The following is a 57,671-nucleotide window of genomic DNA, read 5'->3' as shown; positions in this document are numbered from 1 at the left end:
CCTATTCGTTCCAAATCTAAAACGGTACCTGTTTCGTTATTTACATGCATCAGACTCACCAATGTTTTCTTTTCCTGCGAAAGCAACTCTACTAAATGTGTAATATCAATTTCTCCATTTGGTTTTACATTTACATAATCAATTTGGATATCGTACTCTTTTTGCAAGACTAGAGCCGTGTATAATACCGCATGATGCTCCATTTTACTGGTAATGATTCGTTTTACATGTAAATCTTTAACCGAAGATCGAAGAATCCAATTGTTAGCTTCGGTACCGCAGGAAGTGAAGATAATTTCCTGTGCAGTGGCATTCAAATTTTTGGCAATTGATTTTCTGGAAAGTTCCAAGATATTTTTTGCCGTACGTCCTAAACTATGTGTTGACGATGGATTTCCATAATCTTCCATTAATACTTTGGTCATTTCCTGAATTACTTCGAGACGAACAGCAGTGGTAGAGGCATTATCGAGATATACTTTTTTCATTTTTTTAAATTATAAAATTATTACAGCCCTTCAATTTGTGTTGGAATCACTTTCGTTTTTCGGGAAAAGAGTATTTTTTCATTAAAAACAACTATCGAAACCAAAATTAGAAAATAAGAGAACAATTGAAGGAAACTTACTTGCTCATTGTAATAAAATATGGCCAGTAAAAAATTAATAATTGGGTTAATATAAATCATAATTCCTACCGCAGAAGAGTTAATTCCTTTGAGCGCATAAAGATTTAGAAACAATGGAATAATGGTAAAAAATACCACAATCATGAACATACAGCTATAAAACAAAGGCTCCGTAGGAATTACTCCGCTATATTTAGGATAAAAAGGAAGTAAAACAAGTGCTGTAAAAATCAATTGAATTGTTAACCCCAAAAATTTATCCAAATCGTTGTTTTTTCTCTGGCTCACTAAATACAAGGCATAGGTCGCCGCGGTAATAAGGCTGTAAAATATATCCTGAAAATAGTTGAATGCCAATAAAATACAACTAACAAAACTGATGGAAACAGCAACCCACTGCCATTTACTGAGTGTTTCTTTTAACAAAAAAAACGCAAAAACAGTTGTCACTATAGGGCAAATTAAGTACGCTAAAGAAGCCGCATTTACACTGACATGATTCATCACATAAATGTAAACAAACCAATTTGAGGAGAGAAATACGCCACCACCAAGAGTCAAAATAACAACACTTTTTTGTTGTTTGGAACTGATATTTTTGAAATGATTCCAGTTTTGTCTCATCACTTTCCTTCGAAAAACGACATTAATCAGTACCATCGTAAGCACGCTAAAAAACACACGATAAAACAAAATATCCAATGAAGGATAATTATGCAATGGTTTTAACGCAAAACTAAAAAAACCCCAGACAAAAAAAGCTAAAAAAGCAGCCGAATAATATTTGTTAAGTCTCATAAACAGTATTGAATTGATGCAAAGATAATACATTCTAGTGGCTTTAAATGACAACCATCCTGACAATCCTACCAGCCACAAATTTGTCTTTTATAGTGCAATTGTTCTTCTATAAAACCCAATATCCTGTTAAATAATCTATTTTTAAAAGGGAATGCAATTGGAACAAATTAAAAATTCTACTTTTGTTAGAAATAATATAAAAATGAAAAGAGTTATAAGCCTACTGGTTTTTGCCGTACTGTTAAACAGTTGTGATGATGGTGATTTAATTCAAGAAGACATCAGTTTTGAAGATGTTGTTCCGGAAGCTTGCGATAAAAATGGAATCATCTACAAACTAAAAGATAATGAAGCTCTTATTCTTGAAGTTTTGGGATTTACATTCCCAACCGAAACAGTGTCCAAAGAATTAGACATTAGCACCTCAAATCGCGTTCTATATCGTTTTTACAATGGAGCCGTAACCTCTACAACCATCTGCGAAAGTATCCCCCCGGCAACACCAATTGTTGTGGATCAGTGGACTACTTCCGGCGGAAAAATAGTTATAAATACGACCGCCATCAAAACAACAAATACCACTGATAACAGTACTAAAATTACAGGTTACAATCACAATATTACCTTCAAAAACATCACATTTGTAAAAAGCAACGGGACGCAAGTTTACGAAACATTTCCTTTTGGCGACTATGTAATTAATGCTACACCTTTACCGCTTGCATTCAACAAGACCCTTGAACAATGTAGTTCTTCAAAACAATTATACGATTACAATAGTAGTGAAGCGCTAATTCTTGACATTGATCCCGCTTTAATTGTTAATCAAGCCACACCGCTTAACACTCCACGAACGGGATTAATAAGTGACACAAAAAACAAGCTTACATATCGATTATTCTCCGGTTTACTAACTGGTGCTTATTTTTGCAACACTGCTTTTCCGGCAACTCCCGCAGTAAGCGAAGAATGGATTGCCGTGGCTGGAGTAGCAAACGAAAGTGGAATTGTGGAAGTAACAACGACCTCTTTGGGAACTGGCTTTAAACACACCGTTGTCCTTAAAAAAGCAAAAATGAAGAAAGGAAGCAGTGATTTTATTTTGGGTGATAATTATATTTATGGTGAATTATTGACCACGAATTAATCTCCTATTAGACGTAAAATTAGAGCTTAAAAACAATTGTTTTTAGACGCAAAAAAGGTCCCGATTTTAAGTAAATTTTCCAATGAAAACTGCTTGAAAACGGGACCTTTTTTTGTATTTTTAAAACTTACATGGCACTTTGTTTGATAAAAACTTCTGTCGCTCCTTGACCATATTTTTGATAATTCCCTTCTTGAAAGGCAATGTTATCATAACGTCCTAATAAAAAATCCAACTCCGCTTTTAGAATTCCTTCTCCTACGCCATGGATAAAAACAATTTTTGGGATGCGATTGCGAATCGCAAATTCGATGTGCCGTTTTGCCGTTTCAGTCTGCAAAGTCAAAATATCATAGTTCGACATTCCGCGTTTATTCGGCACCAGTTTTTCGATGTGTAAATCAAACTCCGGAGCTGGAATTTCGTGCTTTGATTTCTTTTCTTTGACAAAACTTCGCGCTTTTGGAATCTCTTTCTCTTTAGAAACTTCACTTACATTAATTCTTCTGATAGAATCAAGTAAGTTGCTGGAATCGTCGACTTTAATCAACTCGTTGACAAAAAATGTCATTGTAAATCCATCCTCTGTTTCTATCGTCACTTGCTTTTCGTTTACTGACAATACAACTCCATTTATCGCTTCGTCAAGCACTGAAACCTTGTCTCCTTTGTTAAACATTTTCGTCCTCTTTATTTTGATTTTTACTAGGCGTTTTGGCACTCAATTGCATCATTCCCATCATGAAAACTACGATTGCAATTACCATTATATATACATTTTTCTCGGCACTCACCTGCTCGTACAAAGCCACAGTAATTGCAATAACCATTATTGGGATTATAAACTTTCTCATCTTTTTAAATATCAGTTTTCAAAAGTAGTGAATTTAAAATTGCATCAATTATTACCTAAACCGTTTCTTATTTTTTCGTAAAATTGTAAAAAGAAAAACCATTGGATTTAGAAAAATATATGTTTCCGTGTTTAAGCAAAACGCTCTTTGGAATAGAGTGTTTAGGCTGTGGTTTTCAAAGAGGATTTTTGCTGCTTTTGCAGGGTAATTTCGGAGCTGCTTTTAAGATGTATCCACCCATTTTTACCACCTTGTTATTTCTGGCAATTTTGGGTTTCCATGCTGTCGACAAAAACAGAAATTACAAAAAACTCCTTGTTGGCTCCGCAATTTTAAATGGTGTTTTTATGATTGTAGGGTATTATTTTAAGCACTACTAACGCATCCCTGTTCTTGACTTTTCAGAATAAAAAATTATTTGATTCGAGTCAAAATATCATTCATCATTTCGATTTGCACATTTTGAATTTCTATTAATTCTTCTTGTTGATGCAGAATCAGATGATCCAGTTTTTCATGAAGCATTCTAATTTCGAGTTCTGATTTCAGATTAATCATATAATCTTTTTTGGCTCTTTCCCTGTCTTTTTCTTCTTGACGATTTTGACTCATCATAATTACCGGAGCTTGAAGTGCGGCAAGACAAGACAAAATTAAATTCAACAAAATAAATGGATACGGATCAAATCCTTGATTCAAAAGGATATAAATATTAGCCAAAATCCATAATAAAATAAATACTCCAAACAGAATAATAAATTTCCAGCTTCCGCCAAAAGCAGCAACTTTATCCGCTACTTTTTGACCCACTGTTCGATCTCCAATCTCATCCTCGACAACACTCACTAAAGACTTATCTTCGTTTAACGAGCCAATTACCCTCGTTTCCATCTTTGACAACTCTCCTATTTCAACTACTAAATAATTAGAAATGTATTTCTCCCGATACATATTTAACTCCTCAATTGCTAAAGATTTGTCCTCATCAAAATCAGGATAATCATTTTTAATAAGCGCTAATATTGGGTTTCGTATGGCTTTAGCAGAAATTTTATCCGCTATTGGAAATTCTTTTTTTGAAATGTAACTTGTAAAAGTCGACTTGGATTTCATGGATTGTTATTTATGTGCTAATTTAAAAAAACACTTTCATCAAAACTAATAATCCGTTCTTATTCATTCAAAATAAAAGAGATACCATCTCGTATTTTCAACTTAAAAGTTTAAAACAACTATAACCTATCGGTTTTAATCTCAATTTTTTTAACAAAAGTGCCTAAATAACCCAGATAGCTTTTTTCTTTTGAAAGAAATAATTCGAAATAGTTCAATATCTTTGCGGTTCGTTTTAAAACCCAGTAAAAATGGCACTGAATTACAAAAATATTTATTTCTGTTAGTGTTAGTGCTATTTTTTAAATTACTCGCTTGAGAAACATTGTTCAAAAACGAATTCTATTTGTAATCAATTCTGCAATCAGATTGCTACAATTTAAATGATAAGACAGAAAACACTATGAGACCACAAAAAATATTAGACCTTATTGGAAATACGCCTTTGCTAGAAACCACTAATCTTATAAAAAATAAAAACGTAAAACTATTACTAAAACTCGAAGGAAACAATCCTGGAGGCAGTGTCAAAGATCGCGCAGCCTATAATATGATTGCTTCAGCATTAGCAAGAGGAGAGATCAAAAAAGGAGATAAACTTATTGAGGCAACTAGTGGTAACACCGGAATTGCTTTGGCCATGATTGCCCAATTATTCAATATCGAAATCGAATTAGTACTTCCGGAAGATTCCACCAAAGAACGTACTCAAACCATGCTTGCTTATGGTGCTACCGTTATTTTGACACCCGCAAACGCCGGAATTATAGGTTCTAGAGATTATGCTGATAAAAAAGTAGCCGAAGGCGGTTACATCATGCTCAATCAATTTGCAAATGACGACAACTGGAAAGCACATTACAAAACAACAGGTCCTGAAATATGGAATGATACGGAAGGAACTGTAACCCATTTTGTCTCTGCTATGGGAACAACGGGTACCATTATAGGTACTTCAACCTACTTGAAAGAAAAGAATCCTGCCATTCAAATTATAGGGGCACAACCCAGCGATGGTTCCCAAATTCCAGGAATACGAAAATGGCCTGTTGAATATCTGCCTAAAATTTTTGACGCCAAGAAAGTAGATACAATCATTGAAGTATCGGAAGCAGAAGCACGATTAATGACCAAACGCTTAGCGCTGGAAGAGGGTGTTTTTGCAGGAATGAGCAGTGGTGGTTCAGTCGCAGCCGCAATAAAAATAGCTGAAGAATTAGAATCAGGAGTCATTGTCGCCATTATCTGCGACCGTGGCGATCGCTATCTGTCTTCGGATTTATTTGATTAAAGTACTTGGACGTTATAGAAATAACCTTTCTTTTCAGTATCTTTCGAAAAGGAAGGCGAATTCGATTTTAAGAAAGAACAATTCCTTTTATAACCAAAAATGGTTTAACTAACACCCCCTTTATAATTTTATCACAAATGAAAAATACTCAATTAATTTATTGCATTCTATTTTTATCAATCGTTATGGGAGCAAAAGTACAGGCGCAGGACTGGCCTAATTTAAACAAATACCAAAATGAAAATACAAATCTCAAACCGGTAGTACCAGGACAAAAAAGAATTGTATTTATGGGCGATTCCATAACCGAATTTTGGAGCACAACAGATCCGGAGTATTTTGCCGGAAAACCATACGTTAATCGCGGTATTAGCGGCCAAACCACACCGCAGATGCTTATCCGTTTTAGAGCGGACGTTATTGCTTTAAAACCCGCTGTTGTGATTGTTTTGGCGGGAATAAATGACATCGCCGGCAATACTGGTCCTTCCTCATTAGATATGATTGCAGATAATATTTTTTCAATGGCCGAATTGGCAAAAGCAAACAATATTAAAGTAATTCTTTGTTCAGTATTGCCTGCTTATGATTTCTCTTGGAAACCGAATCAAAATCCCGCTGAAAAAGTGGTCGCTTTAAACGAACTGATAAAAAATTACGCGCACGATCATAACCTCTTATATGTTGATTATTTTTCGGCTATGGCTGATAAACGAAAAGGGCTGCCTGCATCGTACTCCAGTGATGAAGTACATCCCAATAAAACAGGATATCAAGTGATGGCGCCTCTTGCAGAAAAAGCAATCACCAAAGTTTTGTTGCAAAAATAAAGTATCACCTTTAAAAAGAAGCAAAAAATGAACTATCGCAGATTAGGTAAAACAGATTTTAAAATTTCAGAAATATCGCTTGGCACATGGCAGGTAGGTGGAAAATGGGGTTCGCCTTTTAATGATAAAACCGCAGATGAACTGATCAATGCCGCAATAGACAACGGAGTAAATTTTATTGATACTGCCGATGTTTATGAAAACGGATTGAGCGAAACAGCTGTAGGCCGGGTGGTTCGTTCCCGTTCTGAACGAATTTATGTGGCCACAAAATGCGGTCGGCATATTAATCCGCATGTAAATGAAGGCTACCAACCTAAAGCGCTACAAAAATTCGTAGAAGACAGTTTGAGCAGAACTGGTTTAGAAACATTAGATTTAATCCAATTGCATTGCCCGCCGACCGGAGTATTTTATCGTCCGGAAATATTTGAAATGTTTGACCGTTTGAAAACGGAAGGGAAAATTTTAAATCTTGGCGTTAGCGTCGAAAAAGTGGAAGAAGGGCTAAAAGCAATTGAATTTCCGAATGTAACTTCAGTTCAGATTGTTTTTAATCTTTTTCGTCAGCGTCCATCCGAACTATTTTTTAAAGAAGCGCTGAAACATGATGTTGGTATCATTGCAAGAGTTCCACTAGCAAGCGGGCTTTTGACAGGAAAATTCAATGCCAAAACTGTTTTTGACACCCAAGATCATCGTAATTTTAATCGAAATGGGGACGCTTTTGACAAAGGGGAAACATTCTCTGGTGTTAATTACGATTTGGGCTTAAAAGCTGTTGAAGAATTGAAGGCTTTATTTCCCGAATCAACAAACTTAGCTCCTATCGCATTACAATGGATTTTAGGTTTCGATGAAGTAAGCTGTATAATTCCAGGCGCTTCTAATGAAAGTCATGTGTTGTCTAATTTATCAGTTTATGATTTGCCTACATTGACTGATGACAAAATTGCAGCGATGAATGAAATTTATGAGCGTTATATCAAACCCGAAGTACATCAATTGTGGTAATTCCTTTGATAACATAAAAAAGGCTCGATTTAAGGAAAATCGAGCCTTTTTTATGTATTGTATTGTTTTTATGCTAAACTAGCTGTAGATGAAATTGCTGCATTTAATACTTTAGAAATAGGGCAATTTTTTTCCGCTTTAGTAACTAATTGTTGGAAAACATCATCTGTAATTGCATTAATTTTTGCATTTACGGTTAAATGTGACGTTGTAATTGTTCCATCCACCAAATCGATATCACATTTAGTTTCGATGCTTTCAATATCAAAACCAGCTTCGGTGATATAAGCAGACAGTTGCATAGTAAAACATCCTGAGTGCGCCGCTGCGATCAATTCTTCGGGATTAGTCCCTACTCCTTCTTCAAAACGAGATTTGAAGGAATATTGTGTCTCATTTAGTGTGGTACTTTGTGTGGTAAGTTTCCCAGTTCCTTCTTTGAGGGAACCGTTCCAGACTGCGGTTGCATTTCTTTTCATAATTATAAATTTTATGTTTTCTCAAATTTAGCTCATTTGTGAAAAACCACTTTCAGAAATGGAATTTTTTAACGAAAATTTAAAGTTCGTGTATTCTAAAAACTAAAACTCGCCTCTTCACTTTATACTTTAATCGTCGTTAAAAATTCTTGCATCAAATAAATATAATCCTAGTTTATAATGAAATCTTTATGTGCTATTTTTCGTATTTATTTGATTATGTTTGCGCAAATAAAAAAATACTTCATACCTAAAAAAGAAATCAATTTAAAATAATGCAAATAGATTGCACTATTAAAATAAATCTCCTTTTTACAAAAACTTAAAAATAAAAATTAAATAATAGCAACAATAATGCAGGACACCATAAAAGAAACCTATACTGATTTAATGTCTTTTTTAAGAAACCCAAAAGACGAATCGGGCCCAAAACTTACAGTAGCTGACAAATTTAAAAAACTAATTTCTTTATTGGTAATTGAGATTCCAATCATGGTGATTTTGATTCTTCTAATAAGTGGTTTAGAAACATTGGGACTTGTGGATTCAGGTAACCACAAAATTTTGGATTTGATCAAGTCGGTTCCGGTTCCATTATTCCTAATCTTAACGGTTGTAATTATACCTTTTTTCGAAGAATTAATATTTAGGCTGTATATACGTTATAAAAATAACTATGCACTGCATTTTGTCATTTCATTAGTTTCGTTTACAGGCGTTCAGAATGAACAAAAAGCGGAAACTTTCATGATTTCTCTTTGGAAAAAAAGATACAAGTTCATCTTTTATTTTTCTGGTGTGCTTTTCGGGTTGATTCACATCACTAATTTTGAATTCTCTTATACTATTTTACTGTTATCTCCAATATTAGTGGCACCACAAATAATATTAGGTTTTTTTATTGGTTTCCTTAGAGTTCGTTATGGATTTGTTTTAGGATTTCTAATGCACGCGCTTCACAATGCCGTTTTTATAGGATTTGGATTATTTTCCATGTTAAACCATTCCGAAAAAAACGTTGAAACCAGTTTATATTCCATCAAGATAGAGGAAACTAACGATATAGACAGCCCAAGTACGCAACATAATTATCCTGATAGTATTGCCTATAAAACGTGAGCCTGAAAACAACCCTATCTTATTTACTAAATACAAATGAAATATTACTACAAACGAATGATGAAAAAATGTTTGACAAACAGTTAAATTTAAACTTTAAAAACAAGTCGAAAGACAGCTCCCAAACAAAAAGTATTGCCTTGAATCAATTAGCGAAAAGCTATGACTTTACAATTAAAAAAAATACAATACAAACTGAGGTCTGGCATTTAAAAATTATGAATCCGAAAATTTTGGGGAAATACAAAACGGAGAATAACTCTTATGGAAACATGGTTACTATAAACTCAGAAGAAATTATTATAAAAAATTCTAAGATTAAAACGCTTGTTAATGCTTTGACTAAAGAAAGTAACACAATAATTTTTGATAAAACGGATATCAAAGACAATTACAATTTCACGCTTAAAACCAAGGATTTTGAAAGCTTAAATAGTCAATTAAAATACAAATACGGACTTTACTTAGTCAAACAAAAGAAGAATATGGAACATATAAGAATAGTGTTTCCAAAGCAAAAATAAATTAAAATAACGTTTATTTGTTTTCTAAAAATACAAAAATTCATGATACTGAAATTCAATATCATGAATTTTATTTTATACTTATTTTATTGGATGTCCGTTTCTTATTTTTGGATAAAAACCACAGAGAAAGTAGCTCCTTTATTAATTCCATCGCTTTCTGCAAAAATTTGTCCTTCGTGTCTTTCTATTATTTTTTTACACAAATACAACCCAATTCCTGTTGAAGGCTCATTTGATGTTCCTAGTTTACTCATTTTAGTAAATTTGCCAAACAGTTCATCGCTTTGCTTTTGATCAAATCCCAAACCTTTGTCAGCTATTTTAAAGATGAGTTTACTATCCTGAACATAAACACGAACTTTGATTTCACTATTTGGAAACGAGAATTTTATCGCGTTATCAATCAAGTTTACTAAAACTCGAATCAACAAAATTTTATCAATTTTCATGAGTGCTTCTTCCACTTCAATTGACAAATCCAGCGTAATGTTTTTATGACTTAACAACTGATCCAATTGCTTTGATACAACCGAAAAAATGGAAGAAAACTGCACAATTTCATTTTTAGATTTTTTTTCTATAAGTTGATCTTGCTCTTTTAGCAGCTTGATGAAGTTTTCAATATAATTGTATTGTTGTTCTGCCGATAGCAGGATTAATTCAGCTAACTCTGTTATAGATTCTGAAGGCTCCTCTTCTAAAATAAGCAATGCTACCGATTTAGAATTCCCTACAAAGTTTCGTAAATCATGGGAAAGTAAATACACTAAATCTTGTTTCTCAGTAATGAACTTTTCATTTTCCGCAATTGATTCCTGAATATTACGCATTAACAAACCAGCTTCATCAGAGAAATTAGTTGGCAATGACGGAACAATTCTTTCGATTCGATAATTATCCAAGGCCTTTGAAGCCACTTCAATTGGCTTAATTAGTAGCTTTAAAAAGAATAACGTAGCGCCAGTGGCAACTAAGGTCATTACCAGTGCGAAAATTAAGATGGAATCCGCAGAAATGGCTTTGCTACCGTAGAGTACAAAAAATAAAAGCCCAATCAATGGAATATGAATTCCTAAAAATGCAACAAACAAAAATTTGAACGCGTAACTATTTTTAAGAAAACCTATGTGAGATAATTTTTTATATAATTGCATAGAAATTTTATTTTCGCTTTTTTTTATCAGCAGGAAATTACAAACAACAAAATAAGCGATTAATTTCTTACTGTTATCTATACATTTCTAAATAAAATGTTAAATTAAGTACTTTACTACCGTTATTTATGAGTAAAAAGCGTTTTTGTATTAAAAAAGCACCAATAATTATAATTTATAATTTTTAAAAAAATAAAATAAAAGTACATTTATTTCAAATCGCCAAGTGTGACAAAATCAAGTTTCATCAATACTGCTTACGCAGATTAAAACAAAAAACTCGCAGTCGCGACATTTTAAAAGACTTGCCAGCAAAGAGCGATTTCTAACCACTAGCCTCTTAATAAAAGCGCGGGCAGTCAAAACAATTCGTTATGCGCGTAGTGTTGCTGCTACAGGAATTGAGAGTTTGTAGCGTTTATCGGGAAATAATTCACATAAAATACAGCAGAGAGTGAAAATATTTCACAATTTGAATTTATAAAACCATTCAAACGCTTATTTTTGCGCTATGGCAAAGAAAAATACAGACAAAGTTGTCTTTCATCAAATAAAAGTCCTTGATGCTGGTGCAAAAGGCGTATCGGTAGCAAAGGCTCCTGACGGAAAAGTAGTTTTCATCCCCAATGTAGTACCGGGAGATGTGGTTGATGTGCAGACTTTCAAGAAGCGCAAGGCTTATTACGAAGGGAAAGCAGTTCATTTTCATGAATATTCAGAGCATCGTGTTGAACCTATTTGTGAGCATTTTGGCGTATGTGGAGGTTGTAAATGGCAAAATATGAAATACAGCCAACAGTTGTATTACAAACAAAATGAAGTGAAAAACCATTTGCAACGTATAGGGAAAATAGAACTCCCAGAATTTGAACCGATTCTTGGTTCGGAAAAACAGTTTTTTTACAGAAACAAAATGGAATTTTCGTTTTCGAACAGCCGTTGGTTGACCGAAAAGGAAATTGACAGCACCGAAGATTTAGGAAACAGAAATGCACTTGGGTTTCATATTCCGAAAATGTGGGATAAAATCCTGGATATCAATAAATGTCATTTGCAGGAAGATCCATCGAATGCGATTAGAAACGAAGTGAGAGATTTTGCCAATGCACATGGTTTGACTTTCTTTAATCCAAGAGCACACGAAGGTCTGCTTAGAACATTGATGTTGCGTACGGCTTCGACTGGTGAAATCATGGTTTTGATTCAGTTTTTTGAAAATGATAAAGCCAACAGAGAATTACTTTTGGATCACCTTTACGAGAAATTCCCGCAAATTACTTCACTACAATACGTGGTAAATAATAAAGCCAACGATACTTTATACGATACCGATATTAAATTATACAAAGGAAGAGATTACATTTTGGAAGAAATGGAAGGCTTAAAATTTAGCATTAATGCCAAATCTTTTTACCAAACTAATTCCGATCAAGCGTATGAATTGTATAAAATAACCCGTGATTTCGCTGGTCTTACTGGAAATGAAATTGTTTATGATTTATATACAGGAACGGGAACAATTGCACAATTTGTTTCTAAAAAAGCAAAAAAAGTAATTGGAGTAGAAAGTGTTCCTGAAGCAATTAAAGATGCTAAATTAAATGCTGAACGCAATGAAATTACCAATTGCGAGTTCTTTGTAGGCGATATGAAAGTCGTTTTCAACGATAGTTTCATCGCGCAACACGGACATCCTGACGTAATTATCACCGATCCACCAAGAGACGGGATGCACAAAGATGTAATTGAACAAATTATGAAAATTGCTCCTGAAAAAGTGGTTTATGTAAGTTGTAATTCTGCTACACAAGCGCGCGATTTGGCTTTGATGGACGAGAAATACAAAGTGACTCGGGTACGTCCTGTCGATATGTTTCCGCAGACGCATCACGTGGAGAATGTTGTGCTTTTGGAAAGACGAAATTAGTATTCATTGTTCAGTCGCAGTTAGCAGTTGTTGTTATTGAAATTGATTTTTGTTATTGAAATTTTACTTTTATGAAAAAAATAATTTTATTGGTATTCGCATTAGCACTATTTTTCTCCAGTTGTGAGAAAGACGACATTTGTGATGCAAATACACCTACAACACCTCGTTTAGTAATTAGCTTTTACAGTATTTTAAATCCTTCGGTTTTGCAAAACGTGAATGATTTAAAAGTAGTTGGCGAAGGAATGACAGATGGAATTGTATTTAATACTGCTACTGGAGATGATAAATACCTGACAAACGGAAACACGATTTCGATTCCGCTAAAAACTGTAGGAACAAGCACCAGTTATAGTTTTACTTTAAATTCTGGTAATACAAACCCAGCTTTGGTGAACGTTGACAATATAAAATTTGATTATATAACCCAAGAATTATTTGTATCGCGAGCGTGCGGCTACAAAACTCTCTTTACGTTAGACCCGCTAAATCCATATACGCATACCGATCCTGCAGTTGCAGATAAAAAATGGATAGCACACATATCGGTTGAAAAAAGTAACTTAGAAAACGAAAATGAAACACACATTAAGATCTTTTTTTAGTTTTTGTCTCCTATTATCGATGACTTTGGGACTAGCTCAGGAAACTACCCCTGTCAAAAGTGATCCAAAAAATACCAAGACGGACCCGATAATTCCGGAAACGCCATTATCGTTAGTTAACATTAGTCCTGAAATTATAAAGAGCGATTCGATTCCTGTAAAAACAGACCGATACGGAATTCGCGTTGGACTAGATTTATATAAACTCACACGTGCTTTATATGACAAAGATTACAAAGGTATTGAGTTTGTGGGAGATTATCGATTGACGAAAAAATATTTTTTGGCTGCCGAAATTGGCAATGAAAATAAAACCACCGATGATGACCGCCTTAATTTTACCACTAAGGGTTCGTATCTAAAAGCTGGTTTTGATTATAATGCTTACGAAAACTGGCTGGATATGGAGAACGTTATTTCCATAGGCATGCGTTATGGTTTCAGTACTTTTAATCAGCAATTAAACAGTTATCGCATTTACAATGCTAATCCTTATTTTGGCGAAGTTCCTATAATTCCTTCCGGTAAAAAATTTGATGGTTTAACTGCCAGTTGGATTGAAGTGGTGGCTTCCGTGAAAGCAAAAGTATTCAATAATGTATTTGTTGGTTTCAGCCTTCGACTGAACCGACTGGTAACCAATAAAGAACCGGAGAATTTCTCCAACTTATATATTCCTGGATTTAATAGGACGTATGACGGTGATTTCGGGGTAGGATTTAACTATACTGTTACTTATTTTGTTCCTATTTATAAGAAGAAAATTGCTCCGAAAAAAATAGAGGAAAAACAACCGCCAATTCGCTAATTTTTATTTTTGGTAAAAATCAGTAAATTAGCGGTCCATAGTTTAAAAACAAAACACCTTAAAATTTCTAAGTTATCCTATTTCCTTAATTCCTTTCATGAAAATCCATTTCATGAATAATTTCTCTCCATCTTTAGTTTTTATCGCATGAAATTTTGGGGATAAAAGCGTTCCTATTACGAAGGCGGTTAACGGAATCCAGAATCCGATTAAATTAGTATAATGCGCCACTGCGTATCGAGCGGAAATAAATAATATTGCAAAACATCCCAGTTGGTATAGGAACGCTCGTATTTGTAATTTGGTCATTTTTTTATTTCTTAAAGTTTAAAGTAAAAGGGCCGAATGCAAAAATAAAATACTACTTATTCAGCAGTATCCGTTGTCACCTGAAACTTCGTTCTCTTGCTGCCTTCGTACATTTCGTATTTTACCAACCGTGCTTCTAAACCAGCATTAAAAAGCTTAATTTTTCTGGAAGGCTTAAGGCCGACATATTTCAATGCTTCCAAGTTGGCTGTAATCATCCACGCATTAGTTCCTGGATAATTTTTCTTCAAGGTATCACCAATGTTTTTGTAGAATTCTTCCATATGGATATCCAGACGCTCATCATACGGCGGGTTGAATACGATATGCAATTTCCCCTCTGCCGTTTTTTCAGTATCAAAAAAGTTTTTTTCTTCAATAGAAATATACTCGTCAAGATTCGCGTTTTTGATGTTGTCTTTGGCTTTCTGAACCGCACTTGGTGCTTTATCAAAGCCTTTTATAGTGTAATGAAATTCCCGAACACGTTTCAACAAACTGTCTGAAATACTATCGAACAAATCGTTGTCCCAGTCGTTCCATTTTTCGAAAGCAAATTCTTTGCGATTGATGTTTGCAGGAATATTACAGGCAATCATTGCTGCTTCGGCTAGGAATGTTCCCGAACCACACATTGGATCCAAGAAATCAGTTTGACCGTCCCAACCGGAAAGCAATAGAATTCCTGCTGCCAAAACCTCGTTTATAGGAGCAATATTCGTTGCTGTTCTATAGCCACGTTGGTTCAATGCATTCCCCGAAGTATCTAGCGCTACTGAAACTTGGTCTTTATCGATATGGATATTGATTCTTAAATCAGGATGTACTTTATCAATACTAGGACGTTGACCTGTTCTTTCTCTGAACTGGTCAACAATCGCATCTTTACATTTTTGAGAAACAAATTCTGAGTGATTAAAAAATTCTGAATGCACCGTTGTATCAATTACGAAAGTCTGATTGGCATTCAGCAATTTAGACCAATTCATACTTGAAATGCCTTTGTATAAAGCCTGTTCATTATTAGCCTTGAAAAAATAAATAGGTTTCAGGATTTTCAAAGCAGTACGTAAAGACAAATTTGCTTTGTACATAAATCCTTTATCTCCTTTAAAACTCACCATTCTAATACCTTGCTCCACGTTTTGTGCGCCAAGGTTTTGCAATTCTTTTGCTAATATTTCTTCAAAACCAAAAAAGGTCTTGGCAATCATTTTATAATTATTTTCCATTTGCCCCCATCACCCCCTAAAGGGGGAATTGTTATCGTTATATTCGGCAAAAATACACTAAATTTGCATCAATCGAATTAATTGAAAAAGAATAAATGTCTGCAGCACAAAATCCACCAACTGAAAATCAACTAAAATCAACGAAAAACTGGTATACCTCATGGTTTGACACCCCGTATTACCACATTCTTTATAAAGACAGAAACTATAGGGAAGCTCAGCTTTTCATGGATAATCTGACCCACTATCTTAATCTCCCTGAAAAGGCAAAAGTATTAGACTTAGCGTGTGGCAAAGGCCGTCATTCTATTTATTTGAACCAACTGGGATTTGATGTTCTTGGTGCTGATTTATCTGAAAACAGTATCGCCGAAGCCAATAAAAACAGCAATGAAACCCTCCATTTCAAAGTACACGATATGCGTGAGCCTCTTGAAGAAAAATACGATGCCATTTTCAATTTATTCACCAGCTTTGGTTATTTCGAAAATGACGAAGATAATCTGACTACGTTAAAAGCCATCAAAGATAGCCTTTCGGACTATGGTTTTGCCGTAATTGACTTTATGAATGTTACCCAAGTAATTGAAAATCTGGTACCTGAAGAGACAAAAACTGTTGACGGAATCGATTTTCAGATCAAACGTTATGTAAAAGACGGTCATATTTACAAAGAAATTGACTTTGAAGACAAAGATCAAAAATTTCATTTTATAGAAAAAGTAAAAGCCCTAACGCTAAAAGATTTTGAGGAATTAATGGAAGAAGCCGGAATTTATTTGTTGGACATTTTTGGCGATTACAAATTAAAAAAATTCCACAAAACAGATAGTGAACGCCTAATCATGATTTTTAAATAAATGAATTATCTTTTACCATTACTTTCCGTAATCATAGGATATATTGTCGCGTTGATTATTCGACCAAAGAACAAAAACAACTTAAAATTGCTATTAGCTTTCAGTGGTTCTTTTTTACTTTCATTAACTGTAATGCATTTATTACCTGATATTTACGAAAGCTCAAATCAAAACATTGGATTGTTTATCATGCTGGGAATATTGTTCCAGATCATATTGGAATTTTTCTCAAAAGGAGCGGAACACGGTCACGTTCACGGACATGAAACCATGAACCAAATCCCGTGGTTATTATTCATAAGTCTATGCATACATGCCTTTCTGGAAGGATTTCCTGTAAGCCACCATCATGATTTAGCCATAGGAATTGCGATACATCATTTGCCTATTGCCATTATTCTGACTACCTTTTTTATCAATGCGAGTTTGAATAAAAAAGCCATTTTTTTCTTTATGATTACCTTTGCTGTGATGACACCGCTAGGGACGATCTTATCTGATTATCTGCCAATTTTAAACGAATATTACACTGAAATAACGGCCATAGTAATAGGAATATTATTTCATATTTCCTCCACCATTATTTTCGAAAGCAGCGAAGGACACAAGTTCAATATCGCCAAAGTTTCGATGATTGTGATAGGAATTGCGTTGGCGTATTTTATATAATTTGGGCGTGACCGCAAGGGTCGGGCTATTTGCTATAATCTTTTTTCATTTCGCTAACGCTACATGATAAAAAGGATTTTCGCTACTATCCCTCACGCGCAAAAAAAATAAATGCACGGACAACTCGCGAGTTGTCCCTTCAAAAAAAACATGAATATGGAATTTACAAAAACCACCGAACAATCTTCAAAATACGAACATTTAGAAAAAATGTCGGTGACAGAATTGTTATCTAATATCAATCAAGAAGACAAAACAGTTCCACTTGCTGTAGAAAAAGCATTGCCTCAGATAGAAAATTTAGTGACTGAAATAGTTGCTAAAATGAAACTCGGCGGACGATTATTTTACATTGGCGCAGGGACGTCGGGTCGTTTAGGAATTCTTGACGCTTCAGAATGTCCACCCACTTTTGGCGTTCCTTTCAATTTAGTAATCGGGATTATTGCCGGTGGTGACAGCGCAATTCGTAGCGCAGTAGAAAATGCCGAAGACAACGCAACACAAGCTTGGATTGACTTGAAAGCTTTCGATGTAAACCAAAATGATGTTGTTGTTGGAATTGCTGCTTCGGGAACAACGCCTTATGTCATTGGAGGATTGCAAGCCTGTAACAAAAATAATATTACCACAGGAAGTATTTCTTGCAACGCAGGAAGCCCGCTTTCGCAAACGGCAAAATTCCCTATTGAAGTAGTGGTAGGACCTGAATTTGTAACCGGAAGTTCCCGTATGAAAGCAGGAACAGCGCAAAAATTGGTACTCAATATGATAACAACCGCTACCATGATTCAATTGGGAAAAGTAAAAGGAAACAAAATGGTCGATATGCAATTGAGTAATAGCAAATTAGTTGACCGAGGTATAAAAATGATTATGGGGGAAATTCCTGTTTCGTATGAACAAGCAGCCGAATTATTGGAAAAACATGGCAGCGTGAGAAAAGCCGTTGATTGTTATATTAGACAGTCCCAGTAAACAGTTTACAGTCGCAGTGTCATGACGAGGAACGAAGTAATCACATTACGCTTGCATTCATAATTTATAACTGATAATTCATAACTCAAAATGGCAACCAATAAAGAACTATTATCAAAAGGAATCAAATATTTAGCTGGTGCTTTACCATTGCTATTTTTGGGGCCAGCATTGATTTATAATGCCTTTATAAACAAGCAAAATGCGTGGCATTATTTAGTTCTGGCAATAGGAATACTTGCATGTATTGCTGCCATGTATTTGATGTATAAGGGCTTAAAAACAATTATGAAAAGCTTATTTAACGACTAATGGAAAACTTAATTCACGTTCATAAAACATTTGAAAAAATTGTTTACACTGATAAAAAAGTAAACCACCGAGAATTTGAGGATTGCGTTTTTAAAAACTGTGATCTATCAAATAGTGATTTCTCCTACAGTACCTTTATGGATTGTGAATTTGTTGATTGCAATCTGGCTATGACCAAATTATCAGGAACAAGCTTGAAAGGAGTACAATTCAAAAACTGTAAACTGCTAGGAATCCAATTTCACGAATGCGATGATTTCTTGTTTAACGTCAATTTTCAGGAATGCGTTCTAGATTATTCATCTTTTGCCAATAAGAAAATGCCAAAGACTAAATTCAATTCCTGTTCCTTGAAAGAAGTAACTTTTATTGGAGCCAATCTTACGAATTCAGTTTTTGACAACAGCAATTTAGACGGTGCCATTTTTAATGACACCCAGTTAGCTGGTGCCGATTTTTCAAAAGCATCTAATTTTAAAATTGATCCCGAATACAATCCCATGAAAAAAGCCAAGTTTTCCACTCAGGGAATAATTGGACTTTTGGATAAATATGATATTAAAATACAATAATGATTACCCCAGATGGAAGTGAAAATCCCACTAGGCTAAAAGCTATTTTTTCTTGACCAAAAAGAGCGACTAAAAGAAGCTCCTTTTTTGTCAATAGAAAAAAAGATTTTAGCCTTGTGGAATTGCAACATACAGCTGGATTGGGTCCTAAAAAAAAAATAATTTAAAAATGAAAAAAATAATATTCCTCCTCCCACTATTGTTACTAATGTCATGCTACGATGCGGAGCGCAATTGCAAGGATTTTAAAACTGGAAAATTCAAGTTTGAATATGAAGTCAACGGCGTAAAAAAAATAACTCTTTTTGAGCGTAATGACAGTATAGAAATAGAAACTTTTGATGGGAAGACTGATACCGCTTCGATACGATGGGTAAATGATTGTGAATATGTTCTACTTAAATTGCATCCAAAAAATATGGCTGAAGAAAAGGCTATTGGCATGAAAATTTTGACAACCACAAAAAATTCTTATACCTTTGAATTTGGAATGATTGGTGTTGATGAAAAACAACGAGGAACCGTTACTAAAATTTCCGAATAAGAATATAAAATCAAATTAATTACAAAATAACTAAACATGGAAGTATTTTTGAATCCGGATGCTTGGATTGCCCTTTTAACATTGACTTTTTTGGAAATTGTATTAGGAATTGACAACATTATTTTCATATCAATTGCCACAGGAAAATTACCAGTTGAACAACGTAAAAGAGCAACAAAAATAGGAATGTTTCTTGCCATGTTCATGAGAATTGCGCTTTTGTTTGGTATTAATTTATTGATTCAAATGAAAGAACCTTGGTTTACAATAGATTTTAGTTGGTTTTCAGCCGGAATTACTGGCCAAAGTCTTATTTTACTTGCCGGAGGATTATTCTTAATTTATAAAAGTACCAATGAAATTCGTGAAAAAGTAGATGAGAAAGGTCATGAAGAAAAAGCGGTAGGAAAAGCAGCAACAAAATCATTTCAAAATGTACTCTTACAAATTATAATGATTGATTTAGTTTTCTCTTTTGATAGTATTCTTACCGCGGTAGGTATGACCAACGGAGTTGAAGGTGCGTTGTATATTATGATTACTGCCGTGGTGATTTCAGTATTAATTATGATGCAATTTGCTGTTCCTGTTGGAAATTTTGTCAACAAGCATCCTTCAATTCAGATTTTAGGTTTATCTTTTTTGATTCTAATTGGAATGATGCTGCTTACTGAAAGTGCTCATTTATCGAATGCTTTAATCTTTGGAAGTCACGTTTCTCCCGTACCAAAAGGGTATTTATATTTTGCGATATCATTCTCATTACTAGTTGAAGTACTAAACATGAAAATGAAGAAAAATAAATAATCAAACTTTTTTTTGATAAAGAAGCTCCTTTTCGGGAGCTTTTTTTTTATTCTAAAAATATATTCTTCCTGAACTGGGGAAACGTCAAAAAGACCCTAATTTGGTCTTTTTTCTTTTTACTTTATTTTTTATCAATTACCTTAGACACAAATAAGCACCATGAAAAATACCATCTCCCATAGAGTTGCTGACTTTTTAAAAAACTTCCCTCCTTTTTCTTTTTTACATCAAAAAGATATCGAAGTTATCTCTGAACAAATTTCCATTATTTATAAAGAAAAAGACAGTATCATTTTTGCCGAAGAAGAAGAAACACACTCCTGTTTTTATGTAGTACACAAAGGAGCAGTGGCACTTAGAACAAGTCTGGAAAATGATATTTTGGATATGTGTGACGAAGGTGATATTTTTGGATTGAGGCCACTTATAGCCAATGAAAATTATAAAATGGGAGCCAGAGCCCATGAAGAAAGTATTCTTTACGCCATTCCAATCGTTATTTTCAAACCGTATGCGTTAGAAAACAGAGCGGTGGGAAATTTTTTAATCGAAAGTTTCGCTTCTAATACGCACAATCCTTATTCCAAAAGTCACAGCGGAAAATTATATGGCGAAACGATAGGAGTAGAAGCCCCAGAAACAGGTAGAAAACTATTGGACTTACAGCCTGTAAAATATTCGAAAAAATTAATTACCTGTTATTCAAATACTACTGTAAAAACTATTGCGGAGACTATGACCAAAAAAAATGTGGGTGCTATTCTTGTTGTCGAAGATTCGCTCCCCATTGGTATCATTACGGATAAGGATTTGAGGAATAAAATTGTGACCGGAGAATTCCCAATCACAACAACCGCGGCTACAATAATGACAACTCCTGTTATTACTTATCCAAAAAAAATGACAGTTACTCAAGCCCAAATGGCTATGATGAAAAGCAATATTAGTCATTTATGTCTTACGAAAGATGGCACGCCAAATTCCAAAGCTGTTGGAGTTCTCTCCAAACATGATATCATGGTAGAACTTGGTAATAATCCAGCAGTATTGATAAAAGCGGTAAAAAGAGCTAAAAAAACCAAACAGATAAAACCGATACGCGCCAGTATTATGCAATTGTTGCAAGGATATTTAGACCAAAATATTCCAATGACACTGACCTCTAAAATAATTACAGAATTAAATGATGCCTGTATCAAGCAAGTCATTGAAATTGCTTTGAACAAAATGAAAACGCCTCCACCGGTAAAATTTGGTTGGCTCGCATTAGGAAGTCAGGGAAGAAGCGAACAATTACTGCAAACGGATCAAGACAATGCGTTAGTGTATGCTGATGTTCCAGAAGAATTAAACGAAAGTACTAAGAATTATTTTTTACAATTAGCTACACTTGTCAACAAAGGACTTTTTGATATTGGCTATGATTACTGCCCAGCAGAAATGATGGCTTCTAACCCAAAATGGTGTTTAAGTCTTGGCGAATGGAAAAGTCAGGTGTATCATTGGATTACCAACCCAGGAAAGAATGAAGTATTGTTGTCCTTTATATTTTTTGATTACAGCCTGTCCTATGGAGACAATGAATTAGTAAACAACGTTTCTGAATTTATTTTTGAAAACATAAAAGCCAATCCTGTTTTCTATATTCACTTGGTAAGTGGCGCATTACAAAGCCCCTCTCCAACAGGATTTTTCAGACAATTTTTAGTAGAACAAGATGGTGCCAACAAAGATTTTTTTGATATAAAAAGACGCGCATTAATGCCACTAACCGATGCCGCAAGGGTTTTAATCTTATCCCATTCTGTAAAATCGATTAGCAATACTCCCGAACGTTTTGAAAAATTGGCAGAATTAGAACCCAGCAACAGTGAATTGTATTTAGCCTGTTCCTATTCCTATAAAGCATTATTGAAGTTCAGGACCAAACAAGGTCTTTTACATAATGATTCCGGACAGTTTATTGCTCTTGAAGCGTTATCTAAATTAGAAAAAATTAAGCTAAAGCGCACTTTCAAAACTATCAAGGAACTTCAGGAAATCATCACCATCCGGTTTAATCCTTCAAACATATTATGATGACAAACTTTCTAGAAAAGAGTAAAGCTATTTTATTTAGTTTTTTAGGGAAACCCGAAAAATCATCTGATGAGCGACGATCAGACGATCTTGAAACTGTGCGTTTTGTTGTGTTAGACACCGAAACCACCGGATTTGATTATACAACTGACAGGATACTTTGCATTGGGGCTATCGTGCTGCAAAACAATATAATTCCTGTTCTTGACAGTTTTGAAGTTTTTATTCAGCAAGAACATTACGATAAAACAACTGCAAAAATTCATGGAATTCTGAAAGAATTTGTCATAGACCGCCCTTCTGAATTAGAAGCCTTACAACGGTTTCTAGAATTTTTAGGAGATTCTATTATCATTGCACATCATGCCCTATTTGACATTACAATGATTAATAAGGCACTTGAAAGAAACGGATTGCCAGAATTGAAGAATAAGACTTTAGACACGGCTGTGTTGTATAAAAAAACATTGCTATTGAGTAATTTATTGGACCGCAAAGAAAATTATAGTTTAGATGAGCTTGCCGATAAATTTGATATTTGCAAAAAAGACAGGCATACAGCAATGGGTGACGCGTATATTACTGCAATTGCATTTTTAAAAATTGTAAACAAATTGAGAGAGAAAAAAGAAATTACCTTAAAACAATTATTTAAATAGCGTAAAGCTTAGCAAAATGATAAAAAAAGCCCCTTTTCAGGAGCTTCAATTTATTCTAAGGACAACGTAATTTGTCCATCATCTTCCAATTGAATGTCCGCATCATCAGCATCCGTTTCTCCTCTTACTTCTAAATCTTCAGGAATAACCTCAACAGGAATTTCATGCGGAAGCGGTTCCAGTAGATTTACTTGTTTCAGCTTATCAGTGGTCAATTGATTTCCTAATGCTTTAAATCCTTTCACCGTAATAAATGCTTCGATATCTACTGTTATGGTCTCTTTCTGAACTCCTTTTACTTTTGTGAAAATTAATTCAGCCACTGGACGATAATCCGTTGATACAATCTCTAATTGTGAATTAGAATGTTCCGTGATAAAACTTTCCTCTTTATTCTCTGTTTCCACCAAGAAACGTTTGATGTAATACCGCTCTTTTTCGCCATCATAATAAATCGCCGAAATTGGTTTCTTTGGAACCCATTTTTCCAAAACTACCATATCTTCATCAAAATGAGTCGATAGTTCCGGTGTAATTACTTTTATTTTCCCGGATTGAGATATGACTAAAATTTTATCATTTGGTCTGAACTCTCCTAATAATTCACCTCTTGCATCAACGTTTAATCGTTGTACAGTGTCGTCAAACCAAACTTTTCTGGGCAATAAAGTAGAAATTCCTTTCTCTTTCAGTTCAATTTTTTTGATTGGATATTTGGTTACCAAATTTCCTTTGGAAGCACGTCCTTTTATCGCTAAACTGGCAAAATCAATATCGAACTTCAGTTTTTTGACACTTCCTACCTGTCGCAATAATATCGTAATAACTTCCGCTTCTCCATTTGGATTACACGAAAAATACACTACTTGAGAACCTGCAGTTTCATTAGTTAAATCATACGCTTTGTCACGGGTAACTCCGGAAACATTGAATCTTTTTATATAGGAAGGCCCTGATTTTCCATCACGGTAAATCATGTTATAAATGGTACGCTTGTCGCTTTTGTCAAAAATAGCAATATGAATAATATCTTTACCCACAAAGGTTTTAGCATCTACTTTGGTAATCATCATTTTTCCGTCACGCAGAAAAACAATTACATCATCAATATCAGAACAATCCGTAACGTATTCGTCTTTTTTCAAACTAGTGCCAACAAATCCTTCTTCTTTATTAACGTATAATTTAGTGTTTCGTAGAACTACTTTGGTCGCTTCAATATCATCAAAAATACGAAGCTCCGTTTGACGTTCCCGCCCTTTTCCATACTTCTCTTTTAATCTAGTGAAATAGGCAATCGCAAAATCAATCAGATTTTCTAAATTGTGTTTTACTTGTTCAATATCTCCTTCCAAAGATTCAATTTTATCTTGTGCTTTGTTACTGTCAAACTTGGAAATACGCATGATTCGAATATCCAATAAACGCAGAATATCCTCTTCGGTAACAGCACGTTTTAAATGTTTCGTATGTGGTTTCAAACCATCATCTACCGCTTTGAGTACGCCTTCTCTCGTCGTTTGTTCTTCGATGTCACGATAGATTTTATTTTCGATAAAAATACGTTCCAACGAAAGAAAATGCCATTGCTCCTCTAATTCGCTCAACTGAATTTCCAGTTCGTTTTTTAACAATTGAACCGTTCTGTTCGTTGAAATTTTCAGCATCGCAGAAACCCCAATAAACAACGGTTTATTGTCTTCAATCACACAACCCAATGGCGCTACCGAAGTTTCACAAGCCGTAAAAGCAAACAATGCATCAATCGTTTTGTCTGGAGAAACACCCGGAAAAAGGTGAATTAATATCTCTACCTCAGCAGCGGTATTGTCCTCAATTTTCTTGATTTTGATTTTCCCTTTATCATTCGCCTTCAGAATACTGTCGATCAAAGTCGTCGTATTGGTAGAAAACGGAATTTGGGTGATCGCCAAGGTATTCTTGTCGAGCTGACCAATTTTGGCACGTACACGAATACGTCCGCCACGCAATCCATCATTATAATTAGACACATCAGCAATACCTTGTGTCATGAAATCCGGATACAGTGTAAAAGGTTTTCCTTTTAATATTTTTATCGACGAATCGATTAATTCATTAAAATTATGAGGCAAAACTTTCGTGGAAAGACCTACCGCAATCCCTTCGGCTCCTTGTGCCAAAAGCAACGGAAACTTCACTGGAAGATTGTTGGGTTCTGCTCGTCGGCCATCATAAGAAACGCCCCAATCGGTAATTTTTGGACTATAAATAACCTCCAAAGCAAATTTAGACAAACGAGCTTCAATGTAACGGGAAGCTGCTGCGCCGTCACCTGTTAGGATATTTCCCCAGTTTCCCTGACAGTCTATCAATAACTCTTTTTGTCCAATTTGCACCATCGCATCACCAATACTCTGATCTCCGTGCGGATGATACTGCATGGTGTGTCCAACAACATTGGCAACTTTATTATAACGGCCGTCATCTAATTCCTTTAAAGAATGCATGATACGACGTTGAACCGGTTTAAAACCATCTTCAATCGCCGGAACAGCACGCTCCAGAATTACATAGGAAGCATAATCCAAAAACCAGTCCTTGTACATTCCCGTAACTTTGGTAATGGTATCGTTGCCGTCATCTTGATTATCGTAAAAATGCTGGCCTCCTGTAGAAATTATATCTTCAAAAGCATCTTCTCCAACTGTCTTTTCTTCTTCTTGACCTTCCGGTACTATGTTATCGTCTTCTTCGTCTTTCATTATCTTGATTCCGAAATTAATTGTAATAAATCTTCCCTGCTTGGCAGAATTGTTTTGTATTTGCTAGCAAAAATTTGCTCATTATTTTCTGGTAAAGTATATTCTACAACCAAATCACTTTTGTTTTGGCAAAGAACAATTCCTATTGTTTTATTTTCGTCTTCCAAACGCATTTCTCTGTCGTAATAATTGACATACATTTGCATTTGTCCTAAATCTTGGTGTTTTAATTCGCCTATTTTCAAGTCAATCAGCACAAAACATCTAAGAATTCTGTTGTAAAAAACCAAATCGATTCGAAAATGTTTATCGTCAAAAGTAATTCGGTTTTGTCTTGCGACAAAAGTAAATCCGTGACCTAATTCTAATAAAAAATGTTCTAGTTTATTGATAATTTCTTCCTCTAATTCCGATTCCGAATACTGATGCAATTCTGGTAAACCCAAAAATTCTAAAATATAAGGATCTTTGATAAGGTCTTTTGGTTTCTCTATAATCTGACCTTGCTCCGAAAGTTTCAAAACTCCTTCTTTGTCTCGACTTAAAGCCAATCGTGTATAAAGAGCTGAATTATATTGTCGTTTTAATTCCCGAACACTCCAATTGTATTTTTCGGATTCTATTTCGTAAAAACGTCTTTCTTTTTCATCGTCAATTCGCATTAAGAAAACATAATGTGTCCAAGTCAATTTAAAAAACGAAATCAGCGACTGCTCTTTTTGATTTTCAGAAACCCCAGTCAGTGACTGTGAAATTGAATTTTTAGAAATCCGCAACAATGTATCGGATTTCTCAAGATTAAATTTCGTCATCACTGGTGACGAAATTGAATATGTTTTATAAAATTTCCTCATTCGATCAAGATTTTCTACAGAAAACCCTTTCCCAAATTCATTAGTCAACTGTTCAGAAAGCCCTTTTAATAATTGCTTTCCATATTCAGCTCTATTTTTTCCGTTTTGCTCTTCTTCAACAATCATTCTTCCTATTTCAAAATAGGTATACACCATTGTTGAATTTACGGTGCGTAAAACCTGTTGACGGGCATTTTGCAATAGCGCGACTACTTGAGAAAATAAAATTTTATTTTGAAGATTATTTGAAACTGTATTTTCTTCGTCTTTCATTAAATATATTCTATTGAATACTAATCAATTCTATTTTTGTTCAAAAATTTCTAAAAAGAATATTCTTCTTTACAAACGTGTTCCTTTTTATTTCCATCTTTATCTGTCTCATTTTTTATAAGTGTACCGCACTCTTTATGATCATTACTCCTTATGATAAAAAAGGTAGCGGAAAAACTAATCACGAATAATACAGCGATAAAAATCAGTGTGTTTTTTGTAGGCATTTTATAACGATTTAAACTTTCTCAATTACATCTAATTCCACTTTCAAATTCTTGATAATAAACTCCTGTCGGTCTGGTGTATTTTTTCCCATATAGAAAGACAATAATTGTTCAATAGAAGTATTTTTATCCATCATAATCGGATCTAAACGAATGGTTTCTCCAATGAAATTTTTGAACTCATCCGGAGAAATTTCCCCCAATCCTTTAAATCGGGTTATTTCCGGTTTTGGCTTTAGTTTTTCTATTGCTGCTTTACGTTCTTCATCAGAGTAGCAGTATATTGTTTCTTTCTTGTTTCGAACCCTGAAAAGGGGTGTTTGCAAAATGTATAAATGTCCTTCTTTTATCAATTCAGGAAAAAACTGAAGAAAAAAGGTAATCAATAATAATCGAATGTGCATTCCATCGACATCCGCATCGGTTGCAATTACGATGTTGTTGTATCGTAATTTTTCTAAACCGTCCTCAATATCCAGCGCCGCTTGCAATAAATTGAATTCTTCATTTTCATAAACGATTTTCTTGCTCATTCCATACGAATTCAGGGGCTTACCACGTAAACTAAAAACGGCCTGCGTATTTACATCCCGTGATTTAGTAATGGATCCTGAAGCCGAATCTCCTTCTGTAATAAAAAGGGTACTCTCTAAACATTTAGGATTTTTAGTGTCTGGAAGATGGGCGCGGCAATCTCGTAGTTTCTTATTGTGCAAATTCGCTTTTTTGGCACGATCTGTTGCCAATTTTCTAATACCGGACAATTCTTTACGCTCCCTTTCCGCTTGAAGAATTTTTCGTAATAAGGCATCTGCAGTTGGAGGATTCTTATGTAAAAAATTATCTAATTTCGTTTTTACAAAATCATTTACAAAAGTACGCACCGAGGGCATTCCTGGCTCAGAACCCATATCTGTTGAACCTAATTTGGTTTTAGTCTGCGATTCAAAAACGGGTTCCATTACTTTGATGCTTATCGCCGTAACAATCGATTTTCGAACATCCGATGCTTCAAAACTTTTATTGTAAAATTCTCGAATAGTTTTTACTATCGCTTCCCGATAAGCCGCTAAATGCGTTCCGCCTTGCGTGGTATTTTGTCCGTTTACAAACGAATGGTATTCTTCGCTGTACTGCGTTTTGCTGTGCGTTAAGGCAATTTCTATATCCTCACCTTTCAAATGAATGATTGGATATTCCAAATCCTCAGCGTGAATGGTTTCGTCCAATAAATCTTTCAGACCATTCTCTGAAAAATATTTTTCTCCATTGAATAAAATAGTCAAACCATTGTTCAAATAACAATAGTTTTTGAGCATTTTTATTACATATTCATAACGGAATTTATAATTTTTAAAAATCGCTTCATCCGGAATAAAAACAACTTTGGTTCCTTTTCTCTTCGTCGTTTCAATAATATCTTCCTCCAGAACAAGATTTCCTGCAGAAAATTCAGCTGCTTTTTGTTTTTCGTCCCGAACGGATTCTACGCGAAAATAATTAGACAATGCATTCACGGCTTTTGTCCCTACTCCGTTTAGACCAACGGATTTCTTAAATGCCAAGGAATCGTATTTTCCTCCGGTATTCATTTTAGAAACTACATCAATCACTTTTCCCAGTGGAATTCCACGTCCGTAATCTCGAACAGTAACGGTTTTATCCTTGATTGTCACCTCGATTGTTTTGCCGGCACCCATGACAAATTCATCAATGCAGTTATCGAGTACCTCTTTTAGAAGAATATAAATACCATCATCTGGGGAAGATCCGTCGCCCAGTTTCCCAATATACATTCCGGGACGCATGCGAATATGTTCTTTCCAGTCGAGCGACCGAATGTTATCTTCGGTATATTGATTTTGTTCGGACATTGTAAGATTTGTGGATTTGCTGCTAATGTAGTGTAATTCGACAAAATTTAAAATAGGAAGCCCTCAAAGTTATCAAGAATGATATTGACAACCGATTTCTGATTTAAGACTAACGATTTTAGATCTCAGATTTCAAATTATTATTAATACAGCTTTTAAAATTAAAAATTCTTAATAATTTCTTTCAATTGATTATCTAACTCGATATTGGAAATTTTGCTCTTTTCGATATCAAAATTAGCATCGAAACTAGGCAGTGAGAATGTTACTTTTATATTTCCTCCGTAAAATGGAAATGCTTTTTTGGAGATTTCCAAAACGTTTGCACCACCTCTTGCCCCTGTGGAAGTTGCCATCAACAACATGGGTTTTTCCTGAAAAACTTTAGCGTTTATCCTGCTGCACCAATCAAAAACATTCTTGAAAGCTGCTGAATAATTTCCATTATTTTCCGCCATTGAAACTACTAAAATAGCAGCGGTGCCAATTTTATTCAAAAAGGCTTTTGCTAACTCGTGCTGACCAATTTCTTTTTCTATATCAACAGTAAATAACGGCATTTGAAAATCATTTAAATCCAAAACCTCCACTTCGGCATTTTTAAATAGAGTTGCTGCATACGTTGCCAATTTTTTATTAATGGAGTTTTTACTGGGGCTGGCGCCAAAGGCTATAATTTTCATGATGATTAATTTTTATTAAAAGTAGTATAAATAAAATAGCAACAAAATAATTAACCACTGAAACACTGATTTCAAAAACGATACGAAAAACGAAACTTCATTTTTCTCTAAATCGATTTTACCCGAGAGTGAAACGGAAAGCATTTTTCTATGAAATCTATTTTTTATTGACAATAAAGAGCGACCGGAGGAAGCTCCTTTTTTGTCTTATCAAAAAAGAGTTTAATGGAAAAATATTACTTCACTAAACTTTTATTTTAATTGGAGTTCAGTGAACTTCGTTTGAAGTGGAAAGCTGGAATAGGTTCAAAAAAAAGTCGAAAGTTATTGCTAACTTTCGACTTTCGACATTATGTCTTTTTTTTAGACGTTGAATCTAAAATGCATTACATCACCATCTTTTACGATGTATTCTTTTCCTTCTACTTTGAATTTTCCAGCTTCTTTACATTTAGCTTCTGAGCCATAATGAACGAAATCTTCGTAAGCAATAACCTCAGCACGTATAAATCCTTTTTCGAAATCAGTATGAATCACTCCTGCAGCTTGTGGCGCAGTTGAACCAACATCGATAGTCCAAGCACGAACCTCTTTAACACCTGCGGTAAAATACGTTTGTTGTTTCAATAATTTGTATGCCGCACGAATCAAAACGGATGCACCTGGCTCAGTCAATCCCATATCTTCAAGAAAAACCTGACGTTCTTCGTAGCTTTCTAATTCCGTAATATCAGCCTCAGCACCAACCGAAAGAATAATTACTTCCGCGTCTTCGTCTTTAACCAATTCACGAACCTGATCAACATACTTGTTTCCATTCACTGCCGAATTTTCATCTACGTTACAAACATACAATACTGGTTTTGCAGTAATCAATTGAAAACCTTCCATCAAAACTTCTTCATCATTGTTTTGTGGTGTTACTGTTCTCGCTGATTTTGCTTGAAGCAACGTTTCTCTAATTCGGTTTAACAACGCTTCTTCAACGATTGCTTCTTTATTTCCAGTTTTAGCAGCACGTTTTACTTTTTCCAAACGTTTTTCAACATTCTCTAAATCTTTTAACTGCAGCTCAATATCAATTGTTTCTTTGTCGCGTATTGGGTTTACATTCCCATCAACGTGCACAATATTATCATTATCAAAACAACGCAATACGTGAATAATAGCATTACACTCTCTAATGTTTCCTAGAAACTGATTTCCCAAACCTTCGCCTTTACTGGCTCCTTTTACCAATCCTGCAATATCAACAATATCTACCGTTGCCATTTGGACACGCTCTGGTTTGATTAATTCTTCCAATTTTTCTATTCGGGAATCCGGAACATTTACAACCCCTATATTAGGTTCGATAGTACAAAACGGAAAATTTGCACTTTGTGCTTTCGCATTGGATAAACAATTGAATAATGTTGATTTTCCAACATTTGGTAATCCTACAATTCCTGCTTTCATATGTAGATAATATTTATTTTTAAGGGAATAGTGTATCCCAATCTTACTAGCTTTTAAAACAAAACAATTGCGACTTTTATGATCTTTTTTTCCCAATAACCGTTGCCAGTTAAAAATGTCGCTTTTACTTTAAAAGGTTGCAAATATAAGATTTTATAAATATTTAAATAAGTAAAAATTGCAGTTAAAACAGGCCTAATATGTTTTTTATAAAAATTTAAACAATGCGCTAATATTTTGTTAAAAAAAAATTATATTGCGACAAATTTAAAACAAAACAAAAACCAAACACATCTTGTTATGAAAAAATTTGCATTATTATTATTCCTGCTTAACGTCTCGTTTCTTTTCGCACAAAAAGAAATCTCGGGTGTCGTAAAAGACAACACAGGCAACCCTTTGACAGGTGTAAACATTGTTGAAAAAGGAACTCAGAATGGGGTTTCCACTGACATGGATGGGGCATACAAGATAAAAGTTAATGAAGGGGCTACATTAGTTTTCAGTTATGTTGGTTTTTCTAAATTAGAAAAAGCGGTTACAGGGTCTGTTTTAGACGTTGTTTTATCAGAAGAAGGGGGAGAAGTCCTGAAAGATATTGTAATTGTGGGTTCCAGAAACTCAAAAAGAACGGTGGTAAATTCAGCCGTTCCCATTGATATCATCAATGTAAAAGACGTAACAACACAAAGTGGAAAATTAGAAATTAATGAATTACTCCAATACGTTGCACCTTCATTCAATGCCAGTAAACAATCAGGTTCTGACGGTGCAGATCATGTTGACCCCGCTTCATTAAGAGGTTTAGGCCCTGATCAAACGCTTGTTTTGATAAACGGAAAAAGAAGACACCAATCGTCTCTTGTCAATCTTTTTGGAACTCGTGGAAGGGGAAATACCGGAACCGATTTGAATGCGATTCCGGCATCTTCAATCAAAAGAATTGAAATTTTGAGAGATGGTGCTGCTGCACAATATGGATCTGACGCCATAGCAGGAGTAATCAATATTGTAATGAATGACAATATAAATGAATTAACTGGTGCCGTAACCTACGGTGCTTATAATACAAATGCAAAAGGAGATTTTCTTCCAGGAACCGCTAATACAGATGGCAATCGATTAGACCAAAATGGTTTTGGTAATTCTAAAGGCAAAAATAAAAGTTTTGATGGTGGTTCAATAAAAGTAGCAGCTAATTATGGTGTTGCCATTGGAGAAAAAGGCGGTTTTGCTAATTTTACGGCAGAATATTTAAGTAAGAATAAAACCTTACGCCCAGGATACGATTTCAGAAAAGGTTTTGGTGAGGCAGAAATTCAAGGATTCAATTTTTTTGGAAACATGGCTATTCCTGTATCTGATAAAACTGAATTTTATGCTTTTGGCGGAAGAAACTATAGAGATACGGATGCCTATGCTTTTACAAGAAATGATGGTGAACGAGTGGTAGAATCAGTATATCCAGGAGGTTACACCCCCAGAATTACGTCAAATATTATTGACAACTCTATTGCTGCAGGTTTTAGAACTGAAACGGTAAGTGGTTGGAAAATCGACATTAGTAATACATTTGGAAAAAACCTTTTCCATTATTTTATTAAAGGAACTATCAATGCTTCATTGGAAGATGCTTCTTCAACAGAATTTGACGCCGGAGGGCATAGTTTGAGCCAAAACACAACAAATTTTGATTTTTCAAAAAACTATAGTTCCGTTTTAGATGGAATGAATCTTGCATTTGGAGCAGAATTCAGGACTGAAAAATTCAACATTTTTGCGGGTGAACAAGGTTCTTATGCTACTTATGACACCAATGGATTTCCTATAACAAATCCTGCAACTCAATCTGCTCCAATCGATCCTATTTCCGGAGAGCCAAGACCAGGGGGTTCTCAAGGGTTTCCGGGATACAGTCCCGCAAATGTCGTTGATAAAAGTCGTACGAACTTGTCCTTGTATACGGATGCAGAATTTGATATAACAAATAGTTTCTTAGTAAGTGCAGCGGTTCGTTTTGAAAATTATAGTGATTTTGGAAGTACTGTTAATGGAAAAATAGCGACTAGACTAAAAGCTTCAAAAAACATCAATTTTAGAGGTTCGTTGAGCACAGGATTTAGAGCACCTTCTTTGGCTCAAATTTACTACAATTTACGTTTTACTAATTTTAATGCCGGCGGAGCAACAGAAGTGCTACTTTCTCCAAACAACAGCCCCGTAACGCAAGCATTTGGAATCGGGAAATTAAATGAGGAAAAAGCAGTTAATGCATCATTAGGTTTTACTTCAAATTTTGGCGATTTTACCGCTACAGTCGATGGATATTATATTAAGGTAAAAAACAGAATTGTTTTAACTGGCTATTTTGATGCAAGCCAACTAAATCTTGGTGTTTCAGCTGCCCAATTTTTCACCAATGGTGTTGATACAAGAACAGCTGGTTTAGATTTAGTTTTTGCATGGAAAAAAACATTTGGCGATTCAAGATTTGGAGCGACGTTGGTTGGAAACATCAACGACATGAAAATTGACAATGTGAAAAACGGAAGTTTAGATCAAGGTACTTTTTTTGGAAAACGTGAAAAAGCATTCTTATTGGCTTCAGCGCCAAAAAGTAAATTTGGATTGAATCTTAATTATTCTAAAAATAAATTTGATTCTGGTTTATCTTTCACCCATTTTAGTAAAGTAGTTCTTGTGGATTATGCTGATGAAGATGACGTATATAGCGCAAAAATGATTACTGATTTAACTTTAGGCTATAAATTATCTAAACAATTAAAATTGAGCATTGGAAGCAATAACCTTTTCAATATTTACCCTGACCAACAAGATGAGCAAGGAAATACTGAAGCGGGAGGATATTGGGATTCTGTACAAATGGGTTTCAGTGGTGCCTATTATTATGCTCGATTAGGATTTAATTTCTAATACTTTTATCGAATAATTTTAAAAGGACTGTCAATGACAGCCCTTTTTTTATTTCGTATATTCTCCCTAAATATAGTTCGCAATATGCAACCATCGTGGCAAATCTTTTTAACTGAAAAAAGTCAAAAATTTTGATGCAATGTACCTAACGTAAAGTCATTATCCAAAAAGGAATATGATGAAATACAACATTGTACGGATAACAATTGGAAAACAGGCTCATCAGAAAATTTTATGCTGGAGTGGACTGCGCGATACTATACTTTGATAAATCATGAAAAAGAAATAATTGCAGACGGTTTTTCTACAGTTATCGTTTTTACTTAAACGAAATGCAATTGTTTTTATATTTAAATGACTTTGAATTAATAAAAACAATTAACCGAAAAAACTATGCATATGATACGGATGTGATTTTCGCAAGACAAAAACAAAATATAGTGCTTTAACCTCTTCACGAAAATTATACAACCTTTTATCGTAATTACGTAACAACTACTCCACCAGACAGCTGTACATTTGTTTTATATTAATCACAAAATTAAATATTATGAAGACTATAATCCTTGGAATAATTGCTTTTCTATTTACAGTAAATATTCAAGCTCAAAATAAAAATGTTAAATCTGAAGTTAAAACCACAGTTACTACTGTAAAAAATTCTGACGGTCAAAAAAAATCAATAAAAACGCAAGAAGTTAAAGAAATTCAAAAAATCGAATTAAAAGACGCGGAATCGAATGCTTTAAATAAAGAAACAAAAGAAACACCAATTGAAGTTACTGCCACTACTACTCTTACTGCAAATGGAATTACAAATATTGTTGATATAGACAGATCAGCCTATTATGATTTAAACGGTGTGAAATATGAAGTCAAACTAGCAAACAGTGGATATACTATTTTACAACCTAATGAACAAAAAGCAGCTGTTTTGCGAAGAACATCAAACAACAATTACATTTATAGTTCAAAAAATAAAACTTCGTATGGATACTTTGATGCTAATGGAAATTTAGTTTTAGAATCTTATGATGAAAAAACAGATAAAATAACGGTAGAGACGTTTGTAATTATAAAAAAATAAATCATTTCGGAATACAAAAAAAATCCAGTTCAATTGAACTGGATTTTTTTTGTGTTAAAAATTTTCTCTTTAATCGTTGTGTAAAAACGCTTGTCTGTTCAGTAAGGTTTCTTCACTTTCAACATGATTATCATCCGGAACACAACAGTCTACAGGACATACAGCAGCACATTGTGGTTCATCGTGAAAACCTTTACATTCCGTACATTTTCCTGGTACGATGTAATACACTTCGTCAGAAATAGGAGTTTGAGCTGCATCAGAATCAACTTCGGTGCCATCCAGCAAAATTACTTTTCCCGTAAGTTTTGTTCCGTCTTTATATCTCCAGTCATCTGCTCCTTCGTATATTGCTGTATTTGGACACTCTGGTTCACATGCACCACAGTTAATACATTCGTCTGTTATAATAATTGCCATTTTTTTATAGTTTTAAAGTCTTATCGTCAAATGCTGCATGCCAAAATTCTTTTGACATTAGGACTTTTGACTTTCGACATAATTATCCTTATTTTTGTGCAAAATTACAATCAAAACTATTCATAAGCAAACATTATGACATTAGAAACAAAAAAAAGTGTTTTTGTTGAATTAGGGAAATTTTTAAGTCAATTTTCCGAAGATAATACGTCTAAGAAACCAATTGTTTTGCACAACGATCTGTTTTTTGATGATTTTATCGCATTAATAAAATTATCGCAGTCCCATAATGGATGGTATACGCCGGAACAAGTATATTTTTCTATTCGATCATGGGCTGAAGCATTGACTGCAGAAAACTTAAATCAATGGCTGTCAGCTTATAATTTTCCAATAAAACAACCTAAAAAAATTGCGTTAATTCTTGCCGGAAATATTCCGTTGGTAGGCTTTCATGACTTTCTTTCTGTTTTAATTACAGGAAACAATGTATTAGTAAAAACATCATCAAATGACCAACATTTGCTGCCTTTTTTAGCAAAGTACATTATTGCGGTTAATTCTGAATTAGCTAACAATATTACTTTTGCAGAAGGTAAATTAGAAAATTTTGATGCTGTAATAGCTACAGGAAGTAACAATACAGCCCGTTATTTTGAATATTATTTTAAAGACAAACCTTCCATTATTCGAAAAAGCAGAAATTCAATTGCGGTTTTAAATGGCAACGAAACCAAAGAGCAATTAACGGCTTTAGGGGAAGATATATTTCGCTATTTTGGATTGGGATGCCGTAATGTTTCTAAACTTTTTGTTCCAAAAGGATATTCATTTAACGCTTTTTTTGAAGCTATATTTGAATACCAAGATGTTATTCATTATGAAAAATATGCAAACAATTACGATTATAATAAAGCGGTTTTCCTGATGAGTAATTTTAAGTTATTAGATAATGGCTTTTTGACAATAAAAGAAGATCAAAGCCATGCTTCGCCCATTTCTAGCGTGTTTTATGAATTTTATGAGGACATCAACGAGTTGAAAACGAGATTACAGGTAGAAAATGAGCAAATTCAGTGCATTGTAAGTGACAATCTGATAGCGAACAGCATTGGTTTTGGACAAACCCAAAAACCTAAATTATGGGATTACGCAGATAACATCGACACTATTTCGTTTTTGTTAACAAGATAGCTGAAATATGTTTAATTATTTCGAATTATTTAACGCCTTTTAAATTCCTATTCCCGAAATTTGCACTTTAATTTTTTGGACTTAAACTACACCATGAAAAAACACAACTACAGCGCAGGACCTTGTATTTTACCGCAAGAAGTTTTCGAAAAATCAGCACAAGCAATATTAAATTTTAACGATTCTGGGTTATCGCTTCTAGAAATCTCACATCGAAGTAAAGACTTCGTTGCCGTAATGGATGAAGCACGAGCAATTGTTATTGAACTTTTAGGCCTGGAAGGGAAAGGATATCAAGCACTATTTCTTGCTGGCGGAGCTAGTTTAGAATTTTTGATGGTTCCTTATAACTTGATGAAAGAAGGCGGAAAAGCTGCCTATCTAGACACTGGAACATGGGCTTCAAACGCTATAAAAGAAGCAAAATCTTTTGGAGATACTGTTGTTGTCGCTTCCTCAAAAGAAGAAAATTACAATCACATTCCAAAAGGATATACGGTACCAGCAGATGCTGATTATTTTCACTGCACCAGTAACAACACGATTTTTGGCACACAAATGAAGGAATTTCCATCAGTTGCTATGCCACTTGTATGTGACATGAGTTCTGATATCTTTTCAAGAGAATTGGATTTTTCTAAATTTGATTTGATTTATGCCGGAGCACAAAAAAACATGGGCCCAGCAGGAACTACATTGGTTGTTGTAAAAGAAGAAATTTTAGGTAAAAATGGTAGAATAATCCCAAGTATGTTGGATTACGCCAAACATATCAACGCAGAAAGTATGTATAATACGCCACCTGTTTTCCCCGTTTACGCTTCGTTATTGACATTACAATGGTTGAAAAACCTTGGTGGAATTGCTGCTATTGAAAAAATAAACAATGCTAAAGCGGCATTACTTTATGGAGAAATAGACAGAAACCCATTATTTAAAGGAGCTGCTGCTGTTGAAGACCGTTCGAATATGAATGCTACTTTCTTATTAAATGATGAAACACATGCCGCAACCTTTGATGCGATGTGGAAAGCAGCAGGAATATCTGGATTACCTGGACACCGTTCCGTAGGCGGTTACAGAGCTTCTATGTACAATGCGCTTCCATTAGAAAGTGTTCAAGTTTTGATTGATGTAATGAAAGAATTGGAAACTAAAGTTTAGTTTTCAGTTGCAGTTTTCAGTTATACGAAATTGAAATTGAATTCTGGATATCTAGCCCTGATAGCAGTGAAAATCCTTTCTAGTCCTGAACTTGTTTCAGGATCCTGAAACAAGTTCAGGACTAGAAAGATTGTAACGGATAGCAGGAAATAGCTCCAGAAAAATAAAATAATAACTAATAGGAGGATGAGATTGCTTCTTGCCTCGCAATGATATAAAAAATGAAAGTATTAGCCAATGACGGAATTTCTAAAAGCGGAATTCTAGCTTTAGAAAAAGGTGGATTTGAAGTGATAACCACAAAAGTAGCGCAAGAACAAGTAGCTAATTTTGTAAATGAAAATAATGTAAGTGTAGTTTTGGTACGTAGTGCGACTAAAGTTCGCAAAGATATCATTGACGCTTGCCCAGGATTGAAAATAATTGGTCGTGGCGGTGTAGGAATGGATAATATTGATGTGGATTATGCCAAAAGTAAAGGGATTCACGTGATCAATACTCCAGCTTCATCGTCAGAATCAGTGGCAGAATTAGTTTTTGCACACTTATTTTCTGGTGTTCGTTTCTTACATGACTCTAATAGAAACATGCCCCTGGAAGGAGATACAAACTTTGAAGGTTTGAAAAAAGCGTATGCTAACGGAATCGAATTAAGAGGAAAAACGCTTGGCGTTGTGGGAATTGGTCGTATTGGTCAAGCTACTGCTAAAATGGCATTAGGTTTAGGCATGAAAGTGATTGCTGCCGATAGTTTTATACCAGAAGTTGATGTCAAAGTTGAATTTTTTGATGGTCAGTCGATTATAACTACTATTGTTTCTCAATCATTGGAATCTTTGTTTAAAGAAGCTGATTTCATTACTTTACACGTTCCTGCGCAAGATGGTTACATCATTGGCGAGGCAGCACTTGCCATTATGAAAAACGGTGTAGGTATTGTAAACTGTGCTCGTGGTGGTGTTATAGATGAAGTTGCATTAGTGAAAGCCTTGGATAGCGGAAAAGTATTATTTGCAGGTTTGGATGTTTTTGAAAACGAACCAACCCCTGAAATGACTATTTTGATGAATCATAAAATCTCACTGACTCCACATATTGGCGCTGCAACAGGAGAAGCCCAGGATAGAATTGGTACTGAATTAGCATCACAAATTATTAGCATATTAGGCTAATTTTTTTGTCTTAAATAATGAAAAGGGGTTTATTAACGTTGTTTAATAAATCCCTTTTTTATTATTTTGATTTTTAATCAAATGGTAGTCGAGTAAGTTGTGAAATACCTAGCGGCTCCATACGAACATAATGAAACTGTAATAATCGAGGCTAGTAGAATTGTTTTTTCTGGATTACAAAAAAAGTAGCAAAGAGCGGAGCAGATCTTCTTGCAGGTTAATTTTAAGAAACCAAGGCCTACAAAATCGGCTACACTTTGCAGATGATTTTTTTATGTTAAAACGCTACTAATGAATCATTTTATTTTGTAAATTTAATATTCAATTTGTTGATTATGAGAAATAGTGTTTATGTATTAGCAATTATTTTAATATCTATTTTAAGTTGTAACACATCAAAGTCTAATTTTCCAAGTACTGAAAAGCCTGTTGCAACTAAGGGCGATACCGTAAGAATTGCCAATGACGAGCTCGAATATGAAGTTATTATTATTGATCCCGGTTTTAACACGTGGCTTGTTTCAAGAGCGTATCCACGTGGATATCATTCTCAAAACTATTTTGAAACTAAAAATCAGTTGTATGTTAGCGAGTGGAACAGTCGCGTTCTGCAACCTATGCGATACGATCCAAATTTATATGAGATGACCATCAATTACAATTCAAAGACTGATTACGGCTATGAAGTGAATTATTTGATTTACAATTACATGGTTTATTTTCAAAATACCTATAAACAAAAACTTTTTGGCTTAGTCCCCATCAGATAATGTTACTATATTTGTAATCATTATAAATAAAAATGAATAAACTAAAACAACGTTGGGGTATTGAAACGAATTTCCAACTCATACTCATATTTATTGTTTTTGCAATTACCGGTTCGGCCTCAGCATGGTTGTCAAAACCATTTTGCTTTTGGCTGGGAATTACAAAAGAAGAATTAGGTTATTGGTTTACGCCCGTTCGTTTAATTTTAATTTTCCCTATATACCAAGTGCTTTTAGTACTAATCGGATTTCTTTTTGGACAATTCAAATTCTTTTGGGCATTCGAAAAAAAGATGCTGAAACGCATGGGACTAGGATTTCTGTTTAAAGAATAAAAAAATGCCTCAATTATGAGGCATTTTTGTTTTTAATCCAATAATTATAAACCCAGGTCAAGGTAAATGTTGGTATAAAATCTGAAAAAGGTAAAATTTCCTCCAAAAAAGTAACCACTCCGCCTACTCGACCAATGGTTCCCTTATACATCCAAGTCATTAAAAAACCCGCTATTGGCGCCCAAATCACATCCGAAAACTCCCCCACCAACGGAATTGTAAACGATAGCAATCCTATTGCATCAAAGAGAATTCCTAATATAAGATTTCTTTTTTTATTATTATCGGTACTAATAGGCACTTGTTCTATCATACTATTTCAATTTTCAGAAAATTGTACCAATCTAATGTCAATTATTTTTTGAGTTTGTCTTGATACACTTTTTTCAGTTTCTCAATTTTTGGACTTATCACATAACTGCAATATCCCTGCGTCTTGTTCTGACTGTAATAATTTTGATGATAGTCTTCACCTTCATAAAATTTAGAAACTGCAGAAATCTTGGTTACAATTGGCTTGCCAAATGTATTCTCGCTAGTCATCAAAGCGATATAATCTTCGGAGAGTTGTTTTTGTATCAGATTATGGTAAAAAATTTCACTTCGATATTGTGTACCGATATCATTTCCCTGACGGTTTAGCGTAGTAGGATCATGTGTGGCAAAAAATATTTCCAAAAGTTCTCCAAAAGTTATTTGGCGAGGATCAAAAGTAATTTCGATCGCCTCCGCGTGACCTGTTTCTCCACCACAAATATCTTTGTAAGAGGGATCTACGGTATTTCCGCCAATATATCCCGAAACAACCTTTTTTACGCCTTCCAGTTCTAGAAAGACTGCTTCTGTACACCAAAAACATCCTCCTGCCAAGGTTGCTACTTCAATTTCGTTTTGTGTTTCCATATTTTTTATTTCTTTACATTTGACATAATAGAAAAATTTTGAGCAAAATGAAAAAGGATGTAGTGCCAAAACACCACTTATTTTTCTATTGCTACCTACTGAGAATCAAATTTATTCATTAAATCAGCTGATTATTCGATATTAACTAAAGTTTATAATTTGTGACGGCAAAATATTTGGCGAAGCATTTAATAATCATTAAAATCTTTGTTTCTTTGCTGAAAGAAGTTTCAAATGATACAAGCCAAAAATCTACATAAATATTACGATCAACTACATGTGTTGAAAGGAGTTGATTTACATATTAAAAAAGGAGAAATTGTCTCTATCGTTGGAGCCTCGGGAGCTGGAAAAACAACACTTTTGCAAATCCTTGGAACTTTAGACAAGCCAACCGTTGAAAACGGAATCGAATTGCGCATCAATAATGAAGACATTCTAACCATGAATGACAAAACCTTGTCTAAATTCAGAAATCTAAATTTAGGCTTTATTTTTCAATTTCATCAATTATTACCAGAATTTACGGCACTAGAAAATGTTTGCATTCCTGCTTTCATTGCCAATAAATCTAAACAGGAAACCGAGATTGAAGCCGAAAAATTGTTAACTTATCTTGGCCTTTCCCATCGTTTGAATCATAAACCCAATGAGCTTTCTGGCGGAGAACAACAACGCGTGGCGGTGGCAAGAGCATTAATCAACAAACCGGCAATCATTTTTGCCGATGAGCCTTCGGGAAATCTAGATACCGCTTCTGCCGAAAACCTGCATCAATTGTTTTTTAAACTGCGTGATGAATTGGGACAGACTTTCGTGATCGTGACACATAACGAAGAATTAGCTAATATGGCCGATCGAAAATTAATAATGACTGATGGATTGATTAGTAATTAGGAGCTATTTCCAGCTATACACTATATCTTTTTATTTTTAAAAAAAAATAAAAAGGATGCCGTTTCTACCTGGGCTATCACTTGCAACAACGAGCGCTACTTCCTACAACAAATTAGTACCCAAAGTCATCATCAATAATGAATTCATCAGAACTAAAAGATTTCCTCGACGAAAAAGTTGTACAGTACAACACACTTGATTTCATAGAAAGTGATCCAGTCCAAATTCCGCATTTATTTTCACAAAAAGAAGATATTGAAATTGCAGGTTTTTTAAGCGCAACAATAGCTTGGGGGAATCGCAAAATGATTATCAAAAATTCCCATAAAATGATGGATTTAATGGGAAATGCACCTTATGATTTTGTTATGTCACATACTGAAAATGATTTGGAACGACTAGATACTTTCGTACACCGAACTTTTAACGGACAGGATTTTGCCAGTTTCATTAGAAGCATAAAAAACATCTATGAAAACCATAATGGATTAGAATCCGTATATGCTAAAAACCAAGAGTTAAAAACCATGCAAAACAGCATCTCGGAATTCAAAAAGACATTTTTCGAAATTCCACATCAATACAGAACACAAAAACACATTTCAGACCCTCTGAACAATTCTGCAGCTAAACGAATTAACATGTATTTACGCTGGATGGTACGCCAAGATACTAAAGGTGTCGATTTAGGAATATGGAAAAGTATTTCGCCTGCTTCGTTATCCTGCCCCCTGGATGTTCATTCTGGCAATGTAGCACGAAAATTAGGTATGCTCACACGAAAACAAAACGACGGAAAAGCATTAGCTGAATTAGACATGAAACTTCGTGAATTTGATGCAAATGATCCGGTAAAATATGATTTCGCATTATTTGGATTGGGTGTTTTCGAAAAATTCTAAATTAATTCCAAAAATTCTTTTAATCGAAAAATGGAGTAGCACTCTTTTGAGAAGAGTAAAATTTTGATTGAAACTCAGGCTTAAATTTCTTATACCATTTTTTTATAAGAAATCTACTAATGAGCTTTATTTGGAATATAATACTTAACTTACTTTTTAACACTTAATCTATTATTATTTGCACTTAATCGACTATTTTTGAGCCAAAGTGAATTATATTTGAAGAGTAAATATACGAATAACATAAAGTCATAAACGACAACTAAATGACCCTATCAACATTTTTTTTATCATCTTAAAAGCTGAATTAGGACCGTAATTCAAACCAATATCACAAATGAGTAACAGAAAAAAAATAGTTTTAGCCGAAGATAATTCAGTCCTTGCATTACTGCTGAAATTTAGATTAGAAAAAGAAGGATATGAGCTCCTTGTTGCTGTTGACGGAAAACAAGCCATCGAATTAATTGAAGAGCACCAACCGGAATTAATTTTAACAGATATTATGATGCCTTTTGTTAGTGGTTTAGAAGTAATCAGCCACGTAAGAAACAAATTGAACTTTCAAACTCCAATTATTGTTTTTTCATCAGCTGGGCAGGAGGAAATAGTACTTAAAGCATTTGATTTAGGAGCTACTGATTTCATGAGTAAGCCTTTAAGTCCGCATGAATTAGTAATCCGAGTTAAAAGATTATTGATATAGTATCGCTAACAAATAACTTATAGAATTAGTTATGAACGGAAGTCATAATCTATTAGATTTTTTAAAACACTCTTCACCAATAATCCAATTGGCATGGAGCTTCAGCGGTATTTTTTTTATAATTATACTTATGCTGATAATGTATCTAAAATATTTAAGAAACCATTTACGGGAGAATGAAATGATTACCGCTAAATATCAAGAAGAATATGAATCTTGTCTTGTTACCTATTTGTATTCCGGAAATGATGATGATACAATGAGTCCAGAACAACAAATAATTATCAATGAATTAAAAAAATATGTAGCTGATCCTTTTAAAAGAAAAATTATTGTCACCACATTACTCAAATTAAGAAATGAGATATCGGGCGAAATAGCCGAATCTATTGATAAGCTGTTTATCAAATTGGGACTTTTGCGTTACTCATTAGACAAGCTTAGAAGTAAAAAATGGGAGATTATCGCTATCGGAATTAGAGAGCTTACGCAATTTAAAATAAAGGGAGCTCATCAAATAATAATGAATAACATCAATCATCCGAAGAGAGAAGTTCGGAAAGAAATGCAATTATACTTAGTTCATTTATATGGCTTCAAAGGACTTGATTTTTTGAATGTTTTAGAAACCTCGTTATCTGAATGGGATCAGATTCAATTATTGGAAGTCCTTCAACTTACTGATGATACAGAAATTGCAGACATTAGACCATGGTTGAAATCTTCAAATGATTCTTTAATCATTTTTACTTTAAAACTTGCTAAAGTTTACAATCAATTTGAAGCTAAAGAAGAACTAATTGAACTGTTAAACCATAAGAGTGAAGACGTAAAGGTTAATGTAATTTCTGCATTAAATCATTTGAATATCGTTGAAGCTAAAAACATTTTGAAAAATAATTTTAATAAAAGTAGTTATGAAGAACAAATCGCTTTTCTAAAAATGATGGAAAATGTTTATGACGATAGTGACAAAACCTTTTTACTGGAACATATACACCACAAAAATTTTGAAATTAAGTTATTAGTAATGGGGATTTTAAAGAATATTACTTTTGAAGAACAGGCTTTATATGAGGCTGAAGTAAAAAAAACGCTTACTGCTTAAAACCAAATGCCTATGAATTCAAGTGCTTTGCAAATGATAATGTCAATCATTCAATATTTCTTTTTTATTTTTTCTTCCGTTGCAATTATATCTTATATCATATTAGCAGTAATTTCAGCTGTAGAAACAAATCAATATGTAAAAAAAAATAGCTTTATTAATTACAAGGAAATATTATCCTCGACTTTCTCTCCTTCAATTTCAATTATAGCACCCGCCTACAATGAAAGCTTAAATATTGTTGAAAACGTACGCTCGTTATTATCGAGTCATTATGTGAATTATGATGTTATTATTGTAAATGATGGAAGTAACGATGACAGTTTAAGCAAACTTATTGAAGCCTACGACTTAATTCAAATAAGCCATTATATTAACGACCAAATTAAAACCAAACCATTAAGAAAAGGAATATTTAAGTCTACGAATCCTGCATTTGATAAATTAACTATAATTGATAAAGAAAACGGAGGAAAAGCTGATGCCTTAAACATGGGACTGAATATGAGCAAAAATAAATATGTTGCTTGTATTGATGTCGATTGTTTATTATTGGAGGATGCGCTTCAAAAAATGATTAAACCATTTCTAGAAACAACCGATACAAAAGTCATTGCCGCTGGGGGAGTTATAAGAATCGCCAATTCATGTATTGTTAAGGATGGTAAATTACTTGATGTAAACTTACCTAAAACTTGGCTGGAACAAGGACAAATTTTAGAATATTTAAGAGCCTTTTTATTAGGAAGAATGGCTTGGAGCAGATTAAATGGTTTGTTAGTTATTTCTGGTGCATTTGGTTTATTTGACAAAAAAATAGCCATTACAGTTGGTGGTTATGACACCGAAACCGTAGGGGAGGACATGGAAATTATTGTACGAATGAGAAGACATATGGAAGAGGAAAAACTAAAATATAAAGTCGCTTATATTCCTGACCCACTATGTTGGACAGAAGCTCCAGACAACCATAAAACATTTATTTCCCAAAGAAACAGATGGACTCGTGGAACAATCGAAACCTTGAAAAAACATCGAAAAATTGGCTTTAATCGAAATTACCATTCGTTGGGACTTTTAAGTTACCCGTATTGGTTTTTCTTCGAAAGGATGGCGCCCCTTATCGAAGTTGCCGGTTTGATATATTTTGGAATTCTTATTGCACTCCATCACGTAAGATGGGATTATTCAATAGCATTTATTATTTTCGCCTATTCATTTTCAGTTTTATTTTCAATAGTTGCAATAATTACAGAAGAACTGACATACCATCAATATAAAAAGAAAGGAACGGGTTATAACTTGATAAAGATTGCTTTTTTAGAACCTTTCATTAATCATCCCATCATTTTGTATGCTGCAATTTGTGGAAATATTGATTATTATTTTAATAAAAAAAAGAAATGGGGAGCGATGACCCGAAAAGGAATGACTAAAGCCTAAATATTTAAAATATAATTCTAAAAAATGGAGATTAAAAAAATGATTTCTAAGCTTTCAAAACTAACTTTTATACTGTTTTTTTTATATGCCTTTCAAATGTTTGGGCAAGAAAAAAAATTTAGTGGAGATCCAGACAGCACCTTCAAGACTGCTCGTGATTTAGCATCCAACAATCAACGAAAACAAGCACAGGATACTTTACTTTTTATTTTGACAAAATATCCAGATTATCACGATGTTCGTATTTACTTAGCGACGACTTATGGCTGGGACGGAGATTATAAAAAAGCGAAAAAAGAATTTGAAGTTGTTTTAGAAAAAGATCCAAAAAATAAACCTGCCTGGCAGGGAATAATTCAAAACGAATTATGGGCAAATGCTCCTTTTATTGCTTTGGAAATGTCTGACCGAGCCTTGGAACAGTTTCCCAAAGACCCGGACATATTGCTCTTGAAAGCGAAGGCCCAAGAACAGATTGAAAAGATTTCGGATGCTTTGGATACTGTCAATTTGATACTTAAGGAGAATCCAGAGAACCAAAAAGCAGAAGAATTAAAATACAGTTTACGAAAAAAGGTAAGTCTTAATACTATCGGTCTAATTGTGTCAGCCGATTTTTATTCGGCTGTTTTCGACCCGATGCAATATTACAGTTTAAAATATGGACGCCAAACTAAACTGGGATTTTTATCTGCTAAACTGAATTTCAACAGGAGATTAAATACTAATGGTGAACAGTTTGAAATAGACCTGTATCCTAAAATTATTAATGGACTCTATGGTTACATTAATGCCGGATATTCAAATTCTCCTCTTTTCCCTAAAACGAAATATGGTGCTGAACTTTTTAAAATTTTATCTCACGGTCTCGAAGCTTCCCTTGGTTTTCGAACGCTGAATTATGCCACCACAACTACTTTCTACACTGCTTCTGTAAGTTGGTACACGGGCAACAGTTACTGGTCGCTTCGTCCGTATCTCACTCCGGGAGATGTGGGAACCAGTTTTTCCGGTGCTTTGACGTATAGAAAATACCGATCGGATGCCGATAATTATTTTAGTGTTTCAGCAGGTATGGGATATTCACCGGAGCTAAACCAATTCAATTACACGGCTGTGGATAAAGTCAAAATAGGATTGAAATCGCAAAAAATTAATTTGGGTTACAATTTTACTTCCCGCAATCAGCGAAATATTTACAACACCCAATTCGGAATCACGCATCAGGAAGAACTATTCAGTCCAGGTGATTATTACTGGGTTTATTTCGTTTCCTTAACTTGGGATGTGCGTTTCCGATAAATTTCCTTACATTTCGACATTCGAACTGAAAACCAAGAAGTAGGATTTAGAAAAAACATGATATAATCTTGGAAAAATCAGGAAGGAATTTATAAATGAATTAGACGAAAAAAAATAATTATGAAAAAAAACTACGCAAAAGTATTACTGTTAAACCTTATCTTATTCTGTACAACTTCGTTTGGACAGACTGTCAATAAATATCCTTATGGCACAAACACGGATTTTTTAACCATTTGGAACGGGGAAGCTTATGTTCCTTTTTTTATAAAGGGAACTAATTTAGGAGTTGGAATTCCCGGGACATTCCCTGGAGAATTGGCGCCCACTTATGAGCAATATTTGCATTGGTTTGGAGAAATGAAAGCGGCGGGTTTCAATTCATTCAGAATTTACACATTGCATTATCCACGTTTTTATAAAGCCTTGAGTGATTATAATAACTTGCATCTTGACAACCCTTTACTTTTTATGCAGGGAGTTTGGCTTGATGAAGAAGCCCAAAATTATAATAACAACTTAAATTTTCTAACTAATACTTTCCAATTAGAAATTAAGGACAACATAAAATGTTTGCATGGAAACAACACAATTGCGGAACGATTCGGAAAAGCTTCCGGTAACTATACAGCTGATGTGTCAAAATGGTGTCTGGCTTATATCATCGGAAGAGAAGTTTACCCGGAAGAAGTTTCAACAACTAATCTTTCGAACCCAGGTGACACCCAATTTACCGGTAAACATCTTAAAATAGCGAACGCTTCACCTGCCGAACAGTGGGAAACAAGAATGATGGATTTCGCTCTTGATTTTGAACAAACAACTTTTAATACACAAAGACCTATTAGTTTTTCAAGTTGGCCGACATTAGACCCATTGACACATACCGGGGTAGTAGACGACCCGGAAGACGATCAGCAAATTGATTTGACTAAAATTGAAATCGTAAGTGCTCCGGCGGGGATTTTTATGAGCTATCATGCCTATCCGTATTACCCTGATTTTATTGGTGATCAGGCTTCTTATCAAAACACTTTTGATAATTTTGGTAAGAACAGTTATAAAGCCTATTTACAAGAACTTAAATCGCATTATACCAAATTCCCTTTAATCATTGCTGAATATGGCGTTCCCAGCAGTTGGACTACGGCACATTACACTTCATCGGGCATGAATCACGGAGGATTTGATGAATTCGATCAGGGTCTTACAGATATGAGAATTTTACAATCGATTGCCGATACTAAATGTGGTGGTGGTATCCAATTTTCACTTACGGACGAATGGTTTAAAAGAACTTGGATAGCAGATGCTTTGGATTATACTCCAGAAAGCAGAGTGCTGTGGCAAAACCTGAATTCTGCTGAACAAAATTTTGGTTTATTGAGCTTCGAAAAACCCTCTCAATTTAAAATCTTAAAATTTAACAGCGCAGATGCCGTATCAAAAATAAGCGCAGATGCTAACCTCAAATTTTTAGAGATCAAACTGGAACTAAAAAATTCTTTTAAAACCATCGATGAACTTTGGGTCGCGTTAGACACTTACGATACAAATCTCGGAGAATCTTTGCTTCCTAATGGAGCCAGTATCCCCAACAGAAGTGAATTTGCCCTAAAAATAACCAATCATTCCGCCGAATTGTATGTTACCGAAGCTTATGATACTTTTGGTAACTGGCATCATGTTTCTACGGTCGACCAATTGTACCATTCGACAGCCACCGATGGCAAACCTTGGACTATCGTTAGAGTTAAAAACAACGGTACTAATTCTAACGCTGATATCCAATACATTGGAAAATTACAGGTAAATTATGATTTTCAACCGTATTCATCTAAAGATGGAGTGACTATTGCCGATAAGGCAATTCATATTCGTTTGCCTTGGAATTACATTAATTTTGTAGCTCCAAACACTAAAACTGTATTAAACGACACCAAAGGAACTGCGGTGAAAGAAGAAGCTATAACTGACGGAATCAAAATAAATGCCTATTATAAGCAAAATTGGTTTCAGCACGACGAAAGATTTGTTTGGAATAATTGGAATGCGCTTGATTTGATAAATATTCCGGAGAAAAGAAAAGTGTCTTTTTACGTGATGCAGGACAATTTACAAAAATTCAACACTAGTGCCATCAGCGTAAATGATGAGTACACTTTTAATGATGGTATTTATCCTGCCTATATTAATGCTCCTTACGGTTTGCTCAAAAACGACTTTGATTTGGATGGAACAAAAAAAATGACGGTTATTTTTAAAAATCCTAAAAACGGAATTTTGACAGTACAAACCGATGGTTCTTTTGAATATTCTCCCATTCTTAATTTCGTTGGCACGGATACTTTTCAATATGCTGTTTATGATGGTTATAGTTTGTCGACCCCTACAACTGTTGTATTGAATGTTAAAAAACCTAACTTAACTGTGAACTCTGTTCAAACGCACATAAATATATATCCAAATCCTGTAACTGACATTTTAACTGTGGAAGCCCCTACAAGCTTTGATGAGTTGATGATTTTTGATAGCACTGGAAAGAAAATGAATTCATATCCTAATTTTGATAGAACGGTACGAATAAATTTAAGTGATCTAAATCAAGGTATCTATTATCTTGTAGGTATCAAAGACGGAAAAACTTCCACCGCTAAAATCATTAAGAAGTAAGATTTTAATCCTTTAGCGAAAAAAGGAAAAACCTTTTTGTATAAAAATAGAAGGTTTTTATAGACTGCTTTTCGTCTTGAAAAAAGTTGACAATAATGAGCTCGATACTATATCGGGCTCATTCCTTTTAAATTCAGTTTAATTCATATTCTATTAATCTATTGACTCAAAATGAAGCTCTTAACATCGTAAATAGGAGTATCCTTAAAAATAATGTATCTTTGCACAAAATTTAAGCAAATGAGTACTTTCGAACAATTCAATCTCCCTAAATCTGTACAAAAAGCGATAGATGATTTAGGATTTACATCTCCAACTCCCATCCAAGAAAAAACTTTTTCTGTGATAATGTCTGGAAGAGATATGATGGGAATTGCACAAACAGGTACTGGTAAAACATTTGCTTACCTATTACCTTTATTAAAACTTTATAAATTTACTCCAGGACATACTCCCAAAATTGTAATTCTGGTTCCTACACGTGAGCTTGTAGTACAAGTAGTGGAAGAGGTTGAAAAATTGACCAAATACATGTCGGTTCGTACTGTTGGTATTTTTGGAGGTGTCAACATTAATACTCAAAAAACAACGGTTTATCAAGGTTGCGACATACTTGTGGGAACACCAGGTAGAATCATGGATTTAACCCTGGATAATGTGATTCGTTTTGAAGAAATGCAAAAATTGGTCATCGATGAGTTTGATGAAATGCTTAATTTAGGTTTTCGCACCCAACTAACAGCTATCTTGGCCATGATGCCTAAAAAACGTCAAAACATCTTATTTTCTGCAACTATGACCGATGAAGTAGATGCTATTTTGAATGACTATTTTGATTATCCAGAGGAAGTTACACTTTCGGCTTCCGGAACTCCATTGGAAAACATTAAACAAATTAGTTATAAAGTTCCAAATTTCAATACCAAAATAAATTTATTAAAACACTTATTACAAAACAACGAGGATATGAGTCGTGTTTTGGTATTTGTGAATAATAAGAAGATTTCTGATATGGTTCATGAACGTATCGAAGAAGATTTTGAAGGAGAATTTGGGGTAATTCACTCCAATAAATCGCAAAATTATCGTTTGAGCACGATGGCTTCTTTTCAAGAAGGAAATCTTCGTGGCTTAATCACTACTGATATCATGGCTAGAGGTTTGGATATTTCCAATATTACCCATGTTATCAATTTCGAGATGCCGGAAATGCCAGAATTATACATGCATCGAATTGGTAGAACCGGTCGTGCAGATGCGACAGGAACAGCAATAAGTATGATCGCACCTCGAGAAGAAGAATCAAAAGTTGAGATAGAAGTGCTGATGAATATGGAATTAGCGATCGAAGCTTTCCCAGAGACAGTTGAAGTTTCCTCTAAATTAATTGAACCGGAAAAAGACCGGCAACCAATTAAATTTATGATGAAAAAACAGAAACTTGACGGAGATGGTGCCTTCCAAGAGAAAAGTAAAAAGAATAAGAAAGTCAATTTGGGTGGGCCTGGTGTAACCAAGAAAAAAACGCATGGTTCTGTAAATCGAAATATGCTAAAAACCAGAGACAAAAAGAGAAAAAATAAAAAATAGTTTTCAGTCGCAGTTTTCAGTCGCAGTAATCACTGAAAACTGCGACTGAAAACTGAATACTATTTCCCAAAAACCAAACAAACCGGTGAACACAGCGTTATCTTTTTCCCAGTATCTACTATAGCTCCAGTAGTTTTATTCCTTTTAAAAATTACAATATCATTTGTATATTGATGCGCTACCAAAAGAAAGTTCCCCGTAGGATCTATGACAAAATTCCTTGGTCCTTTACCTAAAGTACTTGTTTGTCCTTTCAAAACTAATTTTCCGTTTTTTAGGATTTTAAAAAATGTAATATTATTTGCTTCTCCCCGATTAGACGTATATAAAAACTTTCCATCAGGTGAAATATGAATATCCGCTGCACTAAAAGTTCCTTTGAAGTCTTTTGCTAAAATTGTGGTTTCATCAATCTTTTTCAATGTCCCGTTTGAATAACTAAATACCGCTAACGCTCCGTCTAATTCTTGCAATAAATAAACAAATTTGCCATCTTTACTAAAGGTTAAATGTCGTGGTCCACTTCCAGCTTTTACTGAAGTGCTATCTTTTAATTCTAAAACAGTGCTTGTCGCATTAGCATCGTAGGCATACGAATATATTTTATCATTTCCCAAATCGTTTGACAAAACAAACTTTTTATCTGGAGAAAAATGAACCATGTGCACATGAGGCTTTTCTTGTCTCTGCGTGTTGATTCCATTACCATAATGTTGTATGACTTGCTTGGCTTCGGCAAGACTTCCATCGTTGTTTTTTCCAAAAACAGAAATATTTCCCCCTGAATAATTGGCAACTATAACATTCTTAGCGTCATTTATGATATAGCAAGGATCAGCACCTTTTGAGTCTTGCTTGTTAATTAAGTCTAATTTTCCACTTGTAGGACTGTAACTAAAAGAACTAACTGTACTTTCAGCGCCATATTCATTTACGGAATAAACAAAATTATTATCTTTTGAAACCGTTAAATAACTTGGATTTATAACCTTTTTAGTAGCATTTTTAAAACTAAAATCACCTGTGTTTGAATCAAAATCATAAACATAAATTCCTTTACTGTCACAACTTTGAGTGTACGTTCCTACCAGCAAATTGAATTTATTCTTTTGTGCCTGAACACTTGTAAAAATGAAAATTAATAAAAGAACAACAAACAACTTTTTCATGTTTTTAAATTTTATTGGAAAGCTAAAATACACATTATATTCATAACGAATGCCAATTGTTTATTCCTTTGAAAAATTATTACAACTTCATCTAAAACTGTCAACAAATTTGTATTTTTGATTCATGAAATTCAATGAACTGCATTGAAAACGAAATCCAGTGAAGTAAACTCAAACTCAGAATGCATTTTAAACATCCCGAAATTTTATACTTTCTGTTCTTGTTGATTGTTCCAATTTTGGTTCATCTCTTTCAATTGCGCCGTTTTAAAAAAGAATATTTCACCAATGTTCGTTTCTTAAAAGCACTTTCCATACAGACCAGAAAAAGTTCTAAAATCAAGAAATGGTTACTGCTGACTTGCCGGTTATTACTATTAACTTGTATCATTATCGCATTTGCGCAGCCCTTTTTTAAGTCAAAAGACAGTACAAATGCCAGTAATGAATTGTATATCATTTTGGACAATTCTTTTAGTATGCAAGCCAAAGGTAAAAAAGGCGAATTACTTAAAAGAGCTGTTCAGGAGTTACTCGAAGAAACGCCTGAAAATGTAAATTTCTCTTTGCTCACCAATTCCGAAAATTATTGGAATACAGATATAAAGTCGGTTCGTAGTGCTTTGCAAAATCTAAAATACAGCGCAACTCCTTTCCAACTAGATAATCTAATGGCGCAATTAAAAGCGCATAAATCGGCTTTTAAAAAAGACATTGTGATTATTACCGATGCCGTAGGTCTTGATGAAAAACACTTAAAAAACAGTGACGCAACTCATTCTTCTTTATTTATAATTCCTAAAGCGGAACAAAAAAACAACGTTTCTATTGACAGCGTTTTCATAAATAAAACATTAGAAAATTTTTATGAAATCAGTGTCCAATTATCTGGTTATGGCGACGATTTTAACCCGATTCCAATTTCTTTATACAATGAGAATAAGCTCATTGCAAAGACGACAGTACGTCTGGATACCAAGAAAAAAAATCTTAATTTTACAATTCCAAAACAAGCTTTTCACGGGTATTTTTCCATAATTGATAATGGATTAATTTATGATAACACGTTATTTTTCAGTATTTCAAAAACCAGGAAAACCAATATTATCAGCATTGGAGAACCGTCCAAAAGCAACTTTCTTTCTCGAATTTACACGGGTGAAGAATTCAATTTTAACAATTATACAGTAAGCGCATTAGATTACAATAAACTGGAAGAACAAGATGCGATTGTTATAAACGAATTAGATGAAATTCCGCAAGCTTTAGGGACCACTTTGAAATCTTTTGTAGCTAAAGGCGGCAATTTAATTGTAATTCCTTCTGCAATAAGTTCCATTCCAAATCTGAATTCTTTTGTATCCAATTTTGGAAACCTTAAATTCATTTCTTTGGAAAAAAAAGAAAAGCTCATTACTAAAATCAACTTCAATCATCCTATCTTCAATGGCGTTTTTGAAAATAAAGTGACTAATTTTCAATACCCAAAAACAAAAAATTCCTTTCTAATAGCTAATTCAAGTCCTGCCGCTTTATCTTATGAAGACCAAAGTATTTTTTTGACTTCGATAGCAAATTCAGTTTCAGCTGTTGCTGTTTTTGCAGCTCCTATCAACATCGAAAACTCAAATTTTCAACAATCGCCATTAATTGTGCCGACATTTTACAAGATGGCAAAAAACAATCAAAACAATGGCGTAAGCGCACTGATAATTGGGAATAACAGTCCGCACTTGACGGAAGCGTCGCTAAACAAAGACGCAATCTTAACTGTAAAAGGCTTAGAAGAACAATTCATTCCTATTCAGCAAATTCTTAATAATAAAGTCAAAATGACTTTCAATGATTATCCGGAACAAGCAGGAAATTTTAGCATTTACAATAAAAAAGAGTGGATTGAAAACATCAGTTTCAATTACAATAGAACCGAAAGTGATTTGGCATCCGCCAATGACAACATTTTGTCTGACTATAAAACAATCGAATCAATCCGATCGTTATTCGATACTTTACAAACTGACAGAACTGATAATCAAATTTGGAAATGGTTTGTTATCTTTGCACTGTTATTTTTACTAACCGAAATGGCAATTATACGATTCGTAAAGTAAATAATGAAGTTCCTACATTAAAAAAATCAAAATGGAATGAACATGACCATAATTTGGTCTTATAAGGTAGTGCAACTATGCAAATTCTATATTCTATTAAAAAACAAATATTATCTACACATGACATTAATCATCAGAGACGCCAAAATTATCGATTCCAAAAGTCCCTTTCATAACAAGACTGTAGATATTTTAATTGTTAATGGTTTTATAAAAAAAATGGGGACTTCGCTCCCAAATCTAAATAAAGCAGAAGAAGTAAAACTTGATAATTTACATGTTTCACAAGGATGGTTTGACAGTAGCGTTTCACTGGGAGAACCTGGTTTTGAGGATCGTGAAACCATTACAAACGGCCTTAATGTGGCTGCCAAAAGTGGTTTTACGGCAATAGCATTACAACCAAACTCCTTCCCTTGTATTGACAATCAATCCCAAGTCAATTTTGTTTTAAATAAAGCCCTAGGATTTGCAACACAACTGTATCCTATTGGCGCTTTAAGCAAAGAAAGTGCGGGAAAGGACATGGCTGAATTGTATGATATGAAGAAAGCTGGAGCCGTTGCTTTTGGAGATTATAATAAAAGTTTGGAGAATGCGAATCTACTGAAAATCGCCTTACAATACGTTCAGGATTTCGATGGACTGATTCTTGCTTTTTCCCAAGATGCAAATATAAAAGGAAATGGAGTGGCAAATGAAGGCATTGTTTCGACTCGATTAGGCTTGAAAGGAATTCCAAACCTCGCTGAAGAATTACAAGTCGCACGAAATTTATTTCTGCTGGAATATACCGGAGGAAAACTACATATTCCCACTATTTCGACTAGAAAATCAGTTCAATTAATCAAAGCGGCGAAAGCCAATGGACTAAATGTAACCTGTAGTGTTGCTGTACATCATTTAGTTTTAACAGATGAAAAACTAGAAGGCTTTGACACCCGTTATAAAGTTGCGCCCCCACTTAGAACTGACGCTGATCGAAAAGCGTTGCTGACAGGAATAAAAGAAGGAACAATCGACATGATCACTTCCGACCATAATCCAATGGACATTGAGCACAAGAAAATGGAATTTGATGGTGCCAAAAATGGAACCGTCGGAATGGAAAGTGCTTTTGGTGCTTTGATGACCGTGTTACCTCTAGAAACCATAATCGATAAATTGACTGCTGGAAAATCAAGGTTTGGTATTGATATCCAAATCATAAATGAAGGTTCAAAAGCAAATATTACCTTATTTAATCCTGACCCAAAAAGTATTTTTACAAAATCATGCATTTTATCCAAATCGAAAAATTCCGCTTTTCTGGAAAAAGAAATTAAGGGAAAAGTTTATGGCATTGTGAATCAAGGAAAATTAATTTTAGCATAAATAAAAAATCTCACAACCCTCAGAGTGAACACAAATAAAAATGAATAATACTACCGAAACAGGAAAAACTGCCGCCATTACAAGCTATATTTTAGGAGTCGGCGTGTTTATAGCGATGTCCATGAACTCCGAAGATAAAAATGCGTTTGCTTCCTTTCACATTCGCCAAGGATTGGGACTCACATTAACTTTTATATCACTGGGATTAATTATCAGCAATTTTGACAGCTTGATGATTTCGGCGCCAATGTGGATTTTCGTATTTGTTTTATGGTCGTACGGTATTACTAGTGCTATAAAAGGCGAAACAAAACCGGTTCCTTTATTGGGAACTTATTTTCAAAAATGGCTTAAAAACATATCATAATCAGATGAATTTATCTTTAGAATATAAAATACGAGAACCTAAAATAAAATTAGACAAAAATCCTCTTATACTTTTATTACACGGATACGGCAGCAACGAAGAAGATTTATTTTCATTTGCAACTGAACTTCCCGATGAATATTATATTATCTCAGCACGTGCGCCTTATGATTTACAGTACGGGAGTTATGCTTGGTATGCTATAAACTTTGATGCCGATCAAAATAAATTTTCAGACCACGAACAAGCTAAAGTTTCAAGAGATTTAATCGCTGGATTTATTGATGAGTTGATTGCTAATTATCCAATCGATGAAACCCAAATTGCTTTAATTGGCTTTAGCCAAGGATCTATCTTGAGTTATGCCGTGGCACTTTCGAACCCAGAAAAAGTTCAGAAAGTGGTCGCTATGAGTGGTTATTTAAATTTAGAAATTATGGCTGATAATTATCTTAAAAATAACTTTACTAACTTGAAGATATTTGCTTCACATGGAACTGTTGATCAAGTGATCCCAGTAGAATGGGCTAGAAAAACACCTGCAATAATAGAAAATTTAGGAATAAATATAACGTATAAAGAATATCCTGTTGGTCATGGCGTGGCACCACAAAAT

The 57,671-nt window shown here is 34.3% G+C and carries 56 protein-coding genes (2 of these 56 running past the window's edge); 38 read left to right on the top strand and 18 right to left on the bottom strand.

Features of this window, described 5'->3' with window-relative positions:
* Both ACNQGJ_RS10680 and ACNQGJ_RS10675 read right to left on the bottom strand, forming a co-directional pair.
* Positions 1–488, bottom strand: partial view of a cysteine desulfurase family protein gene (locus ACNQGJ_RS10680; protein WP_417972605.1) — the 5' end (the start) only. The gene continues 637 nt to the left of window position 1, outside the view; the window shows 488 of its 1,125 coding nt (coding positions 1–488); it begins with the start codon at positions 486–488; its stop codon lies beyond the left edge, outside the window.
* Between the two features lie 20 nt (positions 489–508).
* A complete protein-coding gene (locus ACNQGJ_RS10675; protein ID WP_417972606.1) occupies positions 509–1,426 on the bottom strand; it encodes an EamA family transporter in 918 nt (305 codons plus the stop codon).
* 205 nt (positions 1,427–1,631) lie between these two features.
* Between ACNQGJ_RS10675 and ACNQGJ_RS10670 the strand changes: the two genes are divergently transcribed.
* The gene (locus ACNQGJ_RS10670; protein ID WP_417972607.1) at positions 1,632–2,576 is read left to right on the top strand and encodes a hypothetical protein; all 945 of its coding nucleotides are present in this window, start codon (positions 1,632–1,634) and stop codon (positions 2,574–2,576) included.
* Positions 2,577–2,703: 127 nt separating this feature from the next.
* Here the strand turns inward: ACNQGJ_RS10670 and ACNQGJ_RS10665 are convergent, their stop codons facing one another.
* Positions 2,704–3,255 carry a Smr/MutS family protein gene (locus ACNQGJ_RS10665; protein ID WP_417972608.1) on the bottom strand — a complete coding sequence of 184 codons (552 nt, stop codon included), beginning with the start codon at positions 3,253–3,255 and terminating at the stop codon, positions 2,704–2,706.
* Positions 3,248–3,430, bottom strand: coding sequence for a hypothetical protein (locus tag ACNQGJ_RS10660; protein WP_417972609.1), 183 nt, complete (start codon positions 3,428–3,430; stop codon positions 3,248–3,250). Before ACNQGJ_RS10660 ends, ACNQGJ_RS10665 begins: the two co-directional genes overlap by 8 nt.
* Before the next feature lie 119 nt (positions 3,431–3,549).
* Here ACNQGJ_RS10660 and ACNQGJ_RS10655 point away from each other — a divergent pair, with 119 nt between their 5' ends.
* Entirely contained in the window at positions 3,550–3,810 is a 261-nt protein-coding gene (locus ACNQGJ_RS10655) for a DUF2752 domain-containing protein (protein WP_417972761.1), read from the top strand.
* A gap of 34 nt (positions 3,811–3,844) precedes the next feature.
* Here ACNQGJ_RS10655 and ACNQGJ_RS10650 read toward each other — a convergent pair whose 3' ends face one another.
* Entirely contained in the window at positions 3,845–4,543 is a 699-nt protein-coding gene (locus ACNQGJ_RS10650; RefSeq protein WP_417972610.1) for a DUF1003 domain-containing protein, read from the bottom strand.
* A gap of 403 nt (positions 4,544–4,946) precedes the next feature.
* Between ACNQGJ_RS10650 and cysM the strand changes: the two genes are divergently transcribed.
* From cysM to ACNQGJ_RS10635, 3 genes are all read left to right on the top strand, one after another.
* Positions 4,947–5,834, top strand: coding sequence for a cysteine synthase CysM (gene cysM, locus ACNQGJ_RS10645; protein ID WP_417972611.1), 888 nt, complete (start codon positions 4,947–4,949; stop codon positions 5,832–5,834).
* A gap of 137 nt (positions 5,835–5,971) precedes the next feature.
* Positions 5,972–6,664, top strand: a complete 693-nt coding sequence (locus ACNQGJ_RS10640) for an SGNH/GDSL hydrolase family protein (RefSeq protein ID WP_417972612.1) — start codon at positions 5,972–5,974, stop codon at positions 6,662–6,664.
* 27 nt (positions 6,665–6,691) lie between these two features.
* The gene (locus tag ACNQGJ_RS10635; protein WP_417972613.1) at positions 6,692–7,678 is read left to right on the top strand and encodes an aldo/keto reductase; all 987 of its coding nucleotides are present in this window, start codon (positions 6,692–6,694) and stop codon (positions 7,676–7,678) included.
* A gap of 68 nt (positions 7,679–7,746) precedes the next feature.
* On the opposite strand, the gene ACNQGJ_RS10630 is transcribed toward ACNQGJ_RS10635, so the two are convergent.
* Entirely contained in the window at positions 7,747–8,157 is a 411-nt protein-coding gene (locus ACNQGJ_RS10630) for an OsmC family protein (protein ID WP_417972614.1), read from the bottom strand.
* A gap of 354 nt (positions 8,158–8,511) precedes the next feature.
* On the opposite strand from ACNQGJ_RS10630, the gene ACNQGJ_RS10625 reads away from it, so the two are divergent.
* A complete protein-coding gene (locus ACNQGJ_RS10625) occupies positions 8,512–9,276 on the top strand; it encodes a CPBP family intramembrane glutamic endopeptidase (RefSeq protein ID WP_417972615.1) in 765 nt (254 codons plus the stop codon).
* 68 nt (positions 9,277–9,344) lie between these two features.
* The gene (locus tag ACNQGJ_RS10620) at positions 9,345–9,800 is read left to right on the top strand and encodes a DUF3738 domain-containing protein (protein ID WP_417972616.1); all 456 of its coding nucleotides are present in this window, start codon (positions 9,345–9,347) and stop codon (positions 9,798–9,800) included.
* A gap of 104 nt (positions 9,801–9,904) precedes the next feature.
* On the opposite strand, the gene ACNQGJ_RS10615 is transcribed toward ACNQGJ_RS10620, so the two are convergent.
* Positions 9,905–10,957 carry a sensor histidine kinase gene (locus tag ACNQGJ_RS10615; RefSeq protein WP_417972617.1) on the bottom strand — a complete coding sequence of 351 codons (1,053 nt, stop codon included), beginning with the start codon at positions 10,955–10,957 and terminating at the stop codon, positions 9,905–9,907.
* 511 nt (positions 10,958–11,468) lie between these two features.
* Between ACNQGJ_RS10615 and rlmD the strand changes: the two genes are divergently transcribed.
* The 3 genes from rlmD (at position 11,469) to ACNQGJ_RS10600 (ending at position 14,300) form a co-directional block, all read left to right on the top strand.
* Positions 11,469–12,884 carry a 23S rRNA (uracil(1939)-C(5))-methyltransferase RlmD gene (gene rlmD, locus ACNQGJ_RS10610; RefSeq protein ID WP_417972618.1) on the top strand — a complete coding sequence of 472 codons (1,416 nt, stop codon included), beginning with the start codon at positions 11,469–11,471 and terminating at the stop codon, positions 12,882–12,884.
* 71 nt (positions 12,885–12,955) lie between these two features.
* Complete coding sequence (locus ACNQGJ_RS10605) at positions 12,956–13,492, top strand: DUF6452 family protein (RefSeq protein WP_417972619.1); 537 nt, start codon at positions 12,956–12,958, stop codon at positions 13,490–13,492.
* A complete protein-coding gene (locus ACNQGJ_RS10600) occupies positions 13,464–14,300 on the top strand; it encodes a DUF6048 family protein (protein WP_417972620.1) in 837 nt (278 codons plus the stop codon). Before ACNQGJ_RS10605 ends, ACNQGJ_RS10600 begins: the two co-directional genes overlap by 29 nt.
* 72 nt (positions 14,301–14,372) lie before the next feature.
* On the opposite strand, the gene ACNQGJ_RS10595 is transcribed toward ACNQGJ_RS10600, so the two are convergent.
* Both ACNQGJ_RS10595 and ACNQGJ_RS10590 read right to left on the bottom strand, forming a co-directional pair.
* The gene (locus ACNQGJ_RS10595; protein ID WP_417972621.1) at positions 14,373–14,609 is read right to left on the bottom strand and encodes a hypothetical protein; all 237 of its coding nucleotides are present in this window, start codon (positions 14,607–14,609) and stop codon (positions 14,373–14,375) included.
* A gap of 56 nt (positions 14,610–14,665) precedes the next feature.
* A complete protein-coding gene (locus ACNQGJ_RS10590) occupies positions 14,666–15,841 on the bottom strand; it encodes a THUMP domain-containing class I SAM-dependent RNA methyltransferase (protein ID WP_417972622.1) in 1,176 nt (391 codons plus the stop codon).
* Positions 15,842–15,936: 95 nt separating this feature from the next.
* Between ACNQGJ_RS10590 and ACNQGJ_RS10585 the strand changes: the two genes are divergently transcribed.
* The 9 genes from ACNQGJ_RS10585 (at position 15,937) to ACNQGJ_RS10545 (ending at position 23,321) form a co-directional block, all read left to right on the top strand.
* Positions 15,937–16,701 (top strand): class I SAM-dependent methyltransferase, encoded by a 765-nt coding sequence (locus ACNQGJ_RS10585; RefSeq protein ID WP_417972623.1) that lies wholly within the window; start codon positions 15,937–15,939, stop codon positions 16,699–16,701.
* Positions 16,702–17,370, top strand: coding sequence for a ZIP family metal transporter (locus ACNQGJ_RS10580; RefSeq protein ID WP_417972624.1), 669 nt, complete (start codon positions 16,702–16,704; stop codon positions 17,368–17,370).
* 156 nt (positions 17,371–17,526) lie between these two features.
* A complete protein-coding gene (gene murQ / locus ACNQGJ_RS10575; protein ID WP_417972625.1) occupies positions 17,527–18,348 on the top strand; it encodes an N-acetylmuramic acid 6-phosphate etherase in 822 nt (273 codons plus the stop codon).
* Between the two features lie 90 nt (positions 18,349–18,438).
* Positions 18,439–18,660 carry a DUF6095 family protein gene (locus ACNQGJ_RS10570; protein WP_417972626.1) on the top strand — a complete coding sequence of 74 codons (222 nt, stop codon included), beginning with the start codon at positions 18,439–18,441 and terminating at the stop codon, positions 18,658–18,660.
* On the top strand, positions 18,660–19,232 hold the full coding sequence (locus tag ACNQGJ_RS10565) for a pentapeptide repeat-containing protein (protein WP_417972627.1): 573 nt from the start codon (positions 18,660–18,662) through the stop codon (positions 19,230–19,232). The genes ACNQGJ_RS10570 and ACNQGJ_RS10565 overlap by 1 nt, the downstream gene beginning before the upstream one ends.
* 169 nt (positions 19,233–19,401) lie before the next feature.
* Positions 19,402–19,776 carry a DNA topoisomerase IV gene (locus tag ACNQGJ_RS10560; RefSeq protein ID WP_417972628.1) on the top strand — a complete coding sequence of 125 codons (375 nt, stop codon included), beginning with the start codon at positions 19,402–19,404 and terminating at the stop codon, positions 19,774–19,776.
* A gap of 36 nt (positions 19,777–19,812) precedes the next feature.
* A complete protein-coding gene (locus tag ACNQGJ_RS10555) occupies positions 19,813–20,583 on the top strand; it encodes a TerC family protein (RefSeq protein WP_417972629.1) in 771 nt (256 codons plus the stop codon).
* Between the two features lie 159 nt (positions 20,584–20,742).
* A complete protein-coding gene (locus ACNQGJ_RS10550) occupies positions 20,743–22,662 on the top strand; it encodes a DUF294 nucleotidyltransferase-like domain-containing protein (protein WP_417972630.1) in 1,920 nt (639 codons plus the stop codon).
* Entirely contained in the window at positions 22,662–23,321 is a 660-nt protein-coding gene (locus ACNQGJ_RS10545; protein WP_417972631.1) for a 3'-5' exonuclease, read from the top strand. The genes ACNQGJ_RS10550 and ACNQGJ_RS10545 overlap by 1 nt, the downstream gene beginning before the upstream one ends.
* Positions 23,322–23,371: 50 nt before the next feature.
* Here the strand turns inward: ACNQGJ_RS10545 and ACNQGJ_RS10540 are convergent, their stop codons facing one another.
* The 5 genes from ACNQGJ_RS10540 to ychF all read right to left on the bottom strand — a co-directional run bounded on the left by ACNQGJ_RS10540 (position 23,372) and on the right by ychF (position 31,434).
* Entirely contained in the window at positions 23,372–26,065 is a 2,694-nt protein-coding gene (locus ACNQGJ_RS10540; protein ID WP_417972632.1) for a DNA gyrase/topoisomerase IV subunit A, read from the bottom strand.
* Positions 26,065–27,192 carry a PDDEXK nuclease domain-containing protein gene (locus ACNQGJ_RS10535; RefSeq protein ID WP_417972633.1) on the bottom strand — a complete coding sequence of 376 codons (1,128 nt, stop codon included), beginning with the start codon at positions 27,190–27,192 and terminating at the stop codon, positions 26,065–26,067. The genes ACNQGJ_RS10540 and ACNQGJ_RS10535 overlap by 1 nt, the downstream gene beginning before the upstream one ends.
* A gap of 238 nt (positions 27,193–27,430) precedes the next feature.
* Positions 27,431–29,293: a DNA topoisomerase IV subunit B gene (locus ACNQGJ_RS10530; protein ID WP_417972634.1), complete on the bottom strand. Its 1,863-nt coding sequence runs from the start codon at positions 29,291–29,293 to the stop codon at positions 27,431–27,433.
* 161 nt (positions 29,294–29,454) lie between these two features.
* A complete protein-coding gene (locus ACNQGJ_RS10525; RefSeq protein ID WP_417972635.1) occupies positions 29,455–29,976 on the bottom strand; it encodes an NADPH-dependent FMN reductase in 522 nt (173 codons plus the stop codon).
* A 363-nt stretch (positions 29,977–30,339) separates the two neighbouring features.
* Positions 30,340–31,434 (bottom strand): redox-regulated ATPase YchF, encoded by a 1,095-nt coding sequence (gene ychF / locus ACNQGJ_RS10520; protein WP_417972636.1) that lies wholly within the window; start codon positions 31,432–31,434, stop codon positions 30,340–30,342.
* A 300-nt stretch (positions 31,435–31,734) separates the two neighbouring features.
* Here ychF and ACNQGJ_RS10515 point away from each other — a divergent pair, with 300 nt between their 5' ends.
* Positions 31,735–34,368, top strand: coding sequence for a TonB-dependent receptor (locus tag ACNQGJ_RS10515; RefSeq protein ID WP_417972637.1), 2,634 nt, complete (start codon positions 31,735–31,737; stop codon positions 34,366–34,368).
* 550 nt (positions 34,369–34,918) lie between these two features.
* A complete protein-coding gene (locus tag ACNQGJ_RS10510) occupies positions 34,919–35,455 on the top strand; it encodes a hypothetical protein (protein ID WP_417972638.1) in 537 nt (178 codons plus the stop codon).
* Between the two features lie 69 nt (positions 35,456–35,524).
* On the opposite strand, the gene ACNQGJ_RS10505 is transcribed toward ACNQGJ_RS10510, so the two are convergent.
* Entirely contained in the window at positions 35,525–35,875 is a 351-nt protein-coding gene (locus ACNQGJ_RS10505; RefSeq protein WP_417972639.1) for a 4Fe-4S dicluster domain-containing protein, read from the bottom strand.
* A gap of 135 nt (positions 35,876–36,010) precedes the next feature.
* Between ACNQGJ_RS10505 and ACNQGJ_RS10500 the strand changes: the two genes are divergently transcribed.
* From ACNQGJ_RS10500 to ACNQGJ_RS10480, 5 genes are all read left to right on the top strand, one after another.
* Positions 36,011–37,069 carry an acyl-CoA reductase gene (locus ACNQGJ_RS10500; protein WP_417972640.1) on the top strand — a complete coding sequence of 353 codons (1,059 nt, stop codon included), beginning with the start codon at positions 36,011–36,013 and terminating at the stop codon, positions 37,067–37,069.
* Positions 37,070–37,162: 93 nt separating this feature from the next.
* Positions 37,163–38,233 (top strand): 3-phosphoserine/phosphohydroxythreonine transaminase, encoded by a 1,071-nt coding sequence (serC, locus tag ACNQGJ_RS10495; RefSeq protein ID WP_417972641.1) that lies wholly within the window; start codon positions 37,163–37,165, stop codon positions 38,231–38,233.
* 221 nt (positions 38,234–38,454) lie between these two features.
* Positions 38,455–39,405, top strand: a complete 951-nt coding sequence (locus ACNQGJ_RS10490; RefSeq protein WP_417972642.1) for a D-2-hydroxyacid dehydrogenase — start codon at positions 38,455–38,457, stop codon at positions 39,403–39,405.
* 335 nt (positions 39,406–39,740) lie between these two features.
* Positions 39,741–40,175: a DUF6146 family protein gene (locus tag ACNQGJ_RS10485; protein ID WP_417972643.1), complete on the top strand. Its 435-nt coding sequence runs from the start codon at positions 39,741–39,743 to the stop codon at positions 40,173–40,175.
* A gap of 32 nt (positions 40,176–40,207) precedes the next feature.
* Positions 40,208–40,510, top strand: coding sequence for a DUF6787 family protein (locus ACNQGJ_RS10480; RefSeq protein WP_417972644.1), 303 nt, complete (start codon positions 40,208–40,210; stop codon positions 40,508–40,510).
* Between the two features lie 13 nt (positions 40,511–40,523).
* Here ACNQGJ_RS10480 and ACNQGJ_RS10475 read toward each other — a convergent pair whose 3' ends face one another.
* The gene (locus ACNQGJ_RS10475) at positions 40,524–40,823 is read right to left on the bottom strand and encodes a hypothetical protein (protein ID WP_417972645.1); all 300 of its coding nucleotides are present in this window, start codon (positions 40,821–40,823) and stop codon (positions 40,524–40,526) included.
* A 41-nt stretch (positions 40,824–40,864) separates the two neighbouring features.
* Complete coding sequence (gene msrA / locus ACNQGJ_RS10470) at positions 40,865–41,413, bottom strand: peptide-methionine (S)-S-oxide reductase MsrA (RefSeq protein ID WP_417972646.1); 549 nt, start codon at positions 41,411–41,413, stop codon at positions 40,865–40,867.
* Positions 41,414–41,647: 234 nt separating this feature from the next.
* On the opposite strand from msrA, the gene ACNQGJ_RS10465 reads away from it, so the two are divergent.
* The 8 genes from ACNQGJ_RS10465 (at position 41,648) to ACNQGJ_RS10430 (ending at position 52,034) form a co-directional block, all read left to right on the top strand.
* The gene (locus ACNQGJ_RS10465) at positions 41,648–42,310 is read left to right on the top strand and encodes an ABC transporter ATP-binding protein (RefSeq protein ID WP_417972647.1); all 663 of its coding nucleotides are present in this window, start codon (positions 41,648–41,650) and stop codon (positions 42,308–42,310) included.
* 137 nt (positions 42,311–42,447) lie between these two features.
* Complete coding sequence (locus tag ACNQGJ_RS10460) at positions 42,448–43,212, top strand: TIGR02757 family protein (RefSeq protein WP_417972648.1); 765 nt, start codon at positions 42,448–42,450, stop codon at positions 43,210–43,212.
* A 337-nt stretch (positions 43,213–43,549) separates the two neighbouring features.
* Positions 43,550–43,918, top strand: a complete 369-nt coding sequence (locus tag ACNQGJ_RS10455) for a response regulator transcription factor (protein ID WP_417972649.1) — start codon at positions 43,550–43,552, stop codon at positions 43,916–43,918.
* A 181-nt stretch (positions 43,919–44,099) separates the two neighbouring features.
* Positions 44,100–45,026, top strand: coding sequence for a hypothetical protein (locus ACNQGJ_RS10450; protein ID WP_417972650.1), 927 nt, complete (start codon positions 44,100–44,102; stop codon positions 45,024–45,026).
* Between the two features lie 12 nt (positions 45,027–45,038).
* Positions 45,039–46,469: a glycosyltransferase family 2 protein gene (locus ACNQGJ_RS10445; protein ID WP_417972651.1), complete on the top strand. Its 1,431-nt coding sequence runs from the start codon at positions 45,039–45,041 to the stop codon at positions 46,467–46,469.
* A gap of 39 nt (positions 46,470–46,508) precedes the next feature.
* A complete protein-coding gene (locus tag ACNQGJ_RS10440) occupies positions 46,509–47,771 on the top strand; it encodes a YaiO family outer membrane beta-barrel protein (RefSeq protein ID WP_417972652.1) in 1,263 nt (420 codons plus the stop codon).
* 120 nt (positions 47,772–47,891) lie between these two features.
* Entirely contained in the window at positions 47,892–50,444 is a 2,553-nt protein-coding gene (locus tag ACNQGJ_RS10435; RefSeq protein ID WP_417972653.1) for a T9SS type A sorting domain-containing protein, read from the top strand.
* A 240-nt stretch (positions 50,445–50,684) separates the two neighbouring features.
* Positions 50,685–52,034, top strand: coding sequence for a DEAD/DEAH box helicase (locus ACNQGJ_RS10430; RefSeq protein ID WP_417972655.1), 1,350 nt, complete (start codon positions 50,685–50,687; stop codon positions 52,032–52,034).
* Between the two features lie 59 nt (positions 52,035–52,093).
* Here the strand turns inward: ACNQGJ_RS10430 and ACNQGJ_RS10425 are convergent, their stop codons facing one another.
* Positions 52,094–53,203, bottom strand: a complete 1,110-nt coding sequence (locus ACNQGJ_RS10425) for a lactonase family protein (protein ID WP_417972656.1) — start codon at positions 53,201–53,203, stop codon at positions 52,094–52,096.
* 182 nt (positions 53,204–53,385) lie between these two features.
* Here ACNQGJ_RS10425 and ACNQGJ_RS10420 point away from each other — a divergent pair, with 182 nt between their 5' ends.
* The 4 genes from ACNQGJ_RS10420 to ACNQGJ_RS10405 all read left to right on the top strand — a co-directional run.
* Positions 53,386–55,314 carry a BatA domain-containing protein gene (locus ACNQGJ_RS10420; RefSeq protein ID WP_417972657.1) on the top strand — a complete coding sequence of 643 codons (1,929 nt, stop codon included), beginning with the start codon at positions 53,386–53,388 and terminating at the stop codon, positions 55,312–55,314.
* A 120-nt stretch (positions 55,315–55,434) separates the two neighbouring features.
* Positions 55,435–56,688: a dihydroorotase gene (locus ACNQGJ_RS10415; RefSeq protein ID WP_417972658.1), complete on the top strand. Its 1,254-nt coding sequence runs from the start codon at positions 55,435–55,437 to the stop codon at positions 56,686–56,688.
* 40 nt (positions 56,689–56,728) lie between these two features.
* Positions 56,729–57,055, top strand: coding sequence for a hypothetical protein (locus ACNQGJ_RS10410; protein WP_417972659.1), 327 nt, complete (start codon positions 56,729–56,731; stop codon positions 57,053–57,055).
* A 4-nt stretch (positions 57,056–57,059) separates the two neighbouring features.
* On the top strand, positions 57,060–57,671 hold the 5' portion of the coding sequence (locus ACNQGJ_RS10405) for an alpha/beta hydrolase (RefSeq protein WP_417972660.1). Its footprint extends 36 nt past the window's final position; the window shows 612 of its 648 coding nt (coding positions 1–612); the start codon lies at positions 57,060–57,062; the stop codon falls past the right edge of the window.

The organism is Flavobacterium cryophilum, from assembly GCF_048286555.1.
In the GTDB taxonomy this organism is placed as follows: Bacteria; Bacteroidota; Bacteroidia; order Flavobacteriales; family Flavobacteriaceae; genus Flavobacterium.
This window is presented reverse-complemented; position numbering and strand designations above follow the sequence as displayed.

Excerpts from the sequence above, each read along its gene's own strand:
- ACNQGJ_RS10675 (WP_417972606.1), bottom strand. The coding sequence starts at position 1,426 with ATGAGACTTAACAAATATTATTCGGCTGCTTTTTTAGCTTTTTTTGTC.
- ACNQGJ_RS10670 (WP_417972607.1), top strand. The coding sequence starts at position 1,632 with ATGAAAAGAGTTATAAGCCTACTGGTTTTTGCCGTACTGTTAAACAGT.
- ACNQGJ_RS10665 (WP_417972608.1), bottom strand. The coding sequence starts at position 3,255 with ATGTTTAACAAAGGAGACAAGGTTTCAGTGCTTGACGAAGCGATAAAT.
- ACNQGJ_RS10660 (WP_417972609.1), bottom strand. The coding sequence starts at position 3,430 with ATGAGAAAGTTTATAATCCCAATAATGGTTATTGCAATTACTGTGGCT.
- ACNQGJ_RS10655 (WP_417972761.1), top strand. The coding sequence starts at position 3,550 with ATGTTTCCGTGTTTAAGCAAAACGCTCTTTGGAATAGAGTGTTTAGGC.
- ACNQGJ_RS10650 (WP_417972610.1), bottom strand. The coding sequence starts at position 4,543 with ATGAAATCCAAGTCGACTTTTACAAGTTACATTTCAAAAAAAGAATTT.
- cysM (WP_417972611.1), top strand. The coding sequence starts at position 4,947 with ATGAGACCACAAAAAATATTAGACCTTATTGGAAATACGCCTTTGCTA.
- ACNQGJ_RS10640 (WP_417972612.1), top strand. The coding sequence starts at position 5,972 with ATGAAAAATACTCAATTAATTTATTGCATTCTATTTTTATCAATCGTT.
- ACNQGJ_RS10635 (WP_417972613.1), top strand. The coding sequence starts at position 6,692 with ATGAACTATCGCAGATTAGGTAAAACAGATTTTAAAATTTCAGAAATA.
- ACNQGJ_RS10630 (WP_417972614.1), bottom strand. The coding sequence starts at position 8,157 with ATGAAAAGAAATGCAACCGCAGTCTGGAACGGTTCCCTCAAAGAAGGA.
- ACNQGJ_RS10625 (WP_417972615.1), top strand. The coding sequence starts at position 8,512 with ATGCAGGACACCATAAAAGAAACCTATACTGATTTAATGTCTTTTTTA.
- ACNQGJ_RS10620 (WP_417972616.1), top strand. The coding sequence starts at position 9,345 with ATGTTTGACAAACAGTTAAATTTAAACTTTAAAAACAAGTCGAAAGAC.
- ACNQGJ_RS10615 (WP_417972617.1), bottom strand. The coding sequence starts at position 10,957 with ATGCAATTATATAAAAAATTATCTCACATAGGTTTTCTTAAAAATAGT.
- rlmD (WP_417972618.1), top strand. The coding sequence starts at position 11,469 with ATGGCAAAGAAAAATACAGACAAAGTTGTCTTTCATCAAATAAAAGTC.
- ACNQGJ_RS10605 (WP_417972619.1), top strand. The coding sequence starts at position 12,956 with ATGAAAAAAATAATTTTATTGGTATTCGCATTAGCACTATTTTTCTCC.
- ACNQGJ_RS10600 (WP_417972620.1), top strand. The coding sequence starts at position 13,464 with ATGAAACACACATTAAGATCTTTTTTTAGTTTTTGTCTCCTATTATCG.
- ACNQGJ_RS10595 (WP_417972621.1), bottom strand. The coding sequence starts at position 14,609 with ATGACCAAATTACAAATACGAGCGTTCCTATACCAACTGGGATGTTTT.
- ACNQGJ_RS10590 (WP_417972622.1), bottom strand. The coding sequence starts at position 15,841 with ATGGAAAATAATTATAAAATGATTGCCAAGACCTTTTTTGGTTTTGAA.
- ACNQGJ_RS10585 (WP_417972623.1), top strand. The coding sequence starts at position 15,937 with ATGTCTGCAGCACAAAATCCACCAACTGAAAATCAACTAAAATCAACG.
- ACNQGJ_RS10580 (WP_417972624.1), top strand. The coding sequence starts at position 16,702 with ATGAATTATCTTTTACCATTACTTTCCGTAATCATAGGATATATTGTC.
- murQ (WP_417972625.1), top strand. The coding sequence starts at position 17,527 with ATGGAATTTACAAAAACCACCGAACAATCTTCAAAATACGAACATTTA.
- ACNQGJ_RS10570 (WP_417972626.1), top strand. The coding sequence starts at position 18,439 with ATGGCAACCAATAAAGAACTATTATCAAAAGGAATCAAATATTTAGCT.
- ACNQGJ_RS10565 (WP_417972627.1), top strand. The coding sequence starts at position 18,660 with ATGGAAAACTTAATTCACGTTCATAAAACATTTGAAAAAATTGTTTAC.
- ACNQGJ_RS10560 (WP_417972628.1), top strand. The coding sequence starts at position 19,402 with ATGAAAAAAATAATATTCCTCCTCCCACTATTGTTACTAATGTCATGC.
- ACNQGJ_RS10555 (WP_417972629.1), top strand. The coding sequence starts at position 19,813 with ATGGAAGTATTTTTGAATCCGGATGCTTGGATTGCCCTTTTAACATTG.
- ACNQGJ_RS10550 (WP_417972630.1), top strand. The coding sequence starts at position 20,743 with ATGAAAAATACCATCTCCCATAGAGTTGCTGACTTTTTAAAAAACTTC.
- ACNQGJ_RS10545 (WP_417972631.1), top strand. The coding sequence starts at position 22,662 with ATGACAAACTTTCTAGAAAAGAGTAAAGCTATTTTATTTAGTTTTTTA.
- ACNQGJ_RS10540 (WP_417972632.1), bottom strand. The coding sequence starts at position 26,065 with ATGAAAGACGAAGAAGACGATAACATAGTACCGGAAGGTCAAGAAGAA.
- ACNQGJ_RS10535 (WP_417972633.1), bottom strand. The coding sequence starts at position 27,192 with ATGAAAGACGAAGAAAATACAGTTTCAAATAATCTTCAAAATAAAATT.
- ACNQGJ_RS10530 (WP_417972634.1), bottom strand. The coding sequence starts at position 29,293 with ATGTCCGAACAAAATCAATATACCGAAGATAACATTCGGTCGCTCGAC.
- ACNQGJ_RS10525 (WP_417972635.1), bottom strand. The coding sequence starts at position 29,976 with ATGAAAATTATAGCCTTTGGCGCCAGCCCCAGTAAAAACTCCATTAAT.
- ychF (WP_417972636.1), bottom strand. The coding sequence starts at position 31,434 with ATGAAAGCAGGAATTGTAGGATTACCAAATGTTGGAAAATCAACATTA.
- ACNQGJ_RS10515 (WP_417972637.1), top strand. The coding sequence starts at position 31,735 with ATGAAAAAATTTGCATTATTATTATTCCTGCTTAACGTCTCGTTTCTT.
- ACNQGJ_RS10510 (WP_417972638.1), top strand. The coding sequence starts at position 34,919 with ATGAAGACTATAATCCTTGGAATAATTGCTTTTCTATTTACAGTAAAT.
- ACNQGJ_RS10505 (WP_417972639.1), bottom strand. The coding sequence starts at position 35,875 with ATGGCAATTATTATAACAGACGAATGTATTAACTGTGGTGCATGTGAA.
- ACNQGJ_RS10500 (WP_417972640.1), top strand. The coding sequence starts at position 36,011 with ATGACATTAGAAACAAAAAAAAGTGTTTTTGTTGAATTAGGGAAATTT.
- serC (WP_417972641.1), top strand. The coding sequence starts at position 37,163 with ATGAAAAAACACAACTACAGCGCAGGACCTTGTATTTTACCGCAAGAA.
- ACNQGJ_RS10490 (WP_417972642.1), top strand. The coding sequence starts at position 38,455 with ATGAAAGTATTAGCCAATGACGGAATTTCTAAAAGCGGAATTCTAGCT.
- ACNQGJ_RS10485 (WP_417972643.1), top strand. The coding sequence starts at position 39,741 with ATGAGAAATAGTGTTTATGTATTAGCAATTATTTTAATATCTATTTTA.
- ACNQGJ_RS10480 (WP_417972644.1), top strand. The coding sequence starts at position 40,208 with ATGAATAAACTAAAACAACGTTGGGGTATTGAAACGAATTTCCAACTC.
- ACNQGJ_RS10475 (WP_417972645.1), bottom strand. The coding sequence starts at position 40,823 with ATGATAGAACAAGTGCCTATTAGTACCGATAATAATAAAAAAAGAAAT.
- msrA (WP_417972646.1), bottom strand. The coding sequence starts at position 41,413 with ATGGAAACACAAAACGAAATTGAAGTAGCAACCTTGGCAGGAGGATGT.
- ACNQGJ_RS10465 (WP_417972647.1), top strand. The coding sequence starts at position 41,648 with ATGATACAAGCCAAAAATCTACATAAATATTACGATCAACTACATGTG.
- ACNQGJ_RS10460 (WP_417972648.1), top strand. The coding sequence starts at position 42,448 with ATGAATTCATCAGAACTAAAAGATTTCCTCGACGAAAAAGTTGTACAG.
- ACNQGJ_RS10455 (WP_417972649.1), top strand. The coding sequence starts at position 43,550 with ATGAGTAACAGAAAAAAAATAGTTTTAGCCGAAGATAATTCAGTCCTT.
- ACNQGJ_RS10450 (WP_417972650.1), top strand. The coding sequence starts at position 44,100 with ATGATTACCGCTAAATATCAAGAAGAATATGAATCTTGTCTTGTTACC.
- ACNQGJ_RS10445 (WP_417972651.1), top strand. The coding sequence starts at position 45,039 with ATGAATTCAAGTGCTTTGCAAATGATAATGTCAATCATTCAATATTTC.
- ACNQGJ_RS10440 (WP_417972652.1), top strand. The coding sequence starts at position 46,509 with ATGATTTCTAAGCTTTCAAAACTAACTTTTATACTGTTTTTTTTATAT.
- ACNQGJ_RS10435 (WP_417972653.1), top strand. The coding sequence starts at position 47,892 with ATGAAAAAAAACTACGCAAAAGTATTACTGTTAAACCTTATCTTATTC.
- ACNQGJ_RS10430 (WP_417972655.1), top strand. The coding sequence starts at position 50,685 with ATGAGTACTTTCGAACAATTCAATCTCCCTAAATCTGTACAAAAAGCG.
- ACNQGJ_RS10425 (WP_417972656.1), bottom strand. The coding sequence starts at position 53,203 with ATGAAAAAGTTGTTTGTTGTTCTTTTATTAATTTTCATTTTTACAAGT.
- ACNQGJ_RS10420 (WP_417972657.1), top strand. The coding sequence starts at position 53,386 with ATGCATTTTAAACATCCCGAAATTTTATACTTTCTGTTCTTGTTGATT.
- ACNQGJ_RS10415 (WP_417972658.1), top strand. The coding sequence starts at position 55,435 with ATGACATTAATCATCAGAGACGCCAAAATTATCGATTCCAAAAGTCCC.
- ACNQGJ_RS10410 (WP_417972659.1), top strand. The coding sequence starts at position 56,729 with ATGAATAATACTACCGAAACAGGAAAAACTGCCGCCATTACAAGCTAT.